Origin of the sequence: Prauserella endophytica, assembly GCF_005146945.1 — a bacterium.
Lineage (GTDB): Bacteria > Actinomycetota > Actinomycetes > Mycobacteriales > Pseudonocardiaceae > Prauserella_A > Prauserella_A endophytica.
The window spans coordinates 178,305-233,967 of record NZ_SWMS01000004.1; the positions used below are offsets into that span (position 1 = coordinate 178,305).

54 protein-coding genes (1 of these 54 running past the window's edge) are annotated in these 55,663 nt (G+C 70.8%); 22 read left to right on the forward strand and 32 right to left on the reverse strand.

Translation table 11 applies throughout. The features are described 5' to 3' along the window. Positions 1-307 precede the first annotated feature (307 nt). The 4 genes from FCN18_RS10045 to FCN18_RS10060 all read right to left on the reverse strand — a co-directional run bounded on the left by FCN18_RS10045 (position 308) and on the right by FCN18_RS10060 (position 4,123). On the reverse strand, positions 308-1,246 hold the full coding sequence (locus FCN18_RS10045) for an RluA family pseudouridine synthase (protein WP_113641010.1): 939 nt from the start codon (positions 1,244-1,246) through the stop codon (positions 308-310). A gap of 30 nt (positions 1,247-1,276) precedes the next feature. Next, complete coding sequence (locus FCN18_RS10050; RefSeq protein WP_228713834.1) at positions 1,277-2,269, reverse strand: LamG domain-containing protein; 993 nt, start codon at positions 2,267-2,269, stop codon at positions 1,277-1,279. 61 nt (positions 2,270-2,330) lie between these two features. Further along, the gene (locus FCN18_RS10055; protein ID WP_112271621.1) at positions 2,331-2,996 is read right to left on the reverse strand and encodes a response regulator; all 666 of its coding nucleotides are present in this window, start codon (positions 2,994-2,996) and stop codon (positions 2,331-2,333) included. Continuing rightward, positions 2,993-4,123 carry a sensor histidine kinase gene (locus FCN18_RS10060; RefSeq protein WP_137094604.1) on the reverse strand — a complete coding sequence of 377 codons (1,131 nt, stop codon included), beginning with the start codon at positions 4,121-4,123 and terminating at the stop codon, positions 2,993-2,995. Before FCN18_RS10060 ends, FCN18_RS10055 begins: the two co-directional genes overlap by 4 nt. 131 nt (positions 4,124-4,254) lie before the next feature. Between FCN18_RS10060 and FCN18_RS10065 the strand changes: the two genes are divergently transcribed. Both FCN18_RS10065 and FCN18_RS10070 read left to right on the forward strand, forming a co-directional pair. Next, positions 4,255-5,097 (forward strand): class I SAM-dependent methyltransferase, encoded by an 843-nt coding sequence (locus tag FCN18_RS10065; RefSeq protein WP_112271625.1) that lies wholly within the window; start codon positions 4,255-4,257, stop codon positions 5,095-5,097. After that, on the forward strand, positions 5,094-5,666 hold the full coding sequence (locus FCN18_RS10070) for a YHS domain-containing protein (RefSeq protein WP_137094607.1): 573 nt from the start codon (positions 5,094-5,096) through the stop codon (positions 5,664-5,666). The genes FCN18_RS10065 and FCN18_RS10070 overlap by 4 nt, the downstream gene beginning before the upstream one ends. Before the next feature lie 161 nt (positions 5,667-5,827). On the opposite strand, the gene FCN18_RS10075 is transcribed toward FCN18_RS10070, so the two are convergent. Further along, positions 5,828-6,802, reverse strand: a complete 975-nt coding sequence (locus FCN18_RS10075) for a sugar-binding transcriptional regulator (RefSeq protein ID WP_113641007.1) — start codon at positions 6,800-6,802, stop codon at positions 5,828-5,830. A 126-nt stretch (positions 6,803-6,928) separates the two neighbouring features. On the opposite strand from FCN18_RS10075, the gene FCN18_RS10080 reads away from it, so the two are divergent. The 5 genes from FCN18_RS10080 (at position 6,929) to FCN18_RS10100 (ending at position 12,048) form a co-directional block, all read left to right on the forward strand. Further along, positions 6,929-7,948 (forward strand): zinc-dependent alcohol dehydrogenase family protein, encoded by a 1,020-nt coding sequence (locus FCN18_RS10080; protein ID WP_113641006.1) that lies wholly within the window; start codon positions 6,929-6,931, stop codon positions 7,946-7,948. Next, positions 7,941-9,305 carry an ABC transporter substrate-binding protein gene (locus FCN18_RS10085; protein ID WP_113641005.1) on the forward strand — a complete coding sequence of 455 codons (1,365 nt, stop codon included), beginning with the start codon at positions 7,941-7,943 and terminating at the stop codon, positions 9,303-9,305. The genes FCN18_RS10080 and FCN18_RS10085 overlap by 8 nt, the downstream gene beginning before the upstream one ends. Beyond that, positions 9,302-10,234, forward strand: a complete 933-nt coding sequence (locus FCN18_RS10090) for a carbohydrate ABC transporter permease (RefSeq protein ID WP_112271634.1) — start codon at positions 9,302-9,304, stop codon at positions 10,232-10,234. The genes FCN18_RS10085 and FCN18_RS10090 overlap by 4 nt, the downstream gene beginning before the upstream one ends. Then, positions 10,231-11,040 (forward strand): carbohydrate ABC transporter permease, encoded by an 810-nt coding sequence (locus FCN18_RS10095; protein ID WP_112271636.1) that lies wholly within the window; start codon positions 10,231-10,233, stop codon positions 11,038-11,040. Before FCN18_RS10090 ends, FCN18_RS10095 begins: the two co-directional genes overlap by 4 nt. A 186-nt stretch (positions 11,041-11,226) precedes the next feature. Beyond that, on the forward strand, positions 11,227-12,048 hold the full coding sequence (locus FCN18_RS10100; RefSeq protein ID WP_137094609.1) for an SAM-dependent methyltransferase: 822 nt from the start codon (positions 11,227-11,229) through the stop codon (positions 12,046-12,048). Positions 12,049-12,132: 84 nt separating this feature from the next. Here FCN18_RS10100 and FCN18_RS10105 read toward each other — a convergent pair whose 3' ends face one another. Then, complete coding sequence (locus FCN18_RS10105; RefSeq protein ID WP_137094611.1) at positions 12,133-12,684, reverse strand: hemerythrin domain-containing protein; 552 nt, start codon at positions 12,682-12,684, stop codon at positions 12,133-12,135. Positions 12,685-12,752: 68 nt separating this feature from the next. After that, complete coding sequence (locus FCN18_RS10110) at positions 12,753-13,823, reverse strand: AI-2E family transporter (RefSeq protein WP_323808351.1); 1,071 nt, start codon at positions 13,821-13,823, stop codon at positions 12,753-12,755. A gap of 102 nt (positions 13,824-13,925) precedes the next feature. On the opposite strand from FCN18_RS10110, the gene FCN18_RS10115 reads away from it, so the two are divergent. Next, complete coding sequence (locus FCN18_RS10115; RefSeq protein WP_137094613.1) at positions 13,926-14,228, forward strand: DUF3040 domain-containing protein; 303 nt, start codon at positions 13,926-13,928, stop codon at positions 14,226-14,228. A 60-nt stretch (positions 14,229-14,288) separates the two neighbouring features. Here FCN18_RS10115 and FCN18_RS10120 read toward each other — a convergent pair whose 3' ends face one another. Beyond that, the gene (locus FCN18_RS10120; RefSeq protein ID WP_137094796.1) at positions 14,289-15,131 is read right to left on the reverse strand and encodes a phosphoribosylaminoimidazolesuccinocarboxamide synthase; all 843 of its coding nucleotides are present in this window, start codon (positions 15,129-15,131) and stop codon (positions 14,289-14,291) included. A gap of 71 nt (positions 15,132-15,202) precedes the next feature. On the opposite strand from FCN18_RS10120, the gene FCN18_RS10125 reads away from it, so the two are divergent. Both FCN18_RS10125 and FCN18_RS10130 read left to right on the forward strand, forming a co-directional pair. Beyond that, entirely contained in the window at positions 15,203-16,993 is a 1,791-nt protein-coding gene (locus FCN18_RS10125) for a thiamine pyrophosphate-requiring protein (protein ID WP_113641002.1), read from the forward strand. A gap of 190 nt (positions 16,994-17,183) precedes the next feature. Next, the gene (locus FCN18_RS10130) at positions 17,184-17,987 is read left to right on the forward strand and encodes an SAM-dependent methyltransferase (RefSeq protein ID WP_137094615.1); all 804 of its coding nucleotides are present in this window, start codon (positions 17,184-17,186) and stop codon (positions 17,985-17,987) included. Between the two features lie 18 nt (positions 17,988-18,005). Here the strand turns inward: FCN18_RS10130 and FCN18_RS10135 are convergent, their stop codons facing one another. The 5 genes from FCN18_RS10135 to FCN18_RS10155 all read right to left on the reverse strand — a co-directional run bounded on the left by FCN18_RS10135 (position 18,006) and on the right by FCN18_RS10155 (position 25,034). Further along, a complete protein-coding gene (locus tag FCN18_RS10135; protein WP_137094618.1) occupies positions 18,006-18,923 on the reverse strand; it encodes a UbiA family prenyltransferase in 918 nt (305 codons plus the stop codon). Beyond that, the gene (locus tag FCN18_RS10140; protein WP_137094620.1) at positions 18,911-20,146 is read right to left on the reverse strand and encodes a cytochrome P450; all 1,236 of its coding nucleotides are present in this window, start codon (positions 20,144-20,146) and stop codon (positions 18,911-18,913) included. Before FCN18_RS10140 ends, FCN18_RS10135 begins: the two co-directional genes overlap by 13 nt. After that, positions 20,146-21,705, reverse strand: a complete 1,560-nt coding sequence (locus FCN18_RS10145) for a prenyltransferase/squalene oxidase repeat-containing protein (RefSeq protein ID WP_137094623.1) — start codon at positions 21,703-21,705, stop codon at positions 20,146-20,148. Before FCN18_RS10145 ends, FCN18_RS10140 begins: the two co-directional genes overlap by 1 nt. A 126-nt stretch (positions 21,706-21,831) precedes the next feature. Next, positions 21,832-23,856 (reverse strand): neutral/alkaline ceramidase, encoded by a 2,025-nt coding sequence (locus FCN18_RS10150; protein WP_137094625.1) that lies wholly within the window; start codon positions 23,854-23,856, stop codon positions 21,832-21,834. Next, positions 23,853-25,034, reverse strand: coding sequence for a YncE family protein (locus FCN18_RS10155; protein WP_113640996.1), 1,182 nt, complete (start codon positions 25,032-25,034; stop codon positions 23,853-23,855). The genes FCN18_RS10150 and FCN18_RS10155 overlap by 4 nt, the downstream gene beginning before the upstream one ends. 88 nt (positions 25,035-25,122) lie before the next feature. Between FCN18_RS10155 and FCN18_RS10160 the strand changes: the two genes are divergently transcribed. Together FCN18_RS10160 and FCN18_RS10165 are read left to right on the forward strand one after the other, a co-directional pair. Next, on the forward strand, positions 25,123-25,959 hold the full coding sequence (locus FCN18_RS10160) for an AraC family transcriptional regulator (RefSeq protein ID WP_137094627.1): 837 nt from the start codon (positions 25,123-25,125) through the stop codon (positions 25,957-25,959). 5 nt (positions 25,960-25,964) lie between these two features. Then, positions 25,965-27,356 (forward strand): pyridoxal phosphate-dependent decarboxylase family protein, encoded by a 1,392-nt coding sequence (locus FCN18_RS10165; protein WP_137094630.1) that lies wholly within the window; start codon positions 25,965-25,967, stop codon positions 27,354-27,356. Here the strand turns inward: FCN18_RS10165 and FCN18_RS10170 are convergent. The 4 genes from FCN18_RS10170 to FCN18_RS10185 form a co-directional block, all read right to left on the reverse strand. Then, a complete protein-coding gene (locus FCN18_RS10170) occupies positions 27,319-28,149 on the reverse strand; it encodes an alpha/beta fold hydrolase (RefSeq protein ID WP_113640994.1) in 831 nt (276 codons plus the stop codon). The genes FCN18_RS10165 and FCN18_RS10170 overlap by 38 nt on opposite strands. 142 nt (positions 28,150-28,291) lie before the next feature. After that, the gene (locus FCN18_RS10175) at positions 28,292-29,551 is read right to left on the reverse strand and encodes an SAM-dependent methyltransferase (protein ID WP_112271654.1); all 1,260 of its coding nucleotides are present in this window, start codon (positions 29,549-29,551) and stop codon (positions 28,292-28,294) included. A gap of 8 nt (positions 29,552-29,559) precedes the next feature. Then, the gene (locus FCN18_RS10180) at positions 29,560-30,939 is read right to left on the reverse strand and encodes an FAD-binding protein (RefSeq protein WP_137094632.1); all 1,380 of its coding nucleotides are present in this window, start codon (positions 30,937-30,939) and stop codon (positions 29,560-29,562) included. A 227-nt stretch (positions 30,940-31,166) separates the two neighbouring features. Beyond that, the gene (locus tag FCN18_RS10185) at positions 31,167-32,543 is read right to left on the reverse strand and encodes an FAD-binding protein (protein ID WP_137094635.1); all 1,377 of its coding nucleotides are present in this window, start codon (positions 32,541-32,543) and stop codon (positions 31,167-31,169) included. 31 nt (positions 32,544-32,574) lie between these two features. Between FCN18_RS10185 and FCN18_RS10190 the strand changes: the two genes are divergently transcribed. Next, a complete protein-coding gene (locus FCN18_RS10190; RefSeq protein WP_137094637.1) occupies positions 32,575-33,012 on the forward strand; it encodes a TIGR03667 family PPOX class F420-dependent oxidoreductase in 438 nt (145 codons plus the stop codon). Between the two features lie 26 nt (positions 33,013-33,038). On the opposite strand, the gene FCN18_RS10195 is transcribed toward FCN18_RS10190, so the two are convergent. After that, a complete protein-coding gene (locus FCN18_RS10195; protein WP_137094639.1) occupies positions 33,039-33,617 on the reverse strand; it encodes a TetR/AcrR family transcriptional regulator in 579 nt (192 codons plus the stop codon). Continuing rightward, positions 33,617-33,745: a hypothetical protein gene (locus tag FCN18_RS40530; protein ID WP_267285360.1), complete on the reverse strand. Its 129-nt coding sequence runs from the start codon at positions 33,743-33,745 to the stop codon at positions 33,617-33,619. The genes FCN18_RS10195 and FCN18_RS40530 overlap by 1 nt, the downstream gene beginning before the upstream one ends. Before the next feature lie 181 nt (positions 33,746-33,926). Here FCN18_RS40530 and FCN18_RS39480 point away from each other — a divergent pair, with 181 nt between their 5' ends. The 8 genes from FCN18_RS39480 (at position 33,927) to FCN18_RS10230 (ending at position 41,686) form a co-directional block, all read left to right on the forward strand. Beyond that, positions 33,927-34,085 (forward strand): hypothetical protein, encoded by a 159-nt coding sequence (locus tag FCN18_RS39480; protein WP_170200528.1) that lies wholly within the window; start codon positions 33,927-33,929, stop codon positions 34,083-34,085. 72 nt (positions 34,086-34,157) lie between these two features. Next, positions 34,158-34,382: a hypothetical protein gene (locus FCN18_RS10200; protein WP_112271661.1), complete on the forward strand. Its 225-nt coding sequence runs from the start codon at positions 34,158-34,160 to the stop codon at positions 34,380-34,382. 144 nt (positions 34,383-34,526) lie between these two features. Beyond that, positions 34,527-34,763, forward strand: a complete 237-nt coding sequence (locus FCN18_RS10205; protein ID WP_112271662.1) for a DUF6480 family protein — start codon at positions 34,527-34,529, stop codon at positions 34,761-34,763. Positions 34,764-34,775: 12 nt separating this feature from the next. Further along, positions 34,776-36,074, forward strand: coding sequence for an NAD(P)/FAD-dependent oxidoreductase (locus FCN18_RS10210; RefSeq protein ID WP_137094642.1), 1,299 nt, complete (start codon positions 34,776-34,778; stop codon positions 36,072-36,074). A gap of 59 nt (positions 36,075-36,133) precedes the next feature. After that, the gene (gene boxC, locus FCN18_RS10215; protein WP_206077858.1) at positions 36,134-37,825 is read left to right on the forward strand and encodes a 2,3-epoxybenzoyl-CoA dihydrolase; all 1,692 of its coding nucleotides are present in this window, start codon (positions 36,134-36,136) and stop codon (positions 37,823-37,825) included. A gap of 3 nt (positions 37,826-37,828) precedes the next feature. Then, a complete protein-coding gene (gene boxB, locus FCN18_RS10220) occupies positions 37,829-39,250 on the forward strand; it encodes a benzoyl-CoA 2,3-epoxidase subunit BoxB (protein WP_137094644.1) in 1,422 nt (473 codons plus the stop codon). 10 nt (positions 39,251-39,260) lie between these two features. Then, on the forward strand, positions 39,261-40,832 hold the full coding sequence (locus tag FCN18_RS10225; RefSeq protein ID WP_137094646.1) for a benzoate-CoA ligase family protein: 1,572 nt from the start codon (positions 39,261-39,263) through the stop codon (positions 40,830-40,832). Continuing rightward, positions 40,829-41,686: an amidohydrolase family protein gene (locus FCN18_RS10230; RefSeq protein ID WP_113640987.1), complete on the forward strand. Its 858-nt coding sequence runs from the start codon at positions 40,829-40,831 to the stop codon at positions 41,684-41,686. Before FCN18_RS10225 ends, FCN18_RS10230 begins: the two co-directional genes overlap by 4 nt. 429 nt (positions 41,687-42,115) lie before the next feature. Here the strand turns inward: FCN18_RS10230 and FCN18_RS10235 are convergent, their stop codons facing one another. The 13 genes from FCN18_RS10235 to mftA form a co-directional block, all read right to left on the reverse strand. Then, positions 42,116-42,979: a PaaX family transcriptional regulator gene (locus FCN18_RS10235; RefSeq protein ID WP_199542428.1), complete on the reverse strand. Its 864-nt coding sequence runs from the start codon at positions 42,977-42,979 to the stop codon at positions 42,116-42,118. A 50-nt stretch (positions 42,980-43,029) separates the two neighbouring features. Further along, positions 43,030-43,692 (reverse strand): mycofactocin biosynthesis peptidyl-dipeptidase MftE, encoded by a 663-nt coding sequence (gene mftE / locus FCN18_RS10240; protein WP_137094648.1) that lies wholly within the window; start codon positions 43,690-43,692, stop codon positions 43,030-43,032. A 142-nt stretch (positions 43,693-43,834) separates the two neighbouring features. Further along, entirely contained in the window at positions 43,835-45,154 is a 1,320-nt protein-coding gene (mftF, locus tag FCN18_RS10245; protein ID WP_137094650.1) for a mycofactocin biosynthesis glycosyltransferase MftF, read from the reverse strand. 127 nt (positions 45,155-45,281) lie between these two features. Continuing rightward, complete coding sequence (locus tag FCN18_RS10250) at positions 45,282-46,061, reverse strand: mycofactocin-coupled SDR family oxidoreductase (RefSeq protein WP_113640984.1); 780 nt, start codon at positions 46,059-46,061, stop codon at positions 45,282-45,284. Then, positions 46,058-46,918, reverse strand: coding sequence for a mycofactocin-associated electron transfer flavoprotein beta subunit (locus FCN18_RS10255; RefSeq protein WP_137094653.1), 861 nt, complete (start codon positions 46,916-46,918; stop codon positions 46,058-46,060). Before FCN18_RS10255 ends, FCN18_RS10250 begins: the two co-directional genes overlap by 4 nt. After that, complete coding sequence (locus tag FCN18_RS10260) at positions 46,911-47,207, reverse strand: ferredoxin family protein (protein WP_112271674.1); 297 nt, start codon at positions 47,205-47,207, stop codon at positions 46,911-46,913. The genes FCN18_RS10255 and FCN18_RS10260 overlap by 8 nt, the downstream gene beginning before the upstream one ends. Positions 47,208-47,271: 64 nt before the next feature. Next, complete coding sequence (locus tag FCN18_RS10265) at positions 47,272-48,621, reverse strand: FAD-dependent oxidoreductase (protein ID WP_137094655.1); 1,350 nt, start codon at positions 48,619-48,621, stop codon at positions 47,272-47,274. Continuing rightward, the gene (locus FCN18_RS10270; RefSeq protein ID WP_137094657.1) at positions 48,614-49,561 is read right to left on the reverse strand and encodes a mycofactocin-associated electron transfer flavoprotein alpha subunit; all 948 of its coding nucleotides are present in this window, start codon (positions 49,559-49,561) and stop codon (positions 48,614-48,616) included. Before FCN18_RS10270 ends, FCN18_RS10265 begins: the two co-directional genes overlap by 8 nt. After that, a complete protein-coding gene (locus FCN18_RS10275) occupies positions 49,558-51,522 on the reverse strand; it encodes a mycofactocin system FadH/OYE family oxidoreductase 2 (protein ID WP_112271680.1) in 1,965 nt (654 codons plus the stop codon). The genes FCN18_RS10270 and FCN18_RS10275 overlap by 4 nt, the downstream gene beginning before the upstream one ends. Next, positions 51,519-53,432 carry a mycofactocin system FadH/OYE family oxidoreductase 1 gene (locus FCN18_RS10280; protein ID WP_137094660.1) on the reverse strand — a complete coding sequence of 638 codons (1,914 nt, stop codon included), beginning with the start codon at positions 53,430-53,432 and terminating at the stop codon, positions 51,519-51,521. Before FCN18_RS10280 ends, FCN18_RS10275 begins: the two co-directional genes overlap by 4 nt. Continuing rightward, positions 53,429-54,631 carry a mycofactocin radical SAM maturase gene (gene mftC, locus FCN18_RS10285; protein ID WP_112271684.1) on the reverse strand — a complete coding sequence of 401 codons (1,203 nt, stop codon included), beginning with the start codon at positions 54,629-54,631 and terminating at the stop codon, positions 53,429-53,431. The genes FCN18_RS10280 and mftC overlap by 4 nt, the downstream gene beginning before the upstream one ends. Next, the gene (mftB, locus tag FCN18_RS10290) at positions 54,628-54,912 is read right to left on the reverse strand and encodes a mycofactocin biosynthesis chaperone MftB (RefSeq protein WP_112271686.1); all 285 of its coding nucleotides are present in this window, start codon (positions 54,910-54,912) and stop codon (positions 54,628-54,630) included. The genes mftC and mftB overlap by 4 nt, the downstream gene beginning before the upstream one ends. Next, a complete protein-coding gene (gene mftA / locus FCN18_RS10295) occupies positions 54,902-54,991 on the reverse strand; it encodes a mycofactocin precursor MftA (protein ID WP_110342009.1) in 90 nt (29 codons plus the stop codon). Before mftA ends, mftB begins: the two co-directional genes overlap by 11 nt. 68 nt (positions 54,992-55,059) lie before the next feature. Here mftA and mftR point away from each other — a divergent pair, with 68 nt between their 5' ends. After that, positions 55,060-55,663: the 5' portion of a mycofactocin system transcriptional regulator gene (gene mftR / locus FCN18_RS10300; RefSeq protein WP_112271688.1), read on the forward strand. The gene runs 14 nt beyond the window's last position; 604 of the gene's 618 nt are visible here — the first part of the coding sequence; it begins with the start codon at positions 55,060-55,062; its stop codon lies beyond the right edge, outside the window.

Consider the following 55,663-nt stretch of genomic DNA (forward strand, 5'->3'; position numbering starts at 1 on the left):
CTGGGGCCGGCGAGTTGCCCGTTCGGGCCGGTGAGTGGCCCGCCCCGGTGCGCGAGTCCCCCGGCTCGGGCCCGCGAGTGGCCCGCTGGGGCCGGCGAGTTGCCCGCCCGGGCCGGCGAGTCCCCCGCCCGGGCCGGCGAGTTGCCCGTTCGGCACGCCCGCCTATCGCCTGGCTGGAACGCGCAACTTGCGCCCGGGAACGCGCAACTCGCGGGCTGGAGTGCAGAACTCGCGCGCGGGAGCGCAGAACTCGCGGGCTGGAGTGCAGAACTCGCGCGCGGGAGCGGGGGACTCGCGGGCTGGCGCGTCAGGCCAAGACGTCGGCTTGCCATGCGGCGTGGTCCGTCCACGCCCGGAGGGTTGCCCCGCTCTCGAAACGGCGCCGTTCGCCGGTGAGCGGGTCCGTGAACTCGAGCACTTTGGCCAGGAGCTGCAGCGGGCGGCTGAAATCGTTCAGCGGGGTCTCGTGGTGTACCGGGTAGAAGGTGTCGCCGAGGATCGGCACCCCCAGCGACGACATGTGCACCCGCAGCTGGTGAGTGCGTCCCGTCTGCGGCCGCAGCCGGTACCTGCCGAGCCCGTCCCGGTGCTCCAGCAGCTCCACCCACGTCTCCGCGTTCGGCTCTCCCGGCACCTCCTGCGCGGTCATGACACCGCGTTCCTTGACGATCCGGCTACGCACCGTGCGCGGCAGCTCCAGTGCGGGATCGTGCGGCGCGATCGCCTCGTACTCCTTGCGCACCAGCCGGTCGCGGAACAGCGTCTGGTACGGACCGCGCAGCTCCCGCCGCGCCACGAACATCACCAGACCCGCCGTGACGCGGTCGAGCCGGTGCGCCGGACTCAGCTCCGGCAGCCCGAGGTCACGCCGGAGCCGGACGAGCGCGGTCTCCAGCACGTGTCTTCCGCGCGGGATGGTGGCCATGAAATGCGGCTTGTCGACCACAACGAGGTGGTCGTCCTGGTGCACGACGCCGATGTCGAAGGGCACCGGGACCTCGTCGGGGAGGTCGCGGTGGAACCAGATGAACGTGCCCGGGACGTACGGCGTCTCCACCGTGATCGGCCCGTCGAGCCCGACGATGCGCTGCTCCCGCAGCATCTCGTCGATCCGCCGCGGATCCAGCCGGTGGAGGCGCTCGACGAGGTGGTCACGCACGGTGGCCCAGTTGCCCTCGGCGGGCAGCCTGAGCCGTGCGGCGTCGAGTCCGTGCCGGGGCGGCAGCGGCGAGGCGGGGCGTTTCATCGGCCTCCACTGTAGCCGCCGCCGCGATCGTCACCCCCGGCCGCGGACCATCCACTGGTACTGCAGCCACACCTCGGTGGGCGAGACCGAACGGTCGAGGAACATCAGGCTGTCGAAGCGGCAGTTGCAGGGATTGCGCTCCAGCGTGTTCTGCGGGAAGCTGCCGCCGATCTTGATGCCCCTAGGATCGGTCGCGGACGCGCGGTCCGGCTCCGGTTCGCCCTCCACACCCCACGGATCACCGGACACGGTGTAGAAGCCTTCCACCGGCTTTCCGTTGCGGTACAACGCCATCGTGCCGTTGTCGAAGTCGAAGGTCGCCGCGAGGTGCACCCATTCGTCCTTCGGCAACAGCTTCTGCCAGTCCTCGCTGGCCGCGAACGTCTGCGAGCTGCCGGAGTCGTCGCGCCTGCCGAGCGCGACCAGCCGCAGCTCACCGTCCACATTGATCAGTTCGAGCAGCGCGCGCACACCGTGTCCGTCGGAGTTGCCGGACAGCACTCCGGCGAGGCCCACGGCGTTGTAGTAGTCGTCGGGATCGGGCGTGGTGGAGTTCAGGTTCGGGTTGGTGCCGGTCACCTTGAACCAGCCCATCACGGTGGTGCCGGTGACGCCGTTGAACGCGCTCAGCGTCGGAACGCCGTCGGCCGAGTACACCCCGGCCTTCCAGTCGTCGTTGCCGTTGACGGCCGGGTTCACCTGCCGCGTCTGGAGCGCGCGCCCGCTGCCGGGGAACGCTTCGTCACGCACGCGCATGTCCGCGCCGCCGTTGACGAGGTCGATCGGGGTACCCGAGAAACCGTGGTCCCGTTCCTGCGCGGCGTTTCCGCGCACGGGATGGTCGAAGTCGTAGTAGGCGGCCAGGTCCGGGACGAGTCCTGGGAACACCGCTCCGTGGCCGGGTGGGGACGCCTGCACGCCGGGCGCCGCGAGCGACGTGCACACGAGCGCGGTCGCGAGCACGCCCAGCGTCCGGATCGCCGGTTTCCGCGCACGCCAGCGGTTTCCCCTTGACATCGCCATCTGCTCACCTCGTCGTGATCCGTAGACTGAAAGCGCTTTCAGTGCCCACAGATCCAGAAGCTTACAAGCTGCGCTTCGGCGAAACCAGCCCCGACTCGTAGGCGAACACCACGAGCTGGGCCCGATCCCGGGCGTGCAGCTTGGTCATCGCCCTGCTGACGTGGGTCTTCGCGGTGGTCGGGCTGATCACCATGTGCTGGGCGATCTCGTCGTTAGACAGGCCGCGCGCGACGAGCGCCACCACCTCGCGCTCGCGATTGGTGAGCCGCTCCATGCTCTTGCCGATGTCCGGTTCCGGCAACCGGGACACGAACTCGCCGATGAGCCTGCGCGTGATCGACGGCGCGAGGAGCGCGTCGCCGCGGGCCGCGACCCGGACGGAGTGCAGCAGGTCCCCGGGGTCGATGTCCTTAACGAGAAACCCGCTCGCACCGGCCCGCAGCGCGTTGAACACGTACTCGTCGAAGCCGTAGTTGGTCAGCATCACCACGTGCACGCCGTCGAGCCGGGGGTCGGCGACGATGCGCCGTGTGGCCTCGATGCCGTCGAGCACCGGCATCTGGATGTCGATGAGCGCGACGTCGGGCACGGTCTCGGCCGCGAGCTCGGCGCCCTGCGCGCCGTCGGCGGCCTCGCCGACCACCTCGATGTCGTCCTCCGCCTCCAGCAGCGCGCGGAACCCGCCGCGGATGAGAGCCTGGTCGTCGACGAGCAGTACCCGGATCACACGCGCTCCCTCGCGGGGAAGACGGCCTCCACCGTGAACCCGCCCTCCGGTCGCGGCTCCGCCCGCAGGCGCCCGCCGAGCGCGGTGACGCGTTCCCGCATGCCGATCAGCCCGACGCCGGGGACAGGGGCGGCTCCCGGCCTGGCCGCGCCGTCGTCGTCGACCCGCACGGTCAGCTCGTGGGCGCTGTAACCGATCGTGACCGTCGCCGTCGCCTCGCCCGCGTGCCGCGCGACGTTGGTGAGCGCCTCCTGCACGATCCGGTACGCGGCCTGGTCGACGTCGCGGGGCAGCGCCTGCGGCTCGCCCTCGACGGCGACCGTGGCCGGCACCCCGGCGCGCCGCACCAGGTGGTCGAGCCGGGCGAGGCCGGTGCCGGTGTCCTCGTCGTCGGTGCGCAGCACCTCCAGCGTCGCGCGCAGCTCGCGGGTCGCCTCGCGGCTAGCGTCCTGCACGGCCACCAGCGCGTCGGGCACGTCCTCGCCGCGTTTCCTCGCCAGGTGCACGGCGACGTCGGCCTGCACCTTGATGATCGAGATCTGGTGGGTGAGCGAGTCGTGAAGTTCACGGGCGATGCGGAGCCGTTCCTGCCCGGCCCTGCGCAGCGCCGCCTCCTCGCGGGTGCGTTCGGCCTCGGCCGCCCGCTCACGGGCCTGTTCCAGGTACGCCCGCCGATGCCGGGTCACCTCGCCGAGCACGAGCACCGCGACGAACCAGCCGACGGGCAGGATCGCCTCCTGGATCGCCTGCCCGGCCGCCATGCCGTCCTCGGTGTCGGCGAGGTTGGTCGCCACCGCGAACACCACCAGCGGTGCCGTGACGGCCAGCGCCAGCACCCGGTGTCCCACGGCGGTGACGGTGTAGACGGCGACGAGCACGGGCACAGTCGCGATCGGCCCCGGTTCGACGCTCGCCGTGTAGACCAGCCCGCAGACGAGGCTGATCGCGAGCACCGTGCGGGGAGACCGGTTCCGGAAGGCGAGTACGAGCGAGCCCATGAGCAGCAGCGCGTAGTCGAGCGCGGTCGGCTCCGAGGGGCCGACGACGGCGTCGAGCACCGCCAGCGCGGTGACCCCGGCCGCGAGCGCTGTGTCGAAGGGGTCGAGAAGTCCCCGGACCTGTGCCATGTCCGAACACTAGCCGCAGAGCACGCCGATTCCGTTCTCCGGCGGGAGTACTTCCCGGGGAGTAGCCGCGTGGCGGAATCGCCTTCAGGTGACCGACGCGGACGGACCGCGACGGCGGAAGCATCGTCGGTATGCAGACCATCGTGAACATCGAACAGGCGAGGGCGTGGAACGGTGCCGAGGGAAAGCACTGGGCAGACCACGCCGACCGCTACAACGCCGTCAACGCCGGAACAAACGACCCGCTGTTCGCCGCCGCGGCGATCGGGGCCGACGACCGGGTGCTCGACATCGGCTGCGGCACCGGGCAGACCACCAGGATCGCCGCTGGCCTGGCGAGCGGGGGCAGTGCGTTCGGCATCGACCTCTCCGCGCCGATGCTCGAGCGGGCGCGGCGGACGGCGCTCGCCGAGAACATCGAGAACGTGACGTTCCAGCAGGGCGACGCGCAGGTGTACCCGTTTCCCGCCGGTGGGTTCGATGTCGCCATCAGCCGCGCGGCGGTGATGTTCTTCGCCAACCCGGTGGCCGCGTTCGCCAACATCGGCAGCGCGTTGCGGAGGGGCGGGCGGCTCGCCTTCGTCGCACTGGGCGACCTGGCCGGCAGCGACCTCGGGCGCCTCTACTCCGGCGTGTTCGGGCGGTACCTGCCGGAGCACTACGGCGAGCCGGGCGCGGAGGGTCCGGCGTCCCTGGCCGATCCCGTGCGGGCCAACGGTGTGCTCACGGCCGCGGGGTTCACGCGCGTGACGGCGACCCCGTTGAGCGTGCCCATGCGCTTCGGCGCCGACGCCGTCGACGCGGCGGATTTCCTGCTCTCCTTCGGGCCGGTACCGCATTTCCTGCGGGCGGCCGGCGAGGCCGAGCGGCTCGGCGTGCGCGCGGCCCTGCTCACCGAGCTCGGCAGGCACGAGCGCGCCGACGGGGTGTCGCTGTCCTGCCCGGCCCTGCTGGTGAAGGCGGTCCGGCCATGATGTTCGTGGAGGTGTTCACACCCGAGGGCTTCCTGACGAGTGAGCGGCGCGATCGGCTCGCCCACGACCTCGTGAACGAGGTGGTGAAGGCCGACTCCGCTCCGCCGGAGGTGCTGGAGGCGGAGCGCGCGATCTCGCACGTCGTCTTCCACGAGGTCGGCACCTGGTACACCGGCGGCCGCCGCGCGGAGCACAGGTTGCTCGTGCGCGTGAGCGTTCCGGAGGGCTGGCGCGAGGACATGAGCCCGTACCTCGTCGAGATCTACGGCAGGCTGCTGGGCGATTCCGCGGCGATGGTGCACGTCGTGGGCGTGCCCGAGGGCGGCCTCGGCCTCGGCGGGGAGGTGTTGCGCGCCAACGACATCGTGCGGCTGATCACCCGGCCGTTCCGGGAGTCGGGCGCGCAGCGGGCCGAGCCGCCGGCCGGCTCGGGGCTCGACCCGGTGTGCGGCATGTACGTCCCGTTCGAGCACGCGGCGGGCACCGCCGAGCGGGACGGCACCAGGTACGCCTTCTGCAGCAAGGGCTGCCACGAGGTGTTCGAGGAGGAGCGGACCCGGCTGCAGTGAAGGCCACCTTGCCTGCGTTCAACGCAGTGAAGGTGGCCTTCACTGCAGGGGTTTCCCTCCCTCCGCCTCGACCCCGTAGCCCATTCAGGTGATCTGAACGGCCCCCAAGGCCACCTTTGTTGCGTTCAACGCAACAAAGGTGGCCTTGGGGGAAGGTGGGCTCAGGTGCGGTTGGCGGCGATTTCGAGGGCGTCTCGGGCGGCGTCGGCGTCGGTGATGAGGGTCGACACCATGCCCGAGCGAAGTACCGCGTCGATCGCCTCGGCCTTCGGCCTCGTGTAGCCGAGCGCGATCACCTCGGGCACCTGGCGCAGCTCCTCGTGGCTGATCGCCAGCACGTGGTGGGCCAGCCCGGTGGACAGCGCGTTGCCGTCGGCGTCGAACAGCCTCGCCGCGACCTCGGCCTTCGCCCCCCGCTTGCTGATCGCGTCGCGCTCGGCGGGGGAGAGCGAGTCGTACACGGTGGACTCGTTCTCCTGCCAGGCTCCGATGCTCACCACGGCCTTGGTGAGGTTGCGGAACTGCCCGAACGTCTCCGCGATGCCCGGCTGTCTGCGCAGCGTCTCCGTGGTCCGCCGGTCGGGCAGCACGAGCGGCGCGAAGATCGGGTACGCCTCGCCACCGGACACGCGCGCGAGCCTGCTCACGGTCTCCACCGACCGGTCGCGCATGTCCATGCCCGCCTGTACTCCGCACAGCTGCACGATGGGGCAGCGCGGCAACGCGTCGATCTGCTCGGTCATCACGTTGACCGAGCGCGCCCACGACAGTCCGATCACGTCGTCCTTGGTCGCCGTCTCCGCGAGCAACTGCGCCGCCAGTGCCCCGATTCGCCTGCGCAGTTCGGGCCGGGTCTCGCGGTGTTTCGCTCGTTCGAGCACCAGGGCGCGTTCGAGGCCGTAGGCGGAGCGCAGCTCGTCGCACAGCGCCGGGTCGATTGGGGCCGGAAGGTCGAACTCCACCCGCACCAGGCCCGTTTCCCTTGCGGTGTCGAGTATGCGGGCGATCTTGAACCTGCTGAGCCCGAAGGCTTCCGCGATCTCCAGTTTCGACTCGCCCCGGACGTAGAAGCGGTGGGCGATCGAGGCCGCCTGAACCGAATCAGACAAGCTGAGGGGCCGACGTCTAGCGCTCATCTGAGCACTATAGCGCGAAATTGCCTCGAAAGGTTGACGTAACACTAGGGGGAGTTCTTCAATGCCAGGCACATGCACTGTGGTTAATAGTTCGTAAAGTGCTCAGATGAGCAAGGAGTGGGTGGCATGCGAGCCGCGATCGTCGACCAGCCGGGGTCCCTCAGAGTCGGGGACGTGCCGGATCCGAAGCCGGGCGAGCGGCAGGTCGTGGTGAAGGTGGGCGCGTGCGGCATCTGCGGGACCGACCTGCACATCGCCGACGGGCACTTCCCGCCGACGCCCTACCCGATCGTGCCCGGCCACGAGTTCGCGGGCGAGATCGTTGAGCTGGGCGCCGACGTGCCCGGCGGCTGGCGCGTCGGCGACCGCGTCGCCGTCGACCCCTCGCTGTTCTGCGGCTACTGCACCCCGTGCCGTTCGGGCCACGGCAACCTGTGTGCCAACTGGGGTGCCACCGGTGACACCGTCGACGGCGCCTTCGCCGAGTACGTCGCCGTGCCGTCCGCCAACTGCTACCGGCTGCCCGACGAGCTGACCTACCAGCAGGGCGCGCTCGTGGAACCCGTCTCGTGCGCGGTGCACGGCGTGCGCAGGGTCGGCGTCGAGGCGGGGGAGCGCTTCCTCGTGATGGGCGCGGGCACGATGGGCCTGATCATGCAGCAGCTGCTGCAGCGCGCGGGCGCTCGCGTCACCGTCGTCGACCGCAACGCCGCCCGCCTGCCCAGGGCCACGCGGCTCGGCGCCGAGGCCGTGGTCACCGACGTCGCGGAGCTGAACGGCGAGAAGTTCGACGCGGCCGCCGACTGCACCGGTGTGGTGCCAGCCATCGAGGCCGCCTTCGACTCGCTGCGCAGGGGCGGGCGCCTGCTCGTCTTCGGCGTCGCGCCCGAGGAGGCGCGTGTGGCCCTGTCGCCGTTCCGCATCTACAACGACGAGATCACCGTGGTCGGCTCGATGGCCGTGCTCAACAGCTTCGGCGCCGCCCTGGACCTCGTCGCGGCCGGTGCGATCGACACCGGCGCGCTGCTCACCGACACGCTGCCGCTCGAGCGGTACCCGGACGCGCTCGCGCTCATGCGCAGCGGCTCCGGACTGAAGGTGCAGGTTGTTCCAGGAGGTATCCCAGGAGGCAGCAACGATGCGTAACGCCTTCGGCAGGCGGCGGCGTGGCCGGCTGTCAGCGGTCCTGTTGTCCGCACTACTGCTGGTCACCGGATGCGCCGGGGCGGGAGCCATCGGCGCGGGCACGCAGACGCTGGTGATCGCGATCGTCGCCAACCCGCAGATGAACGACGCCATCGCGCTGTCCGACCGGTTCGAGCGCGAGCACCCCGGCATCGAGCTGAAGTTCGTGTCGCTGCCGGAGAACCAGGCCCGCGCGAAGATCACCGCCTCCACCGCCACGCAGGGCGGCGAGTTCGACGTGGTGATGATCAGCAACTACGAGACGCCGCAGTGGGCTGCCAACGGCTGGCTGGAGAACCTGCAGCCCTACATCGACTCCAGCGAGGGCTACGACGCCGACGACTTCATCCCCAGCATCCGCCAGTCGCTGTCCCACGAGGGCTCGATGTACGCGGTGCCGTTCTACGGCGAGTCGTCGTTCCTGGCCTACCGCAAGGACCTCTTCGACCAGGCCGGGCTCACGATGCCGGAGAACCCCACGTGGCAGCAGATCGCCGACTTCGCCGCGAGGCTCCACGACCCGGCGAACGGCATCGCCGGGATCTGCCTGCGCGGCAAGCCGGGCTGGGGCGAGAGCCTCGCGCCGTTCACCACCGTGGTGAACACGTTCGGCGGCCGGTGGTTCGACCGGAACTGGAACGCCCAGCTCACGTCGCCGGAGTTCAAGGCGGCGGCCAACTTCTACGTGAACCTCGTGCGCGAGCACGGCGAGACGGGTGCCTCCAGCGCCGGGTTCTCCGAGTGCGGCACGCGCTACGGCCAGGGCCAGGCCGCGATGTGGTACGACGCGACGGTGATGGCCGGTACCAACGAGGACCCGGCCAGCAGCACGGTGGCGGGCAAGTCCGGCTACGTCGCCGCACCGGTGGACAAGACCGACGCTAGCGGCTGGCTCTACACGTGGTCGCTGGCGATGCCGAAGGTCACCGAGAACAAGCAGGCCGCGTGGGACTTCATGCGGTGGATGACCGACAAGCGGTTCGTCCAGACGGTTGGCGAGGAGTTCGGCTGGAACCGCGTGCCGCCGGGCTGCCGCCAGTCCACCTACGACATTCCCGAGTACCGGGAGGCCGCGAAGGCCTACGCGCAGCCGACCCTGGACGGCATCCGCGATGCCAGCCAGGACAAGACGATGACCGAGCCGGTGCCCTACCCGGGCATTCAGTTCGTTGGCATCCCCGAGTTCCAGGACCTGGGCACCCGGGTGAGCCAGCAGCTCTCCGCGGCGATCGCGGGACAGAAGTCGGTCGACGAGGCGTTGGAGCAGGCGCAGGAGTACGCCGAGACGGTCGGCCAGGCCTATCGGGAGACCCAATGACGACGACCGAGATCGCTCCTGCTCGGGCCGGTGAGAGCGCCGAGCAGCCGAAACCGCGCAGGCACGCCAACCCGTGGAAGCGCAGGGCCCCGTTGCTGCCCGCGCTGCTCTTCACCATCGCGGTGACACAGATTCCCTTCCTGGTCACGGTGTTCTACTCGTTCCAGTCGTGGAACCTGGTGCGGCCGGGCTCGCAGCACTTCGTCGGCTTCCAGAACTACGTCGACGTGTTCGCCGACAGCACGTTCCGCGGCGCGATGCTCAACACCGTCGTGCTCACGGTGGTGTGCGTGTTCGTGTCGATGGCACTCGGGCTCGGGCTCGCCTTGCTGCTCGACCGCAAATTCACCGGCAGGGGCGTGGTGCGCACGCTCATCATCACGCCGTTCCTCATCCTCCCGGCAGCCGGTGCGCTGCTGTGGAAGACGACGATGTTCGACCCGGTGTACGGGCTGCTCAACTTCGTGCTCGGCACCGACATCGACTGGCTCTCGGAGTTCCCGCTCGGGTCGGTGATGGCGCAGGTGGTGTGGCAGTGGACGCCGTTCATGACGCTGCTGATCCTCGCCGGGCTGCAGGCGCAGTCCAAAGAGGTGCTGGAGGCCGCGCAGGTCGACGGCGCGGGCCGCTGGCGCACGTTCGCGTCCATCACGCTGCCGCAGCTGAGCCGGTACCTCCAGCTCGCCGCGCTGCTGGGGGCGATCTACATCGTCAACTCGTTCGACGCGATCTACCTGATGACCCAGGGCGGTCCGGGTACGGCGAGCACCAACCTGCCCTTCTACATCTACCAGCGGGCGTTCGAGGGCTTCGACGTCGGCCAGTCCTCGGCGATGGGCGTGATCGTGGTGATCCTGACGCTGATCGTGGCCACGTTCACCCTGCGCCTGATGTTCCGGACCTTCGACGTGAGCGGGGGTGTGAAATGAGGCTCGGCCGCATCTCGCTGACCGCGTTCACGTGGCTGGTCGCGATCCTGTTCGTCTTTCCCGTCATCTGGATGGTGCTGACGTCGTTCAAGACGGAGGCCGACGCCTACACCGATCCACCGAGGCTGTTCTTCTCGCCGACCCTGGAGCAGTTCGCGGGCGTGTTCGAACGCGGGTTCCTGCCCTACCTCGCCAACTCGGCGTTCGTCACGGTGGTGTCGACGCTCGCCGTGCTGGTGCTGGCGATCCCGGCCGCCTACGCGCTTTCGATCGCGCCGGTCAAGGGCACGAGCAACGTGCTCGGCTTCTTCCTGTCCACGAAGATGCTGCCGATCGTGGCGGCGATCATCCCGCTGTACGTGATCTCGCAGAACGTGCAGCTGCTGGACAACGTGTGGGCGCTGAACATCCTCTACACGGCCATGAACCTGCCGCTGGCGGTGTGGATGATGCGCTCGTTCTTCCTCGAGGTGCCGAAGGAGATGATCGAGGCCGCACGGGTTGACGGCGCCAAGCTGCCGACGCTGCTCTACAAGGTCGTGCTGCCCGTCGTGGCGCCCGGCATCGCGGCGACCGCGCTGATCTGCGTGATCTTCTCGTGGACGGAGTTCTTCTACGCAGTCAACCTCACCGCAGCGCGGGCCGGCACCGTGCCGGTGTTCCTGTCCGGCTTCATCACCAGTGAGGGCCTGTACTGGGCGCAGCTGTCGGCCGCGGCCCTGCTCGCCTCGCTGCCCGTGATGATCATCGGCTGGATCGCGCAGAACCACCTCGTCCGCGGCCTCTCCATGGGCGCCGTCAAGTAGAGGAGCGGCGCGGCGCGGAGCGGAGCGGAGCGTGGTGCGCGCCGGGGTGTGAGCTGGGCGAAGTCCACGTCCTCGACCCCGAGACGACGTTGTCGATCACCCGAAACTCCCAACCGCAGTGACGCCGTGTGGCGGAACGGCTACGATGTCCAGCGTCCCGCATATGGTGAGGAGAGCGAGCCTTCAATGTCCTCCGACAGCGCAGCAGTCGACTCCGAGATCGTCGTACTGGACAACGGGGTGCCGACGGCCGCCCGCGTCTACGACGTCATGCTCAACGGCAAGGACAACTACGCCATCGACCGGCAGGTCGCCGAGGCGAGTCTGTCCGTGATGCCGGAGCTCAAGGAGATCGCACTGCACAACAGGGCGATCCTGCACCGCGTGGTGCGTCACCTTGCCGCCGAGCAGGGCATCACGCAGTTCCTCGACCTGGGCTCGGGGCTGCCCACGGCGCGCAACACGCACGAGGTGGCCCAGGAGGCCAACCCCGATGCGAAGGTCGTCTATGTCGACATCGACCCGATCGTGCTGGCGCACGGCAGGGCGCTGCTGCAGGACAACGAGAACACGCGCGTCGTCACCGCCGACCTCCGCAAGCCGGAGGAGGTGCTCTCGCACCCCGACGTGCAGGAGATGATCGACTTCAGCAAGCCGGTGTGCGTGATGCTCTGCGGCATCCTGCACCACCTCGCCGACGACGAGGACCCGAAGGGCATCGTGCAGGCCCTGCGGGAGGCCGTGGTGCCCGGTTCGTACTTCTTCATCACGAACTTCACGCGGCTGTCGGACTCGCCGGAGAGTGAGGAGCTGGAGAAGGTCCTGCTCTCGCAGCTGGGCACCGGCCGCGTCCGGACCCCGGCGGAGCTCGAGGAGTTCTTCGAGGGCCTGGAGATCCTGGCGCCCGGCATCGTGCCGCTGCCGCTGTGGCGGCCCGACGAGATCGTCACCGACGCGACGACGATCGGCGTGCGCTTCATGACCGGCGGGGTCGGCAGGAAGAACTGAGGTGCTTTCCGGGACGCGGGCGGCGTAACCGGCTGATCACCGGAAACCGCCCGCGCCCCGGAATGACTTGACGCGTCCCTCACCTCACGTCGCGCGCCCGCTGAGCTTGTCGCGCATCCGGTCGATCAGGCCCGCGCCCGGGTCGAGGATGCGGTTGGCCGGCGGCTTGTCCGGCGACTGCGGGTGCGGCCTCGTCGGTGCCTTCTCCTTGGCCCGCAACACCTTCTCGCCCAGCTCCCGCAGCTCCTCCTCGCTGCACGCCGCGCGCAGCTTGGGCAGCAGATCGTTCTCCTCGTCCTCGACGTGGTGGCGGATCGAGTCCATCAGGTTGCCGAGCAGCTGGTCGAACTTGGGGTCGGTGGCGTCCATGTCCTCCAGCTGCTTCATCAGCAGCTCGGCCTCGGAGTGCTCCTCGATCTCGTGGTCGGCGAGCTCGTTGCCGTTCTCGAGGTGCTTGCGCGCGGCGGGGTACATGAACTGCTCCTCCGCGACGGAGTGCCGGACCAGCTCGGCGATGACGTGGTCGGCGAGCTCCCTGCGACGGCGCGGGTCGGTGGCCTTGTCCTCCAGCTCGGCGAACACCCGCTCGACCTCGCGGTGGTCGTTCATGATGACGCTGATCAGGTCGTCGGTCATGGGGTGGCTCCTCCTGCTCGGTTGCCTGGCTGGCGGCGGAGTACCCGGGCCCCTGCCGGCGAAACGGCTCACGCGCGGTGTTCGGCGACTGTGATCAGCACCGCCTTCACGGCGGCCACGGTGGGCACCGCGAACAGCACACCGGCGATACCGCCCTCGGTGCCGCCGATCACGAGCGCCACGAGCACCACGGCCGGGTGCAGCTTCGAGAGGTTGCCCTGCAGCACCGGTTGCAGCACGTGCCCCTCCAGCTGCTGCACGCCGAGCACCACGCCGAGGATGATGAGCGCGGCCACGCCGCCGTTGCTCACCAGGGTCACCGCGACCGCGACGAAGCCGGAGACGACCGAGCCCACGTAGGGCACGAATCCGCCGAGGAACACCAGCGCGGCGAGCGGAACGGTGAGCGGGACGCCGACGATCGCGAGCCCGATCCCGATGCCGATCGCATCGATGAGCGCGACCAGCGCTGTCACCCACACGTAGGTCACGACGCTGCGGTAGGCCCTGCGGCCCGACTCGTCGATGACGTTGCGGGTCGACGTGCGAAACGGTCGCAGCAGGAACTCCCACATCCTCGGACCGTCGTAGAGGAAGATCACGAGGAGCACAGTGGACAGCAGCAGGCCGATCCCGATCGCGCTCACCGTGCTGAACGCGCCGAGCGCCTGTGAGATCACCGCCTGCTGATTGCCGCCGAGCCACTCCTGCACCCGGTCGGACAGCCCGCCCTCGAACTGGAACGGTCCCCTGCGCAGCCAGTCCTCGACCTGGGCGATGCTCTCGGCGACCTGTAGCCGCAGCTCGTCGAAGTTGTTGAGGATGGAAAGCACGACGAAGGCCACGAGGCCGCCCGCTACGGTCAGCCCCGCGATCAGCGAGGTCACCACCGCGAGGCCGCGTGGCCACCGGTGCCGGCACAGGAAGCCCACCAGCGGCTGCAGGAACGCCGAGAGCAGCAGCGCGATCGACATGGGGATCAGCACATAGCTCAGGTGCTCGACGACGTTGCGCAGCGCCCACAGCGCGAGAAAGAGCAGCAGCAGCTCGGCTGACACGATGGCAGCGCTGCGCAGCATGCCCGCGCTCAGCCGCAGGCGGGGCTTCGACATGCGGTGCGGGTATCCATTCGCGTGCATGCGGAAACAGTGGTCGTTTGCCGTCCGCTCCGTGGGGTAGCCAAGGGGCCCCGAACGCGCTGAGCGACGGCCCGTGTCCTTGAGTGAGCCCAGGAGCCGACCATGTTGAGCCATTACGAACGACAGGAGCTGGAACGGATCGCGCAAAGGTTCGAGCACGACGATCCCGAGCTGGCCAGTGCGCTCGGTTCGTGTGCGCACCCGCGTGGCACGCTCAGGCTGTCGAAGCTCGCCCGTCTCGGTCTGGACCTGTTCGCCGGTGTGCTCGTGGTGCTGGGCGCGCTCACGCTGAACTTCGGGCTGGTGTTCGTGGGCGCGCTGCTGCTGATCTGCGCCGCGTGCGCACACCTCAAGGGCTGGAGCCCGATCGACCCGCCGCCCACGCAGTACCGCCGCATGGAGTGACCGAGGCCAGGGTGCCCAGCTGCAGTGAAGGTGGCCTTCACTGCGCCCGCAGGACCTTTCCTAGCCGGTCCAGGTGTTGCCGGTGATGCGCTCGTAGGCCTCGGTGTAGCGCGCCCGGGTGGCCTCGACGATCTCGGGCGGCACCTCCGGCCCCGGCGGGGTGCGGTCCCAGTCGGTGCTCGTGGCCCAGTCGCGCACGAACTGCTTGTCGAACGCGTGCTGGGTCCGGCCAGGTTGCCACTCGTCGGCAGGCCAGAACCGGGACGAGTCGGAGGTGAGCACCTCGTCGGCCAGCGTCAGCGTGCCGTCGGCGTCCCGGCCGAACTCCAGCTTGGTGTCGGCGACCAGGATGCCCCGGGTCTCGGCGTGCGCGGCGCCCCTGCGGTAGATCTCCAGCGTGAGGTCGCGCAGCCGCTCGGCGGTCTCCCTGCCCTCTTGCCGCACTACGTCGTCGAAGGTGATGAACTCGTCGTGGCCGACCTCGGCCTTCGTGGTGGGGGTGAAGATCGGCTCGGGGAGCTCGCTGCCCTCCTCCAGGCCCGGCGGCAGCGCGACGCCGGAGACCGTGCCGTACTTCTGGTACTCCTTCAGCCCCAGCCCGGCGAGGTAGCCGCGGGCGATGCACTCGACCTTGACCATCTCCAGCGGCTTGCACCGGATGGCCCTGCGGGCGAACTCGGGCGGCACGTCGGTGCCCGAGAGCACGTGGTTGGGCACGACGTCGCCGAAACGCTCGAACCACCACAGCGAGAGCTGGGTGAGCAGCGCGCCCTTGCCGGGGATCGGCGTGGGCAGCGTCACGTCGTACACCGAGACCCGGTCGGAGGCGACCAGGAGGATGTCGCCGCCGTCCTCGTAGAGATCCCTGACCTTGCCCGCATGGATGTGCTTCACGCGGCTCAGCATACGTACGGGTTGGACCGGCCTTGTTCGGGTAGCCACTGGCGGACGGTGACGGCGAGCGAGGAGGCGACATGGCCGAGACGGTCGGTGACCAGGTGGTGCGGCGCTTGCGGGAGTGGGGAGTCGAGCACGTGTTCGGCTACCCGGGCGACGGCATCAACGGGATCGTCACCGCTTTCGGCAAGGCGGACAACCAGCCGCGGTTCGTGCAGTCGAGGCACGAGGAGATGTCGGCGTTCCAGGCCGTCGGCTACGCCAAGTTCAGCGGTGAGGTCGGCGTGTGCCTCGCGACGTCGGGGCCGGGCGCCATCCACCTGCTCAACGGGCTCTACGACGCCAAGCTCGACCACGTGCCCGTGGTCGCGCTCGTGGGGCAGACGGCGCGCACCGCGATGGGCGGTAGCTACCAGCAGGAGGTGGACCTGCAGGCCCTCTACAAGGACGTCGCCGCGGCCTACCTCGTGGAGGTCAACGTCGCCGAGCAGCTGCCGAACGCGCTCGACCGGGCGTTCCGCACCGCGCGGGCGCGGCAGGCGCCCACCGCCGTGATCATCCCGGCCGACCTGCAGGAGCAGGACTACAGCCCGCCGCAGCACGCGTTCAAGCAGGTGCCCTCCAGCCCGCCCAGCTCGCCGCACGCGGTGCTGGTGCCGCCCGAGGACGAGCTGGCCCGCGCCGCCGAGGTGCTCAACGCGGGGGAGAAGGTGGCGATCCTCGTCGGCCAGGGCGCACGCAACGCCGCCGACGAGGTCAAGCACGTCGCGGAGCTGACGGGCGCCGGGGTGGCGAAGGCGTTGCTGGGCAAGGACGTTCTCCCCGACGACCTGCCGTATGTCACCGGCTCGATCGGCCTGCTCGGCACGCGGCCGACGTACGAGCTGATGCAGGAGTGCGACACGCTGCTGATCGTCGGCTCCAACATGCCGTACAGCCAGTTCCTGCCCGAGTTCGGCCAGGCGAGGGCGGTGCAGATCGACGTGGACGCCAGCGTGATCGGCATGCGCTACCCGACCGAGGCGAACCTCGTCGGCGAGGCGAAGGGCACGCTGCGCGCGCTGATCCCCTTGCTGGAGGCCAAGGACGACCGGTCGTGGCGGCGGGACATCGAGCGGAACGTGGCCGCGTGGTGGGAGACGATGGAGCAGCAGGCGATGCTCGAGGCGCGGCCGGTCAACCCGCAGCGGGTGGTGCACGAGCTGTCCGCGCGGATCCCCGAGGACGCGATCGTCACGGCCGACTCCGGCTCGTCGACCAACTGGTACGCCCGCAACCTGCGCATCCGAGGCCGCATGCGGGCCTCGCTCTCCGGCACGCTGGCCACGATGGGTCCCGGCGTGCCGTACGCGATCGGAGCGAAGTTCGCGCACCCGGAACGTCCCGTGGTCGCGCTCGTCGGCGACGGCGCGATGCAGATGAACGGCATGGCGGAGCTGATCACCATCGCCAGGTACCGCGAGCTGTGGTCGGACCCGAGGCTCGTGGTGTGCGTGTTCCACAACGACGACCTCAACCAGGTCACGTGGGAGCTGCGGGCCATGGGCGGCGCGCCGAAGTTCGAGGAGTCACAGTCGCTGCCGGACGTCTCCTACGCCGGTTTCGCGCGCAGCCTCGGTTTCGAGGGCATCGCGGTGGATGATCCGGGCGAGCTCGGCCCGGCCTGGGACCGGGCACTCTCCGCGGACGGTCCGGTGGTGCTGGACGTACGGTGCGACCCCGAGGTGCCGCCGATCCCGCCGCACGCGACGTTCGAGCAGATGAAGTCGACGGCGGAGGCGCTGCTGAAGGGCGACCCCAACGCCTGGCACGTCCTGGTGCAGGGAGCCAAGACGAAGATGCAGGAGTTCGTCCCTGGCAGGCGCTGAGCGACGCACGGTGCCGCGCTGTAGCGCGCTGCTTTTCCTTGCCCAGCAAGCGAAAATCAACGCCTTGGGGCAGAATGTCGCGGCCAGCCCGGCCACCACAGAGGGGCCGATCGCAGTAGAATCTGGTGCCCTGTGCGGCGGAAGATCACGAGGTTCGGACCGGGCCTTGCCCCGAGGAGGCGTACACAGAGTGGCACTCCCTGTACCTGCGACCGACCAGCAGAAGGCTGAGCAGCCGAGTATCGCCCGTGTCCACGACTGCTGGCTGGAGGGCTCGCATCACTCCGACCTCGACCGGCAATACGCGGACCAGATCGCGCTCTGCGCACCGCATGTGCCGTATCTCGTGCGGGAGTCTCGCCAGCTGCTCCGCCGGATGGTCGGCTTTCTCGTCGAGCAGGGCGTACGGCAGTTCCTCGACCTCGGAACCGGCATCCCCACCCGCGGTCACGTGCACGAGATCGCGCAAGAGCTCGACCCGTCCTGCCGGGTCGTGTACGTCGACAACGACCCACGCGTCGCAGCGGACGGCGCGAAGGTGGTCGCCGACAACGGCGGCGCGGCCTTCGTACAGGCCGACATCCGGAGGCCCGACGAGATCTTCGGGGCGAAGGAGTCGCGGGAACTTCTGGATCGGAGCCGGCCGGTGGCGGTGCTTCTGGTCGAAACGCTGCTGTTCCTGCGTGACGAGGAGGACCCGGCCGCCGTCGTCAAGGCTTACGTCGACGCCGTCTGCCCTGGCAGCTATGTGGGCATCGTGCACTTCAGTCAGAACGAGGAACTCGACCAGGGGCTCAACCTCTTCAGCCGCATGTTCGGTGCTCCGCCGATCGTCACGCTCCGGGATCGAGATGTGCTGGTGGACTTCTTCGCCGGTCTCGACTTGGTCGAACCCGGGATCGTTCCGGTGCCGCTGTGGCGGCCGGAGGACGAGGACCCCGTCCTCAATCCGGAGGCGGTTCAGGTGCACGCCGGACTCGGTCGCAAGCCCTGAGCGAACCGGGGCCGGAGGTCAGCGGTTCGCCAAAGCTGTGACGACCAGCGCAAGTTCGGCGATCGTGACCAGAGGCAGACTCCGTTTGAGCATGCGGCGTGCGCTGGGCCGCATGGTGTCGGACGTACTGGCCGCCAGCGTGGCCACGCAGGCGAGGAACACTCCGTGTGCCGCGCTGCCGAGTACCGCCCAGACGGGTCCGTAGCGCCACCACAACCCCGCGACGAGAAGCGCTAGACCCGCAGCGAGGATCACACAGGTCAGGGCGACCGTGCGCCGGAGCCCGTAGCGCACGGCCGGCGCGGAGATGTCCGTCGCCGCGTCGGCCATGCGGTCCGGCAGCGACCACCACACGGTGCGGCCGACTGCCAGCACGCCCATACCTGAGGCGAGGAGCCATGCCGTGATGTCCACCGACGAGGTCACGGCGCCGTACGACAGCAGGAAGGGCAGCCCGACGGACGCGATGCCGAACGCCGTTGGGCCTGCGAAGCCGCGCCGCTTGAGCCGGACCGGTTCGAGGTTGTACGCGGCCTGAAGCACGATGATCGCCGTGGCCGCGGCGGCGACCAACCACGAACCGGTCCACAGTGCGACCGTCGTGGACAGTACGAGCCCTACCCCGAGTTCGGCGAGCGACCAGCGCACCGCACGGCTACGGCCGAATCCAGAGGCTGCCGCGGCCAGGTAACGCTTCTCCTGGTGCCGCTCGTCCGTGCGCGAATCGACGGCGACGTTGAGGGCCAGCGGCCCCACGATGAGCAGCAGGTTGGCGAGCACGGCCAGCAATGCCGGGCCCCAGGGCCAGCTACCGTCTCCGGCCGGTGCGAAGCAGGCACCCAGCGCGGCGTAGCAGAAGTAGGCGACCGGCAAGGTGTACTCGAGCCGGTGGATCGTCACGACGTCGCGCCAGAGGGGCGAGGTCAGTCGTGACACGCCGTCACCTTCATCTGCAGCCGCGCTGACGGAGCCATGGCGTGCCCGCGCACTCGTGCCTTTACCGCACGGCGGCGTGTGCTGCGCAGGCTCCGGCGGCGCAGCAGCGCGGCGACGATCATTCTGGTCTCCAGCAGACCGAGCTGGCTGCCCAGGCAGTGCCGGGTTCCGCCGCCGAAGGGCAGGTAATGCTGCGCCAGGGGCCGGCCGTCGAGGAATCGGCTCGGGTCGAACCGGTCCGGACGGTGGAATGAGTCACTCCCGCGGTGCGCGAGATAGACACTGGGGGAGAGCACGGCCCCCCGGGGCAGTCTGCGACCGAACAGATGCGTTTCCTCCGTCAGCATGCGGTTGCCGGCGAGGAGCACGGGTGGCGTGATGCGCAGAGCCTCCTGCACGGTGGCGTGCAGCAGTGGCACGGCCTTGGCGTCGGCTCCACTGTCCGTTGTGGAATTCAGCTCGGCGAGGACATCACCCCGGAGAACCTCGTCACGATCGAGCCAGTACACGGTCCATGCGGTCGCCGACGCCGTGGTCTCGTGCCCCGCGAACAGCAACGACACGATTTGGTCCCGTAGCTCGCCGTCGCCGACCGTGCCGAGGGGGCTGTCCGGTGCCACGACCAGCGAGGCCAACGCGGGTGGGCACGCCGCGCGGGCTCGGCGCACGAGCTCGCCGTCCAACGTGGATCCCGATCGAGGCAGCTCGCCCCTGAAGAGCCGGTACGCCAGCGAGCGGTGGGGCGAGCCGAGAGCGCGTTCGAGCCACGCTGTGAACTCCCGGAGAACCGAGAGGCCATCGGAGCCGAGCAGGATCCGGCTCGCGATGTCGAGGGTGACCCGGCGCGTCCACTCGGGCACTGTGAAGACCGTGCCTGGAGTCAAACTCGCCAATGCCCTGTCGATGGTTTCCTGGATGATTGGGCGATAGTCACCGACCCTGCGGGCGCTCAGCGGAGCGCTGAGAAGTTTCCGGTAGGCGCGGTGTCGCGGGCCGTCCAGCCACAGCAGCGAACCGGGTCCGAGCAAGGGCCGCAGAGAGCGGCTGCCCGGGTGTTCGAGCATGGCGTCCGAGCGGAAGATCCAGTCGATCGCCTCCGGGTGCCACACCAGGAGCTTTGGGTGTGGTCCACCTGCCAGCTCCAGGAAGCCTTCCTTGCGGTGCGCGTGGGAGTCGAGAAAGGGCAATGTGCGCAGCGCCATGCGCAGCTCCGTGCGGTTCATCACACGCCGACTCGGTCCTCGGTAAGCCGCGCCGCGACGGCCGCGGTCGTGTGTGCCAGGTAGAGCGCCGCGATGATCTCCACCTCCACGATCCGCAGCGGTGTGTACAGGTCCTTGTCATGCCACAGCGGGGGGTGGGTGGTGTCGCCGTCGGTGGTGAGCAGGTGGGCGGCGCCCCTCGCCGCGGCGCGGACCGTGGCTTCGGTGGTCGGGACTCCTTGGTGCAGCAGGGTTTTCACCGCGTAGGCGGTCTCCTCGCGCGTGCCGTTCCAGCGTCCCCACGAGCCGTCCTTCCGCTGCGTCGCGAGCAGCCAGTCGACGGCGCGGCGCACGGCCTTGTTCCCGTCAGCGCCGCCGTACTCGGCGAGCGCCGTCGCGCAGCACGCCGTGGCGTAGAACGGAGACGCGTGCCATTTGTCGTGCCAGCCGCCGTCGGCGTCCTGCCGCTCGCCCAGCCAGCGCGTGAGCGTCTTCGCCGCGGCGACGTAGCGCTCGCGGTCGGGCAGGTCGAGACCCAGCGAGGCGCCAATCGCTTGCAGCACGTGGGCGTTCGCGCTCGTCGACGGCGTGCGCTCCTCCGGGAAGCACCGGAAGTGGTCGTCCGCCTCGTAGTGCCACAGGCTTTCCGGCGACCGCGGGCTACCCAGCAGGGCCAGCGCGTAGAGCGCGGTGGCGGTGTCGTCGACGTCGGGCGGAAGCCCGTCGCCGCCCGCCGCTCCCTCCGGCGAGAACGCGGCGTGCAGGCCGTCCACGAGCTCGCGGGGGACCCGGACGTCGAGACCCGCGGAGACGAGCGTGGACAGTACCCAGGAGCGCTCGAAGAGGGCCAGCGGCGCGGCCACGGGAACGCCGCCGCCCGGCTCCTGCACCGCGCGCAGGTACCGCACGCACGGGTTCCGCTCGTCGCGCACCGCCTCGTCCCCGAGCCACACCGCCGTGGCGGCGGGGGAGCAGCCAACGACCCTGCCGTGCACCGGTTTCACGAACGGCGCGCTCTGCGCGGGCGCGCCGACGACCTCCAAGGAGTGCAACAGCTTCTCCGGCAGCGGATGTCCCTGCGAGACGGCCGTACGCAGCTGTGCCAGCAAGTCGGCGTAGGTGCCCTTCGGCGATGTCAGTGGTGGGCGGCCGAGGCGTTCGAGGTGAGCGTTGATGTCGTCGACGAGGCCGGGCACCATCAGCTCGATCGCGACCGTGTCGGGCAGAAGGGTGTTAAGACGCAACCGATCGGCGAGCGCACGTACTCCACGTTCGGCCGCCCTCGCGACCTCGGGGTGAGCGCCGGGTCGGGATGTCTCCGTCAGCAACGCGTGGGTCGCGCTCAACGTGGGCACGATGTCGTAGTCACCGGGCCCGCCCCAGCGGCCGTCGCCGTGCTGTTCCCGCAGGAGGAACCCGACCCGTTCCGCGTGTCCCGGAAGGGAAGGGGTGAGCGCCACGATTCTGCCCGTCTCGTAGACGGACGGCGAGAACCGGCCCCATGGATCGGCGGCCATGTCGGCCACCAGCGCTGTCACCGTCTCGTTCGCGTTCGCCAGCCAGGAACCGCGTGAACTCATGGGCACTCCTCGACGGTCAGCGCAGTTGAGTTGTCGGGCCAGCCGGTAACCGGTTGAAAACTCAAAGTAGCATTTCGCACCGAGGTGTCACACCGCTGTGCTCCGAACGGAGCAGTGTGGTGTTGGTCAACCGCGGACACTGAACTGGTTGGACGCACCGGTGAAACTCCTGACTCCACCGAGCAGGTTCCGGGCCTCCCCGTGGTAGCGAATCCGGTACGTGCCCTCGCTGCCAGGGGGAACCTTCCAGCCGATTGTGACGTGTGAGGCCGCGACGCCGCGCCGGGCCCAGCGCAGGGTCGTGCTCCAGTCGCCGTCGTCGGCCACCCGTATCCAGCGGTTTCCGTTCCACCGCTGGACTTCCAGGTAGGTGCCACCGCGGTGCAGGTCGTTGCCGGGATGCGCGCCCGCGAACACCACTTCGGCGCGCTCGCCGGGGGAGTACGACGGCCGGGGCTGGGTGAGCACGTCACCGAACCGCCTGCCCAGCGGCGGTGCGTCGGCGACGATGGGCGGCTGCAGGGAAATCCGCCGTCCCGAGAGGTCGGCGGGTGCGGGGCCGGACGGCGCGGGCCTGCCGTCGCGCATCGCCTCCGCGAGCCCCGCGGCGGTCTGCTGCAAAGCGGGCAGCTGCCAGCGGCCGAACAGCGTGCTGCCGCCCTCGTAGTGCTGCGCGTCGTACTCCTCCGGCGTGGTGACGTAGTGGAAGTAGGCGTTGCTGTACCCCGCGACGAGCACGTCGCGCACGTCGGCGCCGACGATGTCGGCGACGGTCCTGCGCAGCCGCAGCCCGGCCGCGATGGTGACCTCGCCGGGCACGCCGATCAGGTACAGCCCGCCGACGCGCACCAGCTGCACCGGAACCGTCTCCTGCACCCACGGGTACACCGCGTTCATCGCGCCGATCGGCACCGCGATGCCCTTGGGCGCCTGGCACTGCCTCAGCTCGGGGGATGCGGTGTAGAGCACCGAGTGCGACACCGTGTCCCACAACGGGTTCTCGCCCTCGGCGAAGAGCGGGAAGGCGGGGCCGTCCTCGGTGCTTCCCGCCGCCATCGCCGCGCCGACCGCGGGATCGCACGTGCGATGGTGCTTCCCGTCGCCGGTGAACTCGGGCCGCACGTCCACATCGGACATGTCGACGTAGACCAGCCGGGAGTCGACGCCTCCGGTCAGCGCGGCGCCGTCCCGGGTGAGCTGCCTGGCCGCGGCCTCGTACTGCCGCTGCCCGATCTCCTCGGTGCGCGCGAAGTCCTCCGGCGTGGTGGGTGGCGCGAGGTCCAGGTTCGGCGACATGTCACCGGCGTTGGTCTGCGCGAACGCCGACACGAAGTCCGGCGGCGTGTCCGCGAGGTAGTCGACGTGCTCGACCTCGCGTTCCCAGTGGTAGGCCGCGTAGCCCTTGTTGTCGGCGCTGATCAGCCGGTTGTCGCCGGACATGCTGGTGTTGTGCGTGGCGAACCAGTTGACGGCGCCGACCACACGCCCGTCGCGCTCGATGCGCAACAGCGACGTCTGCGGGTCGACCGCGGCTGGAAAGAACTCCCTGTCCTCGGCGGGGTTGCGGTCGAACGCCGCGCGGGAACGGTTCACGCTCGCGTCGGTGAGCTCGGAGTGGGTGAGCGTGAGCGACGCGGGCGCCAGGTCGGCGTGCGCTCGTTCCACCGACTCCACGATTCCTTCGGTGATGGCGTCGAACGTCTTCTCGTGGAAGCCCAGCGTGGTGAGGTTGTAGAGCAGGTGGTGGGAGTAGCCGCCGGGGCCCGCGTGGGTGTGCGTGCCGGTGAGCAGAACGTTCTGTTCGGTGTAGAGGTCGCCGTAGCGCTCGGCGAGCCTGCGCAGCACCGCCTGGTGCACGCTGTCGAAGATCATCGGCGAGTCCACGACCACGAGCACCACGCGCTCGCCGGTCGCGGGGTCGGCGACCACGAACGCCCGCGAGCGCAGCCGGTTGTGCAGGCCCTCGGCCTGCTGGTCGGTGCGGCCGTAGCCCATCATGCCGACCTCGGCGATCTCGCCGGTGGCGTCGGCGATCCCGCGCCCGACGAGGTACGGCTCGGCGGGCGCGGGGGACGCCGCGGGTGCGGTCGTGGGCGCGGCGACGAGGCACGCGCCGGTGAGCAGCGCGGCAGCGAGCGCGCGGGCCCTCACGGGGTCAGCACGTCGGCGGGAACGGAGTAGCCGCGCACGCGCTGCGGGTGGTCGCCCACCGGGATACGGGCGACCTCGCGGGGGTTGTCGAACGACACCACCGAGATGTCGTCACTGTCGCTGTTGGACAGGAAGCAGTGCCGTCCGTCGGGCGAGGTGGCCGCCCAGTACGGCTTCTTGCCGGTCGGCACGATCGCGTCCACGGTCAGCGCGGGCACCGAGAGGATCGCCGCGTAGTCGGAGATCGTGCCGGCGTCGCAGATCTTGGTGTGGTCGTTGTTCGTCGAAAGGCCGTGGTGCGCGGAGTCCAGCGGGTACTCGTCGCGCCGCAGCTGTTTCGCCTCCTCCGACAGCGGAAGGTGCACGGTACGGGTGGTGCGTTCCTCCTCGAGGTCGTACTCGATGAACCCGTTGTGGAACGACAGCTGCGCGTACATCGTGCGCTGATCCGGCAGCACGACGAACGGGCGGATGCCGACGCCGAAGTCGATGACCTTGCGCACCTCGAGCGTCTTCGCGTCGGCGATCGTGAGCCAGCGCCTGCCCTTGGCGGCGTCGAGCAGCGGGGCGTCGGGAGCGACGACATTGCCGATCGTCGCGTTGTAGATCGTGCTGCCGTCCTCGGAGAACCGGTTCTCGTGCGGGAAGTCGCCGCTCGCGATGCGGCCGGTGATCGCGCCCGTGGCGGTGTCGACGGTGTTGACGACGTTGGCGGTGGTCGCCGAGACCAGCAGGGTGCGCCCGTCGGGCGAGAGCGCCATGTGGTCGGAGCGGTAGCCGTCGACGCGGGTGAACCACAGCTGCCTGCCGGTGGCCACGTCGAACGCCGACACGTCGCCGAGGCTGGGCCGCGACACGTACATCGTCCTGCCGTCGGGGGAGACCATGATGTCGTCGACGAGCTGATCGTGGCCCTCGCCCGCGGTCTGTCTGATGACGAGCATCGCGACGAGCCGGTCGGGCGTCATCTCCCGCTTGCGCTGCTCGAAGTCGGGCACGACGTCGATTCGCTGGTACTTCTCGAAGGTCCGGGCGTCCACCAGGTCGACGGTGCCGTCCCAGTTGTTGCCGACGAACATCACGTCCCGTGCTGGCGCGGCGTGTGCCGCCGGAGCGAGCGTCACGGCCAGCAGAGCCGCCGCCACGAGTGAACCGAGCCGTACCCACCGCTTGGCCATAACGTACCTACCCCGTAGTAGATATGAAGGTGATTCACGATTGTGCGGGCTCCGGACGACGAGCGCAACCCGGACGTAGGGTCGCGGGGTGGGCAGTGGTGACGACGCACGGTACTGGCGGCATCCCGGCGTGGCCGGAGTGGACCTGCTCCGCGCGCGGTTCGTGCGGCACGCCTTCGCCCGGCACAGCCACGAGACGTTCGCGATCGGCGTCGTCGAGTCGGGAGCCGAGGAGCTGCGCATCGGCTCGGCCGTCGAGCGGGTCACCACGGGCGGCACGGTGCTGCTCAACCCCGAGGTCGTGCACACCGGAGCGCCCGCCCACGCCGACGGCTGGACCTACCGCGTGCTGTACCTGCCGGTGGCCGAGCTGGTCTCGTTCACCGGCATCCGCGGCACGCCGGCGTTCACGGAACAGCTCACCTACGACCGCGACACGGCGGCCGCCGTGCTCGCCGCACACCGGGCCGCGGAGTCGCCGGACCGGCTCGCGGCGGGCACCCTGCTCGACCTGCTGCTCGCCCGGCTCTGGCACGCCCACGGCAGCCGGACTCCCACCGCCTCCCCGCGAGCCGGCCGCCGGGACGCCGAACTCGTCAGGCAGGTGCTGCTGGAGCGGATGGCCGGCCCGCCGCCGTTGGCGGAGCTGGCCGCCGAGTTCGGCACCAGCCGGTTCGCGCTGCAGCGCGCGTTCCGGGCCCGTTTCGGGCTGCCGCCGCACGCCTACCTGAACCAGCACCGTGTCCGCACCGCGCGGAGCCTGCTCGCGCGCGGTGTCCCGCCCGCCGAGGTGGCCGTGACGGTCGGCTTCGTGGACCAGGCCCACCTTTCCCGGCACTTCACCCGGATCGTCGGCGTCCCGCCCGGCGCCTACGCGCGGGCGCACGAACGTACAAGCAGGGGGCGAAGGTCCCGCCTAGCGTGAAGCCCATGGATCCCTCCCGCGAGGACGTCGCCGCGATGATGGCGGCGGCAACATCGTTCGTCACCGAGTTCCTTGACGGGCTGCCGCACGCGCCCGCGTCCCACGTGACCGATGGGGACGTGCCCGCGTTGCTGGAACCTCCCGCGGAGCGGCCAGGCGAGCTGGGCGAGTTGCTCGCGACGTTCCGGGACGCGGCCGCGCACGCGGTCGAGACCGCGGGACCCGGCTACCTCGCCTACTTCCCCGCCGGCGGCCTGTTCAGCTCCGCGCTCGCCGAGCTGCTCGCGAACACCGTCAACCGCTACACCGGCGTCAGCTCGACGGCGCCCGCGCTCGTGGCGATGGAACAGGGCGTGCTGCGCTGGCTGTGCGCGGAGTTCGGCCTCCCCGATGGCTCCGGCGGCATCGTCACCACCGGGGCGTCGATGGCGACCCTGTCGGCGCTCGTCGCCGCCCGCGAGCGGGTGCTCGGCGGACCCCTGCCCGCAGGGACGATCTACGTCACCGAGCACACCCACCACTGCGTCGCCAAGGCGGCGCACCTGGCCGGGTTCACGCCTGAACAGCTGCGCACGGTGCCCACTTCGGACGGGCTGCGCATGGACCCCTCCGCCGCAGCGGAGGCGATCACGCGGGACCGCGCCGAGGGCCACGTGCCGTTCCTGCTCGTCGGCACCGCGGGGTCCACGAGCACGGGCACGATCGACCCGCTCGGCGCGCTCGCGGAGGTGGCCCTGCGGGAAGGGCTGTGGTTCCACGTCGACGCCGCATACGGCGGCGGCTTCCAGCTCACCGAGCGGGGCCGCGCGAAGCTCGCCGGGATCGAAAGGGCCGACTCGGTGACGCTCGACCCGCACAAGACGATGTTCCTGCCGTACGGCACCGGCGTGCTGCTCGTGCGTGCCGTGAGCGACCTGCGGGCCGCGCACTCCGCCGACGCCGACTACCTGCAGGACCTGCGCCGCGACCCGCTGCTGCCCGACTACGCCGACCTCGGCCCCGAGCTGACGCGCGAGTTCCGCGGCCTGCGGCTGTGGTTGCCGCTGCACCTGCACGGCGTCGCCGCGTTCCGCTCCGCGCTCGACGAGAAGCTCGACCTCGCGGCGTGGGCCCACCGCGAGCTGAGCCGGTTCGCCGAGGTGCCGACGGAGCCCGACCTCACCGTGCTCACCTTCCGGGTCCCCGGCGGTGACGACGCCGCCAACCGCCGAGCACTGGAGCGCATCAACGCGGGGAGACGGATCTTCCTGTCCAGCACCAGGATCGGTGGCCGGTTCACGCCAAGGCTGTGTGTGCTGAGCCTGCGCACGCACCGTCCGCACGTCGAGGAGGCGATGCGCATCATCCGCGACGCCGTGGTCAGCGCCTCCCGAGGAACTCCAGCAGCAGCGCCGTGAACGCCTCGGGCACCTCCTCGGGCACCCAGTGGGTCACGTCCTCCAGCATCTGGAACTCGTACGGCCCCGTGACCCACTGCTCGGTGTCGAGCGCGGCCGTCGAGCCGAACGCGACGTCCTCGGTGCCCCACACGTACAGCGCGGGAACGCCGACCTTGCCGATCCGTTCCGCCGGCCTGCCCGCGCGGTACCAGTTCAGCGCGGCCGTGAGCGCGCCCGGCTCGGAGAGCCTGCGGAGGTAGTCCTCGACCCGGTCCCTCGGCACCTTCCACTCGTACATCCGCCGCAGCGCCTCGGCGTTGCCCGCGAGCATGCGCTTCTCGGTGTCGCGGCTGCGCCAGTCGCGCATGTACTGCGAGCGCATGGCCTGGTCCTCGTCGCGCCGCAGCGCGTCGGCGAGCGCACCGGGATGCGGCGTGGCCACGGAGGTGATGCTGCGCAGGCGTTCGGGGTGCTTGTCGGCCGTCCACCACGCGACGGCGCCGCCCCAGTCGTGTCCCACGAGGTCGAACCGGCCCCAGCCGAGCGCGTCGGCGATCGCGACGACGTCGCCGACGAGGTGCTCGATCGCGTATTCGGCGACGTCCTCCGGCCGCACACCGGGGGAGTATCCGCGCTGGTCGGGCGCCACGGCGCGGTAGCCCTCGCGGCCGAGCACGGCCACCTGGTGCTCCCACTGCACAGCCGCCTCGGGAAAGCCGTGCAGCAACAGGACCGGTCGCCCGTCCTCGGGACCCGCGGCGAGCGCGTCGAAGGAACCGGCGGGCGTGGGGATGCTCAGGTACTCGCTCACGGAAGGAGCCTAGCCAGCCGGATTCGGCCCCCTCTATCCGCAGTGAAGGCCACCTTCACTGCGTTGAGCGCAGGCAAGGTGGCCTTCACTGCGTTGAGCGCAGGCAGGGTGGCCTTCACTGCGGTCGGGCGGTCCCCCGCGGTCACACGCCCCAGTCGGGGCGCAGGGGCATCGCGGCGTCGCCGTTCGCGGCTACCTTCACGCCAAGCACCTGCTGCAGCTCGATCTTGTGCCGCTCGAAGCCCAGCCGCGACGCTGCCATGTACAGCGCCCACACCCGCGCCCTGCGCACGCCTGCCTCCTGCACCGCCTCGGACCAGTTCGCGTCGAGGTTGGCGCACCAGGCCGCGAGCGTGCGCGCGTAGTGCTCGCGCAGGTTCTCCGAATGCCGCACCTCGAACCCGTGGTCCTGCATCGCCGAGATGATCGTGCCCACGCCCTCCAGTTCGCCGTCGGGGAACACGTAGCGGTCGATGAACGGCCCCGTGTGCGCGGGCTCCCTGGTGGTCGGCCGCGTGATGCAGTGGTTCAGCAGGCGCCCGCCTTCGCGCAGTTTCGAATGCAGGAACCGGAAGTACGACGGCAGGTTGCGGGCCCCGATGTGCTCGGTGAGCCCGATGGAGGACACCGCGTCGAAGCCGCCCTCTGCCACGTCGCGGTAGTCGAGGTGCCGGACCTCGGCCCGGTCGGCGAGACCGCGCGCGACGATGTTCTTCTGCCCCCACTGCGCCTGCTCGCGCGACAGCGTGACCCCGATCGCCCGCACCCCGTAGTGCTCGGCGGCGTGCGCCACCATGCCGCCCCAGCCACAGCCCACGTCGAGCAGCCGCATCCCCGGTTCCAGGGCGAGCTTGCGGCACACCAGGTCGAACTTGTGGAACTGCGCCTCCTCCAGCGTCGAGTCCTCCTCGGGGTAGCACGCACACGTGTAGGCCATCGAGGGACCGAGCACGAGCTCGTAGAAGTGGTTCGACACGTCGTAGTGCTGCGAGATCGCCGCGCTGTCCCGGGACTTCGAATGCCGCAGCCCGCGCAGGCCGCGCTTGACCCTGCCGGGCGCCTCCTCGGCGGGCACGGGCACCGAACGCAGGAAGCGCGTGCCGAGCCTGCGCATGATCCACAGCTTGTCGGCGATGCTGAGCCCGTCGATCACGGCGGTCAGCGCACGCAGCACGGTGTAGAGGTCGCCGTGGACGTCGAGGTGCCCGGTGACGTACGCGCGGGCGAGGCCGAGCTCGCCCGGTGCGGAGAAGACGTAGCTGAGCGCCGTCGGCGAGCGCACGTCGATCCGGTGGGGCGAGCCGGGATCGCCGACGACGCTGCCGTCGTAGAGCGTGATGGCCACGTGCTCGCCCGCGGTGAGGAGCCGTCCGAACACCTCACCGAGTTCTCCATGTGCCATTGCTGCTTTCACCTCGCTCTAACGCACTTGTCGTAAAGGTCTAGCAACCTCCGCGCGGGGTCGTATCGCCGTTTCAGCGCGTGATAGGCCGTTCCGTTGTAGAGCCGCCAGAACGTGTCCTCGTCGCAGAAGCTTTCGGAGTACAGCGACTTCCGCCCGCCGAGCTCGGTCACCTTCTGCTCGATGAGCCGGTTGTGCGTGCCGTCCGGCTCGCCCGGCTCCAGCGGGACCGTTGCCCAGAAACCGAAGTTGACGTAGAGCGCTTTCGGGTCCAGTTCGTACAGTGGCCAGGTGCGGTCCGGGTCCCGCTGCCGCACCGGGCACACCCACACCGGGCTGATCGGTATCTCGCGGTGGAAGAAGTCGAGGAACGCCGCCGCCCGGTCCACCGGAACCTCGATGTCCTGCACCACGGACTCGCGTTCCGGTTTGCCCAGTGCGCGCTCGAACCGGGAGAGCAGGCCGTGCCGCCGCTCGAACGCCACGACCTTCCAGTACACGTCGGAGCGCAGCAGCTTCGGTCCCACCAGCAGGCGGACGAGCCGGTTCTGCACCCCCAGCGCGCGCGAGCACCAGAACCAGTCGGTGTCCCAGCGCCACAGGTAGTCCCGCACCGGGAGGTGGTCGACGGTGCGCTCCCTGATGGACCTGTAGTAGATGTCCAGCCACGTGTAGTCGCTGGTCTCTGGTGCCTCGCCGGTGAACGTCGCGAGCGTCAGGTACAGCTCGTCGGGTCCGAAGATCGTCCCGTCGACGAAGTCGGCCTCGCGTTCGCGACACGCGCGCTCCAGCGCCGCGAAGTACCGCGCGGGATCGGTGTAGCGGACGTGTTCGAGCCGGACGTAGGGCCGCACCGGTTCCAGCTCGATGCGCAGGCGCAGCGCGTAGCCGAGCGTGCCGTAGGAGTTGGGGAAGCCGAAGAACAGCTCGCTGTGCTCGTTTTCGGGCCGGGCGAGCACGATCTCGCCGTCGCCGGTGAGCAGGTCCATCTCCAGCACCGACTCGTGCGGCATGCCGTTTCGGAACGACGACGACTCGATGCCCAGCCCGGTGACCGCGCCGCCGAGCGTGATGGTCTTGAGCTGCGGCACGACCAGCGGCATCAGCCCGTGTGGGAGGGTCGCGTCCACGAGCTGCTCGTAGGTGACCATGCCCTCGACGTCGGCCGTGCGCGCCACCGGATCCACCGACAGCACGTGGTTGAAATCGGAGACGTCCAGCCCGGAGGAGGTGTCGGCGCGCGGCCGGAAGAGGTTCGACGTGCGTTTCGCCAGCCGCACCGGGGCGCCCTCGGGCAGTGCGGCGAGCTGCTCCCGCAGCCGCGCCACCCTCGCCGCGTACCCCTCAGCCGTGGCCGTGCTCCCGCTTCCCCCGCCGCTTCGCAACATGCAACCCATGATCGCGCTGTCCCGGCCGCGCTGCCAGGGTCCGCTGTGGGTTTGCCTACGGTCAGGCGAAAACGCAGGTCAGACGGGTTGACCCAAATGGCCTATTCGCGGTAAGAGGCGCTGCGCGCCGCTGTGTTCGTCAACGCGGGCATGGTGGCCTTCACTGCGGCTGAGGTGTCCCGGCAACGCCGCCCTCGACGGCCTCGAGCGCGTCGTCGTGCCCGCGCTCATGCGTCCGGACCCCCGAAAACGCCCTGACCGACCGTCAGCACGCCCTTCGGGTCGTACCGCTTCTTGGCGGCCTCCAGCTTCTCCCACTCGTCGCCGAAGTGGTCCTTCCAGTCCTTCTCCGTCATCGGCAGCGTGTTGGCCGGGTACACCGTGCCGCCGAGCGCCTTGACCCGCTCGTACAGGCCGGTGTTGAGCTGGATCATCCTCGCCACGCCCGCCGGGTCGTACGGCTTGCCCGTGCGCAGCAGTGCGAACAGCCACACGAGGTCCCTCGACGGCACACGGACCAGCGGTGTCGACAGCCGCTCCCTGCGCACCGGGTAGAGCATCACGAGGCCCGAGTCGCCGAGGTCCTCGCCGCCCGTCTCGGCGAGCGTGTCGGCCACCACGGCCTCCACCTCGTCATCGGGCACGAACACGTTGAGCCACGGGTGCGGGTGGAACCAGCTGCCCTCCTCGCGCAGCACCGCTTCGCCGTCGGCCATCCGGTCGAGGAACTCGTGATAGGTCGAGTCCTCCACCTCGGCGGTCTCGCGCGAGAACGACAGGTCCCCGAGCAGTGCCTCCTCGTCGGGCTGGTCCGGCAGCGAGAAGTACGACGCTGCCTCCAGCAGGTACAGCCACTCGCCGGTCTCGTCGTCGAGCAGGAGCTGGCCCTCCACGTAGTCGAAGCGGCCGTCGGTGACCGTGGTGCGCTGGTCGGCGAGGAAGTCGCCGAGCGTGTCGTAGTACAGCTTCCAGCGGCGCGCCCGCTGCTTGGCGGGCTGCAGCCGGATCGTGGCGCGAGTGACGATCCCGCACTGGCCGAGCCCGGCGCGCACGGCGTCGAACAGCTCGCCGTTCTCGTCCGCCGAGCAGCGCACGAGCGCGCCCTCGCCGGTGACGACGTCGAGCTCGGTGACCGTGTCGGTCTGCATGCCGTGGTGGTGGGTCGCGCCGCCGATGCCGCCGACGGCGAGCGTGCCGCCGACCGTCAGCTCCAGGTAGTCCGTGAGCACCGGCGGGGTGAGCCCGCGCGGCAGGCTCGCGCCGAGCACCTGCTGCCAGCGGGCTCCGGCGTCGACCACCAGCCGATTGCCGGTGCCGGCGTGCACGGTGGCGAGGCTCGTCATGTCGAGCACGATGCCGCCGGCCGCCTGGCCCTGCCCGAACGGCGAGTGACCAGCCCCTCTCGCCGCGACCGGAACACCCCTCTCCGCGGCGAACCCGACGACGGCCGCGACGTCCGCCGGGCTTCCCGGTCGGACCACGACGCGGGGCCGTGCCTGGACGATGTGCCCCCAGTCCCGGGCCGCGGCAGCCAAGCTCGCGTCGCCGTCGAGGACGTCGCCGTCGAGCGCGGGCAGGTCGGCGTGATCGAACGCTTCCGGCATCTGCCGGACTCTAGCGGCTAGCCTGGCGCACATGGCAGGAGACGTGCTCCCGGCCGAGGGGGAACCGTTCGGCGACCGGGTCCGCCGCAGGCTGCGGGACGAGGCGATCATCTGGCTCACCACCGTCGGCGCGGACGGCACGCCGCAGCCCAACCCGGTGTGGTTCCTGTGGGAGGGCGGCGAGGTGCTGGTCTACACCCGCCCCGATGCCTACCGGCTCGCCCACATCCGCCGCCGTCCCCGGGTCGGCCTGCACTTCGACAGCGACGGCACGGGCGGCGACATCATCGTGCTGAAGGGCACCGCGCGGATCGACGAGCGCCTGCCGCCGGCCGCGGAAACCCCCGCCTTCCGGGAGAAGTACGGCCAGGGCATGGTCACCGTCAGCGGCAGCGCCGAGAAGTTCAGCGCCGACTACTCCGTCGCGCTGCGGGTCCGCGTCGAGCGCGTGCGCGGCTTCCTGACCTGACCCCCGCTCGATTCCACGTCTGGCCTTCACTGCGGTAACCGAGTCCAGCTCTCGCGCAGACCGCGGAGCAGTGCGCGGATGGCCGACGCCGGGTCGAAGGCGGGGTCCGGGCTGAGGCACTGGTGGGCGAGCAGGCCGTCGAGCAGGGACATGACGGTCCACAGGTCACGTTCGGGGTGCGGGGAGCCGAGCGCACGGAACCAGTCCGCCGCCCAGGACTCGATCCGCCCCTGCTGCACCGCGACCTGCTCGCGCAGTCCGCCGTGGAAGGCCGCCTCGGCGAGCAGGGCGTGCCGCGCGAGCGTGACCACCCGTGCGGGGCCGGTCAGCTCCAGTGCGAGCTCGCCCACCACGTCGGCGAAGACGTCGATCTCCACCGCGCCGGTCAGCTCGGCCGCGACACGCTCCCAGCTGCGCGTCTCCAGCTCCCGCAGGCGTTCCAGGACGCCGGCCAGCAGCGCGTCCCGCGTGCGGAAGTGGTTGGAAGCCGTTCCGGATGGCACCCCGGCCTCCGCGTCCACCGCGCGGTGGGTCAGCTGCCGGGTGCCCTGCGTGCCGAGCACCCGGATCGCCGCGTCGAGGACCTGTTCCCGCCTGCCTGTCATCACGACGACAGTAACGGGGCGTCGCTCACCGCCGCGTCGACGCACGCCTCCGCGGTGCGGCGGCACGAGTTGCCGCAGCCGCCCGCGTTGCGCTTCGTGTCCGCGCGGGCGTCCCGGGCGGGAGTCACCACCTCGCTCGAGCAGGACACACCCGGTAGGGCGTTCGGCGCCCCGCTCCTGCCGCTGCCTGTCCACCTTGGACACGGGTGACGTTTTTCAGCCTTTCAGGTTGGGATCGCCCTGTGGTTTTTCCGCTGTCGCGTCGGGTATATCAAGATCATCGGTTTTCTGGTGTGAAAGGAGCCCGTGATGCGGAGCCCCGATGCCGAGCGACAGGCCGAGAGCGTCGAGACCGTCACGGCCGGCGTTCAAGGCGGGGCGGGAGAGGCGGCGGGCAACCTGCGTGTTCCCCTGCCCCGTGACGACGATGACGAGCTGGAGCCCACCATCGTCCTCGGCCGCGAATAGTCCCGGTTCCCCCTCCGAGCCCATTGGTGTAGCGTGCTACGCAATCACTGAGGGGTTCGAAGGGGTACCGACATGATCCGCCGAGACCGCGAGCTGCTCGCCCGGCTCTCCGCTGTGAACACCCATCTCGGTGAGGCCGTGGTGGAGCTGCTGCACCGCCAGGACGGCGGCCAGCTGCCCGCGGACGGCCTGCGTCTGCTCGGCAAGCACCTGCAGGAGCTGACCACCGACCTGATCGCCCGCGCCGACGAGCTCGACGCGATCGAGGGCGAACCGCACGTCCCCAGGCTCCACTGAGCCGGCCCACCGTCCGCGCCAGCGCCACCCATCCGCAGTGAAGGCCACCTTCACTGCGTTGAACGCAGGCATGGTGGCCTTCACTGCGGACGGGGCTCGGATCGGGCACGGGTTTGCCCTGGCGCGCGTGGGTACCCGGAGGCCATGACCACGCCACCACCTGATCCGGACCCGGCCAGGACGCCCGGACTTGAGGAGGGCGGCGGCGTCCGGCCCGGCGACACGCCGCCCGAATCCGGCCAGACGTCCGGCCTCTCGCACCGCGAGCCCCGGCAGTCCAAGGGGATGTCGATCGCGTGGCTCGTGGTCGTGGTGGCGAGCATCGTGCTCGTCGCCGGATTCTTCATCGCCTACTTGGTGATCTACGTCAACGGTGGGTAGGAGGCTTCTCGCGTGTCGAAACGGATCGTGATCGTCGGCGGCGGCTACGTCGGTCTCTACGCCGCGTTGCGCCTGCAGCAGCGGCTGCGCAGCGGCGAGGCGCAGGTGACCGTGGTCAACCCGGAGAACTTCATGGTCTACCGGCCGCTGTTGCCCGAGGTCGCCTCGGGCACGCTCGAACCGAGGCACGCCGTGGTCCCGCTGCGCGCGGTGCTGAGCGGGACGCGCTTCGTCGCGGGAAGGCTCACGGGTGTGGACACCCAGCGCAGGGTCGCGTCGGTCGCACCCGAGGCGGGCCCGGAACTGGAGCTGGAATACGACGAGCTGGTGCTCGGCATGGGCGCCATGTCCAAGCTGCTCCCGATTCCCGGGCTGGCCGAGTGCGGGATCGGGTTCAACTCGCTGGCCGAGGCCGTGCACCTGCGTGACCACGTGCTGCGCCAGCTGGAGATCGCCTCCGCCACCCGCGATCCCGAGCTGCGCCGCTGTGCGCTGACGTTCGTGTTCGTCGGTGGCGGCTACACCGGCGTCGAGGCGCTCGCCGAGCTGCAGGACATGGCCGTCGACGTGCTGGAGGGCTATCCCGAGATCGACGCCTCGGAGATGCGCTGGGTGCTCGTGGAGGCCATGGACCGCATCCTCACCACGGTCAGCGAGGACCTCGCCGCGCGTGCGGTGTCCGAGCTGCGTGGCCGCGGCATCGACGTGCGGCTGAGCACGCAGCTTGAGTCGGCCGAGGACGGCCTGGTGCGGCTGAACGACGGCGACAGCTTCCGCGCGAGCACCCTCGTGTGGGTCGCCGGGACGAAGCCCCCGCCGCTGGTCAAGGAACTCGGACTGCCCACCGACCAGCGTGGCCGGATCGTCGTCGACGAGACGATGCGCGTCGAGGGACACCCCGACATCTGGGCGGCGGGCGACTGCGCCGCGGTGCCGGACCTGCAGAAGGGCGGGGTGTGCCCGCCGACCGCGCAGTACGCGGTGCGGCAGGCGCGCAGGCTCGGCGACAACATCGCGCAGCGGCTGCGGGGCGGCGAGCTGAAGCCGTTCCACTACAAGAGCAAGGGCGAGTTCGTGACGCTCGGCATGAACAAGGCCGTCGGCGAGATGCTGGGCCGCAAGGTCCACGGCAGGTTCGCGTGGACCGCCCGCCGCGCGTACTACGCCACCCAGATCCCCACGTGGAACCGCACGATCAGGGTGCTCGGCGACTGGCTCGTCGGCATGCCGTTCGGGCACGATGTGGTCAACCTGGATTCCCGCGAGGAGCCGCGTGGCGCCTTCCAGGAGGCGGCGGGGCGGCGTGCTTAGCCCTGCTTAGTTCTACACAACCTTGACGTCGGTATGGTCATGCGTAGAAACTTGACAGGGTGACCGCCATCGATGTCGAGGACACCGCAGGGCCGACCACCGTGTCGTTCGACCGGCACCCGGACTCCTATCGCCACTGGAGACTGCGGGTGGACGGCCCGCTCGCGTGGCTGGTGCTGGACGTCGACGAGCAGGGCGGGCTCGTCCCCGGTTACGAGCTCAAACTCAACTCCTACGACCTCGGCGTGGACATCGAGCTGTACGACGCCGTGCAGCGGCTGCGCTTCGAGCACCCCGGCGTGCGCACGGTGGTGGTGACCAGCGGCAAGGACAACGTCTTCTGCGCGGGCGCCAACATCCGGATGCTCGCGGGCTCACCGCACGAGTGGAAGGTGAACTTCTGCAAGTTCACCAACGAGACCCGCAACGGCATGGAGGACGCCACCGAGTTCTCCGGGCAGACCTACCTGGCCGCGGTGAACGGCGCCTGCGCGGGCGGCGGCTACGAGCTCGCGCTCGCGTGCGAGCACATCGTGCTGGTGGACGACAACTCCTCCACCGTGGCGCTGCCGGAGGTGCCGCTGCTGGGCGTGCTGCCCGGCACGGGCGGCCTCACGCGGGTGGTGGACAAGCGGCGGGTGCGCAAGGACCGGGCCGACGTGTTCGCCACGCGCAGCGACGGCGTCAAGGGCAGGACGGCCGTCGACTGGGGCCTCGTCGACGAGCTGGCGCCGCGGCGGGAGTTCACCGAGACGGTCACCCGCAGGGCCGAGGAGCTGGCTGAGCGCAGCACCAGGCCCCCGGACGCCGCCGGCATCGAGCTGACGCCGCTGCGGCGCGAGGAGACACCGGAAGGGCTGGAGTACGAGCACGTCTCCGCCCGCTACGACCGGGGCGCCGGCACGGTGGAGCTGACCGTGTGCGGACCATCGGCGGAGCCAGGCGACCCGCACGAGCGGGGCGCGGCGTTCTGGCTGCTCGCCCTGACCCGTGAGCTGGACGACGTGATCCTGCGGTTGCGCACCAACGAGCCCGAGCTTGGGACGTGGGTGCTGCGCACCGCCGGGGACCCTGAGCTGGTGCTGCGGCACGAGGCCGCGGTGCTCGACGGTGCGGCCGGGGATTGGCTCCGCAACGAGATCCTGCACTACTACAAGCGGACGCTGAAGCGGCTCGACGTCACCAGCCGGAGCCTGATCGCCCTGATCGAGCCGGGCTCGTGCTTCGCGGGCGTGCTGCTGGAGCTCGCGCTCGCGTGCGACCGGCAGTACATGTTGGACGGTCCTCCCCCACAGATCGAGGACGAGGACAGCGACGAGCGCGCGTCGATCACGCTCTCCGACGCCAACTTCGGGCCGTTGCCGATGGGCAACGGGCTGACCCGGCTCGAGTCCCGCTTCTACCGCGAGGACGACCACCTGGCCTGGCTCGCCAAGGAGCGCGGCCGCGCGCTGGCCCCCGCCGACGCCGTGGAGCTCGGGCTGGTGACCGACGCCCCCGACGACATCGACTGGGACGACGAGATCCGGCTGGTGATCGAGGGGCGGAGGGGCCTTTCTCCGGACGCGCTGACCGGCATGGAGGCCAACCACCGCTTCGTGGGGCCCGAGACCATCGAGACCAAGGTGTTCGGACGCCTCTCGGCCTGGCAGAACTGGATTTTCAACCGGCCCAACGCCGCGGGGGAGCAGGGCGCGTTGCGTCGCTACGGCACGGGTCAGAGAGCCGTCTTCGACCGGAAACGGGTGTAGAGCATGCCGGAAAAGATCGACTACGACGCCAAGATCCCGAACAACGTCGACCTGTCGTCCAACCGGCGCCTGCAGCGGGCGCTGGAGGGCTGGCAGCCGAGGTTCATGAACTGGTGGGCCGAGATGGGCCCCACGCTGGAGACCCACGGCGTGTACCTGCGCACGGCGGTCAGCGTCGGCCGCGAGGGCTGGGCGCATTTCGACCACGTGGTGCCCGAGGAGTACCGGTGGGGCATCTTCCTCGCCGAGCGCGACGCCGACCGCACCATCGGCTTCGGCGAGCACAAGGGCGAACCGGTGTGGCAGCAGGTGCCCGGCGAGTACCGGGCCGACCTGCAACGGCTCATCGTCATCCAGGGCGACACCGAGCCCGCGAGCGTCGAGCAGCAGCGGCTGCTCGGCCTCACCGCCCCGTCGCTGTACGACCTGCGCAACCTCTTCCAGGTCAACGTGGAGGAGGGCAGGCACCTGTGGGCGATGGTGTACCTGCTGCACGCCTACTTCGGCCGCGAGGGCCGGGAGGAGGCCGAGGCGCTGCTGTACCGCAACTCCGGCAGCCCCGACTCCCCGCGCATCCTCGGCGCGTTCAACGAGGAGACCGCCGACTGGCTGGCCTTCTACATGTTCACCTACTTCACCGACCGCGACGGCAAGTACCAGCTCGGCACCCTCAAGGAGTCCGCGTTCGACCCGCTGTCGCGCACGTGCGAGTTCATGCTCAAGGAAGAGGCCCACCACATGTTCGTGGGCACCACCGGCGTCGACCGCGTGGTGACCCGCAGCGCCGAGCTGATCCGCGAGCACGACACCCTCGACATCGCCTCGCACGGCGGCATCCCGCTCGACATCGTGCAGAAGTACATCAACTTCCACTACAGCGTCTCGCTGGACCTGTTCGGCAGCGAGACCTCCACCAACGCCGCCAACTACTACACGTCCGGGCTGAAGGGCCGCTGGCTGGAGAACCGCCGCAAGGACGACCACAAGCTCACCGACGACAGCGCGCTGCTGGAGAAGCCCCGCGACGACGGCACGTGGACCCAGGAGGAGCTGCAGGCGATCCTGCTGCTCAACCTCGACCTGCGCACCGAGTACATCTCCGACTGCCGCAGCGGGCTCAAGCGCTGGAACAAGATCCTCGCCGACAACGACATCGACTACCGTCTGTACCTGCCGCACCCCGGGTTCAACCGGCAGGTGGGCATCAACGCGGGCTACCACGTGACCCCCGACGGCACTATCGTCGACGAGCAGACGTGGCAGGCATCCAAGAGCAAATGGTTGCCCACCAGCGAGGACCTCACCTTCGTCCGTTCGTTGATGAAACCGGTCTACGAACGTGGCAAGATCGCGAGCTGGGTAGCACCTCCGACCAACGGCATCAACGGCAAGCCCTTCGACTACGAATACGTCTACCTGACCTAAGGCGGGGCCCATGTCAGCGCTGACCGCTCCTCCCACCACCTTCAACGCCACCGAGTACCTGGTCGGCAGGCACGTCGCTGCCGGCGACGGGGCACGCATCGCCGTCGTGTCCAACACCCGCACGCTCAGCTACGCCGAGCTGGACGAGGAGGTCCGCAGGGTCGCGGGCGGGCTGCACGCGCTCGGCGTGCGGCCGGAGGAACGCGTGCTGATGTGCATGGCCGACGAGGTCGAGCTGTTCACCGCCATCCTCGGCGCGATGTACCTCGGCGCCGTCGCCGTCCCGTGCTCGACCATGCTCACCGCGGGCGAGCTGGGCAAGCTCATCGCCGACTCGCGTACCCGGATCGTGCTCGGTTCCAGCGCGTTCGGTGACGTCGTGCTGGCCGCCGTCGAGCAGGCACCGGACGTCGAGACCGTCGTCCTCACCGACGACTGGCACCGCCTGCGGGGCGCGGGGGAGCGCGCACAGCCCTACGCGACGTGGGCCGACTCGCCCGCATTGTGGCTCTACACCTCGGGCACCACCGGCACGCCCAAGGCGGCGATGCACCGGCACACCGACATCCGGTTCGTGGCGGAGACCTACGCCCATCAGGTGCTCGGCATCACCCGCGACGACCGGTGCCTCTCCGTCGCGAAACTGTTCTTCGCCTACGGCATCGGCAACTCGATGTTCTTCCCGCTCTCGGTCGGCGCGACAGCGCTGCTCGAGTCGGCGCGGCCGACCCCGCAGCTCGTCGCCGCGCGCGCGATGACCGACCGCGCGACGCTGCTCTTCGGCACGCCGAGCTTCTGGGGACCGCTACTGGCGAGCGACGTGCCCCGCGACGCGTTCTCCTCGGTGCGCCAAGGGGTTTCGGCCGGGGAGGCGTTGCCCGCACGGATGTTCCACGGCATGCGCGACGAGTTCGGTGTCGAGGTGCTCGACGGCATCGGCTCCACCGAGATGCTGCACATCTTCATGTCCAACCGGCCCGGCGAGGTCCACCCGGCGTCGTCGGGTGTTCCGGTGCCCGGATACGACGTGGAGATCCGCGACGAGCACGGTGCGGTGGTCTCCGAGATCGGTAAGCCGGGTGAGCTCTACGTGCGCGGTGACAGCGCGGCGACCGGCTACTGGTGCCGGGCGGAGACGTCGCGCAAGGTGTTCCTCGGCGAGTGGATGCGCACCGGCGACACGTACGTGCGCAACGAGGACGGGACGTACTCGTGTCTCGGCCGCTTCAACGACATGATCAAGGCGGGCGGCATCTGGGTGACGCCGAGCGAGGTGGAGGAACGGCTGCTGGAGCACCCGGACGTTGCCGAGGCCGTGGTGGTCGCGGTACCCGATTCCGACGAGCTCGACAAGCCCGTCGCGTGCGTGGTGCCGAAGCCGGGTACGCACGTGGACGGCGACGCGTTGATCGCGTGGTGTCGGGCGGGGCTCGCGTCGTTCAAGCGCCCGCGCGCGGTCGTGGAGCTGACCGAGCTGCCCAAGACGGCGACCGGCAAGATCCGGCGCAACGTGCTGCGCGACCTGGTCAGGACCGACGCGGTGCCGGTCGCGGAGGCTCCGCCCGTCGAGGCGGTTACGTGATCGACGGCTACCCCGTGGTCGACGCGCACGTGCACGTGCCGCGCCTTTCGACCCTCAAGCCGGCGTGGCTGGAGTGGGCTCGGCGGTTCTCGGGGCCGCATCCGTGGCGTTCGGTCTACGACTCGGCCGGTGACCCGGTGCCTGAGCGGCTCGACGCGCTGTTCGAGGAGGAGGGCGTCGACCGGGCGCTGTTGTTCTGCGAGTACAGCCCTCGGGCGACCGGGATCCAGCCGATCGAGGACAACCTGCCGTTCGTGGAGTGCAATCCCCGGCGGTTCCGGCTCGTGGCCAACGTGAACCCCCATCTGCACCATCCACTGGCGTCCGAAGTGGAGCGTCAACTGGACCTCGGCGCGGTGGCGCTGAAACTGCACCCGGTGCACGGTGGGTTCTCTCCGGCGGACAAGGAGCTGTACCGCGCCTACCAGGTGTGTGAGGAGCGCGGCGTCCCGGTGATCCTCCACTCTGGCACGAGCAGCTTCCCCGGCGCGAGAACGATCTTCGGTGACCCCCAGCTGCTGGCCGACGTGGTGGAGGACTTCCCGGACGTGCGGTTCGTTTTCGCGCACGGTGGCCGTGGGTGGTGGTATGACGCGGCGGCGTTTCTGGCGCTGGCCAAGGACAACGTGTGGCTCGATCTGGCGGGTCTGCCGCCGAAGAAGCTGCCCGAGTACTACGCGCGGTTCGATTTCGAAAGGCTCGCGACCCGTTTCGTTTTCGGCACCGATTGGCCGGGTGTACCGGGCACGGCCCGCAACGTCCGCGCCCTCGCGGCACTCGGGCTTCCCGAGGAGGTACTGCGCGACGTCCTGGCCGGTAACGCGGCGAAGCTGTACCCGGGGCTGGCGATCTGACCCGCTCCGGCCCGCGAGTCCCCCGTTCGGGCCGGCGAGTTGCCCGTTCGGGCGCGCGAGTCCCCGTTCAGGCCCGCGAGTCCCCCGTTCCGGCCCGCGAGTCCCCCGTTCGGGCCGCGAGTCCCCCGTTCCGGGCCGCGAGTCCCGCTCCGGCCCGCGAGTTCCGCGTTCCGGGCCACGAGTGGCCCGTTCAGGACATTCGCTTCGGCTGCCCGGCTCGCAGGGGCTCCCGATTCGCGCACGCGGGCTCCCGGCCGGGAACGCACGATTCGCGGTCGGGAGCGGGCGATTCGCGGTCGGGAGTGGGGGACTCGCGCGCCGGAGTGGGGGACTCGCGCGCCGGAGTGGGGGACTCGCGCGCCGGAGTGGGGGACTCGGCGTCCGGAGCGGGGGACTCGCGGGCCTTGGCGGGGGACTCGCGAATGCGGGTCAGGCGGCTTCTTCGGCGGCCAGGCGTTCGTCCCAGCGGTGCTGGGCGGAGGGGCGCCATTCGGTATGCCTGCGGTGGAACAGCTCGGCCGCCTTGGCTCCGCTCCAGCCCGTCGGCAGTAGGGTCGCTGGCAGCTGGGGGTCCAGGAAGGGGAACCGGCGCCATTCGTGCACCAGCCGGGTCTGCGCGTCGAGCACGGCATCGCCGCCGGCGGGCTCCAGCGCCGCGAAGGCACCGACGAACTCCTCGTACCGCGTTTCCAGGTTCCGCAGGTCCCATGCGCGGGCGACCATTGTCGCCTCGTCGCCGATCCGGCCGTACGGACCGGTGAACGACAGCGCGTCGCCGAGGCCGAGGCCCGTGAGGATGTCGAGCGCTTCCGCCTCGCGCGAGGTGTGGGGGGTGACCCACACGCCGGGGTCGGGCGAGCCGAAACCCGCCCACGTCAGCTTGGTCCGCAACTGGTGCCGCAGGTCCCGCTTGGCCTCGGGCACGGACACGAGCACCACGAGCCACTCGCCGTCCCAGGTGCGCTCGGTGCTGCCGAAGTCGTAGATCCGCCGCGCGCCCTCGGTGAGCAGCTTGCGCCCCGGCTGCGTCAGCGACCACCGCACGCGCCTGCCGACGCGCTCCGACTCCAGCCAGCCCTCCGCGGCGGTGCGGGCCAGGGCCTGGCGGGCGGACTTCTCCTCGACGTCGAACATCGCCAGCGCGTCCACCAGCACGGAGGTCCACACCGGACGATCACGGGGGAGCACGAACTCGCCGAGCAGCGTCATGAGCAGCGACCGCGCGCTCATGTGGCTGACCTCGCGCCGTCTGCTCAGCACCGGCCTGCCGCGCCGCCCCTCCGCCGCCGGCATCGCGTCACCACCCTCATTGCTGATCGTGCGTGCCACTGGGCAGGGTAGCGTCACCCGGCCTGCCAGTCGCGCACGGCGGTGACCAGCGCGTCCGTCCAGGCCTCGAGCCGTGCCTCGCCCTCCGTGGCCGTCGCGCCCGTCGGATCACCGAGCACACCGTTCGCGCTCACGTTCCGTACACCCCTGCTCACCAGCCGGTCGATCAGCGAAGGCAGCGGTTCCGTGTTGCCGGGTTCGCCGGGCAGCACGTCGCCGGGTCGCAGGTGCAGCAGCACGGACGTCTCGGTGCGCCCCGCGTGCGTGTCGTCGGGCGGCCCGCCCGGAGCCCACGCGAACACGCGCCTGCCCTCCGCGCGCAGGAGCCGCACGGCGTTCCGCAGGGGTTCCAGGTTGCCGCCGTGACCGTTGACGAACACGATCCCCGCGAAGTGGTCGGCCGAGCGCGCCAGCTCGACGAGCACGAGTTCCAGTGCCTCCTGCCCGATCGACAGCGTCCCCGGGAAGCCCGCGTGCTCGCCGCTCGACCCGTACGGTAACGCCGGTGCCACGACCACGCCGGGCACGCGCTCGGCGAGCCGTCGCGCCAGCTCCTCGGCGACGGTGGTGTCGGTGTCGAGCGGCAGGTGCGGGCCGTGCTGCTCGGTCGCGCCCAGTGGAACGGCCAGCAGCGCGCGCGGCACCTCAGGCCAGCGCAGGTTCGCCAGGGAGGTCATCGCGGCGTGCCCTCGGTGCGGGGGTGCGTTCGCGGAGGCTGCCCGTCCACACCCCGGCGCCGCAGGTGGGGTCGTCGGCGGGCTACGCGGGTGGGCTCGGTGGTGGGCGTTGCCTCGGGCCAGGGCAAGCGGGACACCGACGTCATCGCAGCGCGCCCTCGGTGAATGCGGGCAGCAGTGCCGCGGGGGTGCGTTCGCGGAGGCAGCCCGTCCACACCCCGGCACCGTAGGCGAGGTCGTCGGCGATCCGCAGGGCCAGCCACGCCGGCGAGTGCCCGAGTGCCTCCGCCGCGCACGGCACCAGCGCGGCCAGCAGCACGCGGCGTCCCCTCGCGGTGAGCAGCGCGGCGGGCCACCACGCGCGGCGCGTGGCCTCCGCGAGCAGCCTGCCCGCGCCGAGGTGGCCGAGCGCCGCCAGCCGCAGGGACTCCGGCACCGGCACGCCCCGGCCCCGCAGCCTGCGCGGCAGCAGTGCCGTCGAGCCGGCCGCGAGCGCGAGGGCGAGCCACGGCCTGCCGAGCGCCAGCAGTGCCCACGCCGCCGCGCTCCACGCCGACAGCCGCGCCGGACTCAGCTTGCCGGGATGCCGCCGCGACAGCGGGGCCGCCGACGTGCCGTACTCGAACCGCTGCCGCAGCCACGGGCGCAGCGCGGCTCTCGGCTCGTGCGTCACCACGGCGGTGGGCTCGTAGCGCACGGCACCGAGCTCGAGCAGCCGCCACACCAGGTCGACGTCCTCGCCGAAGCGCAGACCGGTGTCGAAACCGTCCACAGCGGACAGCGCGGAGCGGCGGACGACGAGCGCCGCGCTCGGCACGTAGCTCACGCGGCTCATCGGTCGCACCGGCGCGGGGCGGGCACCGAGGTCGAGGCTCGACCGGTCGGCCTCGTACCGCGCGAGCACGTCGTCGCCCGGCACGCTGCGGATCCGGGGCGCCACGGCGAGCACGGTCGGGTCGGAGAACTGCGGCAGGAGCGCGTCGAGCCAGCCCGGCTCAGGCTCGGTGTCGGAATCGAGGAACGCCACCAGCTCGGTGCCCGCCAGCCGCCAGCCCGCGTTGCGTGCGGCGGCGGGCCCGCCCGGCCGCTCGTGCCGCACGTTCGCGCCGGGAAGCGGCTCGCGCGAGCCGTCGTCGACCACGATCCGCTCCGCGACCTCGGTGGTCGCGGACAGCACGCGTTTGACCCCGCCGGGGTTGTCCTTCACCGGCACCACGACGGTCACGTCGGCCGCGGTCAGCAGGGGCGGCGGACTCGGGTGCACGAGCCCGGCGTCCAGCAGCCTGCGCGCGAGCCGTTCCTCCGAGGGGCCGTCGCCCAGCGGTTCGCCGGCGAGCCACCGGTCGAGCAGCCGGGTGCCCGCCTTGCCGAGCCGCACGAGGCGAAGCGGTGAGCCGCCGATGAGCAGGGGGCCGCGCCTGCGCACGGAGTCGTCGAGCGTGAGCCGCGTGCCGGGCTTCACGACGTGGCACCTCCCTCCGGACGTACGGATCGCCGACGGGAACGCAGAACTCGCGGTCCGGAACGCAGAACTCGCCGACGGGAACGCAGAACTCGCCGTCCGGAACGCAGAACTCGCGGGCCCGGCTTCACGGCGCGAAGCCTCCGTCCGCGTGCACGACCGTGCCCGTGATGGCCGAGGACTCTGGCGAGCACAGGAAGCACACCGCCGCCGCGACCTCGTCGGGCTCGAGCAGCCGCTCGACCAGTTGGTGGGAGGCGAACTCCTCGACGTCGCCGAGGTCGTAGAGCCGCGCCGTCGCCGTGAGCATGTCCGTGCGGGTCGAGCCCGGCGACACCGCGGTCGCGCAGATGCCCGTGCCACGCAGGTCGGTGGCGAGCCCCTTGACGAGCCCGACCACCGCGTGCTTGGCGGCGTTGTAGCCCGCGAGGTGCCACAGGCCGTGGTGGGCCGCGGCCGACGCGAGCGCGACGAACCGGCCCTGCCGAGGCTGCGGGCGGCGCAGCATGGCGGGGATCGCGGCGCGCGCGAGGTTGGCGATCCCGGTGACGCCGACGGAGAACAGGGCGTCCCATTCGGTGTCGTCGCTCTCCCACAGCGGACGGCCGCCCGCCATGAGCGCGGCGGCGGCCACCGCGGCGTCGAGTCCGCCGAAGCGCTCCTCGGCCAGTGCGACCGCCGAGCGCAGCCCGGCCAGGTCCTGCACGTCGGCGACGACGTCGAGCACCGAGTCCGGATACGAGGCCGCCAGCGCGGCCAGCTCCTCCCTGGTGCCGAGCGGGTACGGCACGCGGGGGTCGTCGGCGCAGCGGTCGACGGCCACCACCTGCCAGCCCGTGGTGGCCAGGCGCCGGACCACCGCCGCGCCGATTCCCCGGGCGGCACCGGTGACCAGCGCGACGCTCACAGGTAGCCCTTGCCCCGCAGGTACTCCAGCAGCTCGTCGGCCGCCTCGGCCGGGTCGTCGGTGACGACTACGCGGGGCGGTTCGCGATGCTCGTGCGCACCGGTGAGGCGCAGCAGCCGCAGCCGGGGGTCGGCCTCGGGCGGCGGGGGAAGCTCCTTGGCCCTCGGCCGGAACGGGCGCGCGGCGTGTGCGGTCACCGGCTCGGCGGCGACGGACCCCGTGACGACCGGGATCGTGGCCGTGCGCGCCGCCAGTGTCGAGGGCAGCGCGGCCCTGCGCAGCCGCAGCCCGGCCGGTTCGACGGAGCACACGGCGGGCAGCGGCACGGCGAGCCGCTCCCTGCGGCCCCTGTCGAGCCTGCGCAGCGCCAGCAGCTCACCGTCGGCATAGGACAGTTCCACGAGGCCGAGTGCCTGCGCGCAGCCCAGCTCGGCGGCGAGGAACGCGGGGGTGCTGCCGGTGCCCCGGTCGGCCGAATGGTCGCCGGTGAGCACGAGCGACGGCTCGCCGAGTTCCGTCCTGATCGCGTGTGCGAGCGCCCGCGCCGTGGTGGCGCCGGAGTCGGGGACGCGGGAGTCCCACGACGGCACGTCCACGCGCAGCACGGCGTCGGCACCGCACGCGAGGGCGTCGCGCAGCAGCTCCTCCGCCGGTTCCGGGGCGAGGGTCACGGCGACGCACCGGCCTGCGGCGGCCTCGGCGATGCGCAGTGCGTGCTCCAGCGCGCACCTGTCGGCCTCGCTCGGACCGGCACCGCGCGGGTCGGTCTCGACCTCGCCCGATAGCGGGTCGATCCTGGCCCGCGCGTCGGTCCAGCGCAGCAGGGCCACGACGAGCGGCCTGAGCGGCTCAGCCATGGCGGAACACCACGCCCTGGCCGCCGTCGGGGTAGCTCCAGCTGATCGCGTTGCCGCCGTCGCACATCAGGTAACACGTGCCGCACTCGAAGCACTGCTCGTAGTTGAACAGGATCCCGCCCTCGGCGGTGGGCACGAACAGGTTCGCCGGGCACGCGTGCACGCAGGTCTTGGTGGTGCACGACCGGCAGACGTCGGTGTCCACCACGATGTGCGGCTGCTCCGCGACCCGGAAGTCAACGTGCGACATCCGGTCCTCGAACGAGACGTCGCCGTAACGCTGGTTCATGGGCACCTCCTAGCTGCAGTGATGGTGGCCTTCACTGCGGATGGTTGGCTCATGGGGACACTCCTCACCCGAACGACCGCAGGCCGGTGAGCGCGTCCCTGGCCAGCTCGCGCATCTTCACGCCGTTGCGCTTCGCCGACGCGCGCAGCAGCTTCCGCACTCCTGGCTTCGGCTTGGGGTTCTCGACGGTGAACATCAGCTCGACCAGGTCGCACACCAGGCCGGGGTAGCGCTGCTGAACGCGCTCGGAGAGCACCAGCTCCGGCGCCTTGCGCAGCTTCTTGTGGTCGGCGAGCACGAACGACGACTCCAGCAGACCCCGGTACTCGCGCAGCGCGCCGAGGTCGCCCGAGGACAGTGCCTTCGAAGCCGCCCTGCCCGCGTACATCCCGGAGCCCATCGCGAAGTTCACGCCCTCCAGCCAGATCCCGGCCGCGAGGCACATCGCCGCCGCGTCGCCCGCCACGAGCAGCCCGTCGCCGACGAGCTGCGGCATCGTGTCGTAGCCGCCCTCGGGGATGAGGTGTGCCGAGTACTCCACCAGCTCCGCGCCGCGCACGAGCGGCTGGATCGAAGGGTGCCGCTTCAGCTCGGCGAGCACCTCCTCGGGGCGCTTCCCGGACTTCGCGAGCCCCTGCAGCCCGAGCACGAGCCCGACGCTGAGCGTGTCGGAGTTGGTGTAGAGGAACCCACCACCGGGGATGCCCTGCGTGCAGCCGAGCATCTCGATGTCGACGCCCTCGTGGCCGCTGACGCCGAACCGTTCGTCGATGGTCCGCGCGGGCAGCGCGAGCGTCTCCTTCACGCCGAGCGTGGTGTGCGCGGCCTGGTCGCCGGGGAAGAGCCCGGCCTGCTTGGCGAGGAACGAGTTCACGCCGTCGCACGCGATCACGACCTTCGCGGTGAGGTCGCCGTCCGGGCGGTCGGTGCGCACGCCGACGATCCGGCCCCGTTCCGTGCGCAGCAACCGGGTGGCCACGGTGGACGGGACGAGCACGGCGCCCGCCTTCTGCGCGTGCCCGGCGAGCCAGTCGTCGAACTCGGCGCGGTAGGTCGTGGCGCCGTTGTAGGGCGCGCGACCCCAGCTCTGGCTGCGGAAGTCCACGGTCATCGAGCGCTCGCCGTCCAGCAGCATGGTCTGCCGCCGCGTGACCCAGCGCTGCACCGGCATCTCGTCGTACCAGCCGGGGATCAGCTCGTCGAGGATCCGGCCGTAGACCACGCCGCCGTAGACGTTCTTCGAGCCGGGAAACGGCCCGCGCTCCAGCAGCGCCACCGAATGCCCCGCACGGGCCAGCTCCAGCGCCGCCGCCGAGCCCGCGGGGCCCGCGCCGACCACGATCGCGTCGAACTGCGGCCGCTCCGGCTCCGCCACGGTCACCGCGGAGCTCGCGGGTCCTGCCCTGTCACGCATCGTTGCTCCCGGGGGTGTCCAGGCGGCGAGCCAGCTCCCGCAGCAGCTCCTGCGCGTCGGTGACCAGCCCGAGGTCGGCCATCGCCGTCATGGGCGAGCTGCCGTCGGTGTTCACGGACACGACGTGGCGCGGGTTGCCGAGACCGCCGGTGTGCTGGGTGGCGCCGGAGACCCCGAACGCCACGTACAGATCCGGATCGACGACCACGCCCGTGGTGCCGATCTGCCGTTCGTAGGGCGCCCAGCCCGCGTCGGTGACCACGCGCGTGGCGCCGACGGACGCGCCAAGCGCCGAGGCGACCTCGCCGAGCAGCGCGAGCGACTCCGGCCCGGTCAGCGCGCCCCTCGCCAGGCCGGCGCCCGCGCCGAGGATGCGCGGGGCCTCCGCGAGGTCCGCGGTCGCCGGGTCGGGATCGAGCACCTCGAGCACGCGCGCGTCGGGAGATTCCGGGACGTCAAGGTCGACGTGCGTGACCTCGGGCGTCCCCTCGGCGGGGGCGCTGCCGCGCACACCCGGCACGAGCGTCGCGACGAACGGCCGCGACGTCTCCACGGTCACCGAGAGCCTGCCGTCCCAGCGGGCGAGGTCGGCGCACTGCTCACCGATCCGCACCGCACCGGCCAGCAGCGGCCGGTCCAGCTCGGCGGCGAGGCGGGGCGCGAGGTCCCTGCCGTCGGCGGAGGCTGGCAGCACGACGCGGCGGACGTCGCGCAACAGCGGCGCGAGCGCGCCCGCCCACGCCCCCGCGGCGAAGTCACCGGCCTCGGCACACCACGCGCGCCGCAGCGGAGGCAGCTGGTCCGCCGCCTGCGCGCAGCCGGAGCCGACGAGCAGCGCGTTCCCGTCCGCCTCCGCCACGGCCTCGTCGCCGCCGAGCGGGGCCACACCACGGCGGATCACCAGCAGGGCAAGGGAATCGGTGTTCACAGGAACGTTCACAGCGCCACCGCCACCCGGTGTCCCTCGACCACGGCGGCGTGTGCGCGGCGGGGGGCCACGCAGTCACCCGCGCGGTACACCTCGAACTCGGCCGAGCCAGAGAGCTCGTGCCACAGCTCGTCCTCCGGCGCCTGGTGCGTCGCGCACACCACCCAGTCGCAGCGCACGTCGGTGGTTGATCCGGTGGTGTGCGTCAGCACCTGCAGCCGCACACCACCGGCGTCCTCTTCGGCGCCCAACACCACCTCGTCGGTGGTCTGGGTGATCCCCTTCGCGGCGGCCCGCACGTTGAAGGTCTCCATGTCCAGCGTCACGCCGAGGTCCTGGCCGACGACCATGCCCGACGTCGAGATCCGCACCGTGCAGCCGCGGTCGGCGAGCAGCTCGGCCACCGAGGTCGCCTGGTGGAAGCCGAGGTCGTCGATCACCACGACGTCGCCCTCGGGCGCGACCCGGCCCTCCAGCACGTCCCGCACGTCGACGATGCGCTCGATCCCGCCGGCCCACCACGGCGCCTGCGGCTTCGCGCCGGTCGCCAGCACCACGACCTCCGGGTTCAGCGCGCGGATGTCGTCGGCGGTCGCCGTGACGCCCGTGCGCACGTCCACGCCGTAGCGGTGGCACTCCGAGAGCGAGTTGCGCACCACGTCGAGGAACTCGGCGCGGCTCGGCACGCTCGCGGCCACGCTCGCCTGCCCGCCTGTCGTCTGGTTCCGCTCCAGCAACGTCACCTCGTGCCCGCGTTCGGCGGCCGTCGCCGCGGCCTGCAGCCCGGCGGGCCCACCGCCCACCACCACGACCCGGCGGCCCCGGCGCGTCGGCATCGGCAGCGCGACGCTCTCCTTGCCAGTGCGCGGGTTCTCGATGCAGCCCAGCCAGCGGTTGAGGCCCATGCGGCCGACGCACTCCTGGTTGCACGACAGGCACGTGCGGATCTCCGTGGCATGTCCCGCGCGGGCCTTGGCGACGAAGTCGGCGTCGGCGATCTGCCCGCGCACCACGCCGATCAGGTCGGCGTGCCCCTCCGCGAGCGCGCGGTCGGCCTGCAACGGGTCCTTGAACCGGCCGACACCCACCACCGGCAGGTCCACCGCCTTGCGCAGCGCGCTCGGGATGAACATCGCATAACCGGGCGGGATGCTCATCGACGCCTCGATCATGTACAGGGTCGACGTGGCGACCCCGATCGAGGTGTTGATGTAGTCCACGTGCCCGCTGGCCTCGACCCACTTGGCGACCTCGACGGCCTCGTCGATCGTGGTGCCGCCCTCGATCAGCTCGTCACCGCAGAGCCGAACGCCCAGCGCCATTCCCGGCCCGATCGCCTCGCGCACCGCGGCCACGAGCCGGAGCAGGATCCGCGCGCGGTTCTCCAGCGAGCCGCCGTAGTCGTCGGTCCGGACGTTGGTGGCGGGGGAGAGGAAGCCGCGCACGATCGAGGAGTGCGAGCACTGCAACTCGACGCCGTCGAACCCACCCGCCCGGCAGTGCTCGGCGACCTTCGCGTACCCGGCCACGATCTCGTCGATCTCGGCGACCGTGACGGCCTTCGGCACCTCGCGGAACAGCGGGTCGGGCACGGGCGAGGGCGCCCACACCGGCAGCCGCGAGTACATGCTCGACGCCTGCCCGCCGTTGTGGTTGAGCTGCGCGAAGATCGGCACGCCGTGCGCGTGCACCGCCTCGGTGATGCGCCGGTAGCCGGGGATCACCTCGGGGTGGAAGCCGTGGATGAGCTTCTCGTACGGCCAGTCCGTCGGGTGGGTCGAGTGCTCCTCGGTGATGATGAGCCCCGCGCCGCCCTTCGCGCGGGCCGCGTAGTAGGCGGCGTGCTGCTCGCTGGGCAGCCCTTCCTTCGCGTAGTTGGTCAGGTGCGCGGAGAACACCACGCGGTTGGCCAGTGTCACCGGGCCCAGCCGCAGCGGTGAGAACAGGTAACGGTAACGGCTCGTTGCGCTCATCGGTGCACCGCCAGTGGTTTCGCGGCGAAGGCCAGCGCGGCCCTGCGGCCCTCCAGTACGGCCTCGTGCACCGATCGCGGGGCCACGCGGTCGCCCGCCTCCACCATCCCGGCCGGAACCGGGGTGGGATCGGGCAGCCGGTGTCCACAGTGGATCAGCGTGGCGCACTCGAGCTCGGTGGCTGTGCCGGTGTAGGCATCGGTGACCACCACGTGACCCGCGTGCACCTCGCGCAGCAGGCTCCGCTTGGCCAGCCGCACCCCGGCCCGCTGCAGGCGCGCGTTGGCGTCGGCGAGGTCGCCGGTGAGGGCGAGCTGCGTGCCCACCACCTGGTCCTGCGTGATGATCGTGGTCGGCCTGCCCGCGGCAGCGGCCAGCTCGGCGATGCCCACGCCCACGGCGTCGCCCACCGTGTCGTAGATCGCGACCGGCCCCTCCGGCAGGCGGCCGGGCGCCTTGAGCAGGTCGACGACGTCGAGCACGAACCCGCCGTCGTGCACGGTGTAGCTGCGCGGTCCGGCGACCGATCCGGTGGCGACCACGACGTCGCCGGACAGTTCCGCGAGGTCGGCCTCGGTGTTCAGTGCGACCTCCACGCCGAGCCGGTGCACCTCACCGGCGAGCCAGCGCGCGAGGTTGCCCAGCCGGTCGCGGCCGGGCACGCGGGCGGCCAGTGCGAGCATCCCGCCCAGCTCGGCGTCCCGTTCGACCAGCCGCACCCGGTGCCCGCGCAGGGCGAGCACGCGCGCGGCCTCCAGCCCGGCCGGTCCGCCGCCGACCACGAGCACGGACCGCGCGGGATCGGTTCCGGTCAGCGGAGCGTCGCCGGTCTCGTGCCCGCTGCGCGGGTCGCCGATGCAGCTGACGATCGGGTTGCGGTTGTCGCGGACCCGGCACTTCTGGTTGGTCAGCGTGCACGGCCGCACGGGCTCGGTCGTGCCGAGCTTGCGCACCAGGTCCGCGTCCGCGATCTGCGCGCGCGTCATCTCCACGAGGTCGGCGACGCCGTCGGCGAGCGCCTGCTCGGCCTGCCCGGGTTCGACCACCGAACCCTGGAGGATCACGGGCGCCGCACCGGCCACCGCCTCGCGGATGCCGCGGCACAGCTCGACGTTGAAGCCCGGCTCGGTGTGCGAGTCGGGGCGCGTGGCCGAGGTGCCCATCGCGGAACCGCGCACCACTACGAGATAGTCGACCTCGCGGGCGAGGTCCCTGGCGAGCGCCTGCGCCTGGTCGGGCGTGATGCCCGCCCACGGCGCGAGCTCGTCGCAGGAGAGCCGAAGGCCGAGCACGCGGCCGTCGCCGATGCGGGCGCGCACCGCTGCGAGCACCTCGCGCAGCAGCAGGGCCTTGTCGGTGCCGTAGGCGTCGCCGCGCTGGTTGGTCAGCCCCGAGAGGAACTGCCGCAGCAGCGAGTGCTGGCCAGCGTCCACTTCCACGCCGTCGAGGTCGGCTTCCACGGCCAGCTCGGCGGCGCGGGTGAACCCGGCGACCACCGCGCGGATCTCGGCCGCCTCCATCTCCATCGGCATCTCACGGCTCGCCACGTCCGGCACCCGCGAGGGCGCCCACAGCGCCTGCTGCGAGAACGCCGACGAGCCCTGCGAGCCCGCGTGGCCGAGGCCCGCGAGCACGAGCGTCCCGTGTGGACGGCAGGCCCGCACGACCGAGGCCCAGCCGGCGCCGCAGTCGGCGGCGAGCGGGGCCCGTTCGTAGGGCCAGTCGGAGTCGTGGACGCTGGCCGTCTCGGTGACGATCAGCCCCGCACCGCCCGCGGCACGGCGCTCGTAGTAGGCCACGTGGGCCTCCGAGATCGCCCTGCCGCGGGCGAGGTTCGTCTCGTGTGGTCCGAAGAGCACGCGCGACGGTGCGCGGCGACCGGCCAGCGTGACCGGTTCGGTGAGTTTCACGGCCGGAAACCTGCCAGCGGGCTCGTGTCACACGCGCGGTCCGGCAGGCGGTCGGGCTCTGGTGGGCCCCACCCGATGCTGACGCCGACGCGGCCGCGCTTGGTCCGGTTGGGCTTGGAGTGGTCCTTGTCCGGCTTCGGCTTCTCCGAGCCGCCGCCGACGAGGGCGAGCGCGCGCTCCCCGTTGCCCTTGACGCATTCGGGATCGGGACCGTCGAGCGGAAGGCCCGTGAAGAACTTGGCGGCCATGCAGCCGCCCTGGCACGAGTCGTAGGCGGAGCAGGACGTGCACGCGCCGCCGGTCTGCGGGGCGCGCAGCCGCTCGAACAGCTCGGACGTGCGCCACACCGACGTGAACCCGCCCTCGTCGCGCACGTTGCCCGCGAGGAACTCGTCGTGGATCGCGAACGGGCACGCGTACACGTCGCCGATCGGGTCGATCAAGCACACCACGCGCCCCGCGCCGCACAGGTTCAGACCCGGCAGCGGGGTGGAGCCGAGCGCGTTGAGGTGGAAGAACGAGTCGCCGGTGAGCACGTTCTCACCGTGGTCGATCAGCCACTCGTAGAGCTCGAGCTGCTGGTCGGCCGTGGGGTGCAGCTCGTCCCACGTGTCGGCGCCCCGGCCCGAAGGCCGCAGGCGGGTGATGCGCAGCTGCGCCCCGTAGTCGTCGGCGATGCGCTTGAACTCGTCGAGCTGGCCGACGTTGTGGCGCGTCATCACCACGCTGATCTTGAAGTCCTTGAAGCCCGCGTCGCGCAGGTTCTCCATGGCCCGCATGGTGGTGTCGAACGACCCCGGCCCGCGCACGTAGTCGTTGACCTCGGCGGTGGCGCCGTCGAGGGAGAGCTGCACGTCGACGTAGTCGGTGCCGGCGAGCCAGCGGGCTCGCTCCGGGGTGATGCGCACGCCGTTGGTGGAGAACTTCACGCCCACGTCGTGCGCGACGGCGTAGTCGACCAGCTCCCAGAAGTCGGGCCGGATCGTGGGCTCGCCGCCGCCGATGTTGACGTAGAACACCTGCAGGCGCTGCAGTTCGTCGATGACGGCCTTGCATTCCTCAGTGGACAGTTCACGAGGGTCGCGGCGGCCCGACGAGGAAAGGCAGTGCACGCAGGAGAGGTTGCAGGCGTAGGTCAGCTCCCACGTGAGACAGATGGGGGCGTCCAGCCCGTGCTGGAAGTGCTCGACGAGTTTCATGAGGTCCCTCTTGCTTCGATCGTGCCCGCGGACAGCAGCCCGGCGAGCGCGTCGAGATAGCGCTTGTGCTCGGCCTCGGGTACCTCGGCTGAGTCGAGCGCGGAACGAGCGTCGGGCTGGTTCTCGAGTTCCCGGACGACGTTCACCAGCAGCTGTGTCTTGAGGAACGAGAGCTTGCGGGTGGTGAAGTCGTAGACGAGAGCGCCGAACGGTTCCGGCCGTAACGCGACTGAGGAGCTCAGCCGGTACGGCCGGTCCGGGGCGAACCGATCAGTAGACACCGCACATGCCGTCGATCGAGACTTCTTCGACGAGCAGGTCTTCCTCGACGGTGACCTCGGTGGCGGCCGATTCGTTCATGGCAAGCTACTCCTCACTGAGCAGGTTGTTGTGATCGACGGCACGAGCATAATGGCACCGGGTGCCAAATGGAAGGGATCGGGGCGAAGGCGGTGTCGGAACCATCCGTTCGGCCAGGTAGACGCCGGTCGACGAGTCAGCACGAGCTGGAGGCCGTGGCCTTCGAGCTCTTCGAGCGCGAGGGGTTCGACGCCACCACCGTCGACGCGATCGCGAAGAGCGCGGGCATCGGCAGGCGCACGTTCTTCCGCTACTTCGAGTCGAAGAACGACGTGGTGTGGGGGTCCTTCACCGAGCAGCTCGACCACATGCGCGAGCGGTTCGCGCAACGCCCGGCCGACGAGCCGCTCATGGAGTCCGTGCGCGCCGTTGTGGTGGAGTTCAACCGCGTCGACCCCGCCGAGGTGCCCAAGCACCGCAGGCGCATGGAGCTGATCCTGCGCGTCCCGGCCCTGCAGGCCCATTCGACGCTGCGCTATGGCGACTGGCGCGCCGTGGTGGCCGAGTACGCCGCGAAACGCCTCGGCGAGAAGCCGGCCGCGCTGCGCCCGCAGGCGATCGCCTACGCCGCGCTGGGCGTCTCGCTCGCGGCCTACGAGCACTGGCTCGCCGAGACCGATCTGCAGCTGTGTGACGTTCTCGACGAGGCGCTGTCCGAGCTGGCCAGAGGCT

What these genes read in the sequence shown, in the direction of transcription:
- FCN18_RS10060 (WP_137094604.1), bottom strand. Translation starts at nt 4,123, where the DNA reads ATGGCACAGGTCCGGGGACTTCTCGACCCCTTCGACACAGCGCTCGCG.
- mftE (WP_137094648.1), bottom strand. Translation starts at nt 43,692, where the DNA reads ATGACCTCCCTGGCGAACCTGCGCTGGCCTGAGGTGCCGCGCGCGCTG.
- FCN18_RS10235 (WP_199542428.1), bottom strand. Translation starts at nt 42,979, where the DNA reads ATGCCGGCGGCGGAGGGGCGGCGCGGCAGGCCGGTGCTGAGCAGACGG.
- mftA (WP_110342009.1), bottom strand. Translation starts at nt 54,991, where the DNA reads ATGAACGAATCGGCCGCCACCGAGGTCACCGTCGAGGAAGACCTGCTC.
- FCN18_RS10165 (WP_137094630.1), top strand. Translation starts at nt 25,965, where the DNA reads ATGGATCCCTCCCGCGAGGACGTCGCCGCGATGATGGCGGCGGCAACA.
- FCN18_RS10125 (WP_113641002.1), top strand. Translation starts at nt 15,203, where the DNA reads ATGGCCGAGACGGTCGGTGACCAGGTGGTGCGGCGCTTGCGGGAGTGG.
- FCN18_RS10100 (WP_137094609.1), top strand. Translation starts at nt 11,227, where the DNA reads ATGTCCTCCGACAGCGCAGCAGTCGACTCCGAGATCGTCGTACTGGAC.
- boxB (WP_137094644.1), top strand. Translation starts at nt 37,829, where the DNA reads ATGCCGGAAAAGATCGACTACGACGCCAAGATCCCGAACAACGTCGAC.
- FCN18_RS10200 (WP_112271661.1), top strand. Translation starts at nt 34,158, where the DNA reads ATGATCCGCCGAGACCGCGAGCTGCTCGCCCGGCTCTCCGCTGTGAAC.
- FCN18_RS10180 (WP_137094632.1), bottom strand. Translation starts at nt 30,939, where the DNA reads ATGTTGCGAAGCGGCGGGGGAAGCGGGAGCACGGCCACGGCTGAGGGG.
- FCN18_RS10265 (WP_137094655.1), bottom strand. Translation starts at nt 48,621, where the DNA reads ATGCGTGACAGGGCAGGACCCGCGAGCTCCGCGGTGACCGTGGCGGAG.
- FCN18_RS10155 (WP_113640996.1), bottom strand. Translation starts at nt 25,034, where the DNA reads ATGGCCAAGCGGTGGGTACGGCTCGGTTCACTCGTGGCGGCGGCTCTG.
- FCN18_RS10105 (WP_137094611.1), bottom strand. Translation starts at nt 12,684, where the DNA reads ATGACCGACGACCTGATCAGCGTCATCATGAACGACCACCGCGAGGTC.
- FCN18_RS10185 (WP_137094635.1), bottom strand. Translation starts at nt 32,543, where the DNA reads ATGCCGGAAGCGTTCGATCACGCCGACCTGCCCGCGCTCGACGGCGAC.
- FCN18_RS10075 (WP_113641007.1), bottom strand. Translation starts at nt 6,802, where the DNA reads ATGAGCGCTAGACGTCGGCCCCTCAGCTTGTCTGATTCGGTTCAGGCG.
- FCN18_RS10275 (WP_112271680.1), bottom strand. Translation starts at nt 51,522, where the DNA reads ATGAGCGCAACGAGCCGTTACCGTTACCTGTTCTCACCGCTGCGGCTG.
- FCN18_RS10255 (WP_137094653.1), bottom strand. Translation starts at nt 46,918, where the DNA reads ATGGCTGAGCCGCTCAGGCCGCTCGTCGTGGCCCTGCTGCGCTGGACC.
- FCN18_RS10190 (WP_137094637.1), top strand. Translation starts at nt 32,575, where the DNA reads ATGGCAGGAGACGTGCTCCCGGCCGAGGGGGAACCGTTCGGCGACCGG.
- FCN18_RS10085 (WP_113641005.1), top strand. Translation starts at nt 7,941, where the DNA reads ATGCGTAACGCCTTCGGCAGGCGGCGGCGTGGCCGGCTGTCAGCGGTC.
- FCN18_RS10095 (WP_112271636.1), top strand. Translation starts at nt 10,231, where the DNA reads ATGAGGCTCGGCCGCATCTCGCTGACCGCGTTCACGTGGCTGGTCGCG.
- FCN18_RS10175 (WP_112271654.1), bottom strand. Translation starts at nt 29,551, where the DNA reads ATGGCACATGGAGAACTCGGTGAGGTGTTCGGACGGCTCCTCACCGCG.
- FCN18_RS10045 (WP_113641010.1), bottom strand. Translation starts at nt 1,246, where the DNA reads ATGAAACGCCCCGCCTCGCCGCTGCCGCCCCGGCACGGACTCGACGCC.
- FCN18_RS39480 (WP_170200528.1), top strand. Translation starts at nt 33,927, where the DNA reads ATGCGGAGCCCCGATGCCGAGCGACAGGCCGAGAGCGTCGAGACCGTC.
- FCN18_RS10205 (WP_112271662.1), top strand. Translation starts at nt 34,527, where the DNA reads ATGACCACGCCACCACCTGATCCGGACCCGGCCAGGACGCCCGGACTT.
- FCN18_RS10225 (WP_137094646.1), top strand. Translation starts at nt 39,261, where the DNA reads ATGTCAGCGCTGACCGCTCCTCCCACCACCTTCAACGCCACCGAGTAC.
- FCN18_RS10090 (WP_112271634.1), top strand. Translation starts at nt 9,302, where the DNA reads ATGACGACGACCGAGATCGCTCCTGCTCGGGCCGGTGAGAGCGCCGAG.
- FCN18_RS10070 (WP_137094607.1), top strand. Translation starts at nt 5,094, where the DNA reads ATGATGTTCGTGGAGGTGTTCACACCCGAGGGCTTCCTGACGAGTGAG.
- FCN18_RS10115 (WP_137094613.1), top strand. Translation starts at nt 13,926, where the DNA reads ATGTTGAGCCATTACGAACGACAGGAGCTGGAACGGATCGCGCAAAGG.
- FCN18_RS10260 (WP_112271674.1), bottom strand. Translation starts at nt 47,207, where the DNA reads ATGAACCAGCGTTACGGCGACGTCTCGTTCGAGGACCGGATGTCGCAC.
- mftC (WP_112271684.1), bottom strand. Translation starts at nt 54,631, where the DNA reads ATGAAACTCGTCGAGCACTTCCAGCACGGGCTGGACGCCCCCATCTGT.
- FCN18_RS10080 (WP_113641006.1), top strand. Translation starts at nt 6,929, where the DNA reads ATGCGAGCCGCGATCGTCGACCAGCCGGGGTCCCTCAGAGTCGGGGAC.
- FCN18_RS10110 (WP_323808351.1), bottom strand. Translation starts at nt 13,823, where the DNA reads ATGCACGCGAATGGATACCCGCACCGCATGTCGAAGCCCCGCCTGCGG.
- FCN18_RS10195 (WP_137094639.1), bottom strand. Translation starts at nt 33,617, where the DNA reads ATGACAGGCAGGCGGGAACAGGTCCTCGACGCGGCGATCCGGGTGCTC.
- FCN18_RS10050 (WP_228713834.1), bottom strand. Translation starts at nt 2,269, where the DNA reads ATGGCGATGTCAAGGGGAAACCGCTGGCGTGCGCGGAAACCGGCGATC.
- FCN18_RS10065 (WP_112271625.1), top strand. Translation starts at nt 4,255, where the DNA reads ATGCAGACCATCGTGAACATCGAACAGGCGAGGGCGTGGAACGGTGCC.
- FCN18_RS10140 (WP_137094620.1), bottom strand. Translation starts at nt 20,146, where the DNA reads ATGAACCGCACGGAGCTGCGCATGGCGCTGCGCACATTGCCCTTTCTC.
- FCN18_RS10145 (WP_137094623.1), bottom strand. Translation starts at nt 21,705, where the DNA reads ATGAGTTCACGCGGTTCCTGGCTGGCGAACGCGAACGAGACGGTGACA.